At 47.6% G+C, this 57,671-nt stretch carries 55 protein-coding genes and 1 riboswitch (2 of these 56 only partly in view); of the genes, 8 read left to right on the top strand and 47 right to left on the bottom strand.

Annotated features, from left to right (window positions below; genetic code table 11):
• The 13 genes from hisF to uvrB all read right to left on the bottom strand — a co-directional run.
• Positions 1-722: the 5' portion of an imidazole glycerol phosphate synthase subunit HisF gene (hisF, locus tag BBR47_RS26375; protein ID WP_015893493.1), read on the bottom strand. It extends 37 nt beyond the left edge of the window; the window shows 722 of its 759 coding nt (coding positions 1-722); it begins with the start codon at positions 720-722; the stop codon falls past the left edge of the window.
• Positions 712-1,461, bottom strand: coding sequence for a 1-(5-phosphoribosyl)-5-[(5-phosphoribosylamino)methylideneamino]imidazole-4-carboxamide isomerase (hisA, locus tag BBR47_RS26380; RefSeq protein ID WP_015893494.1), 750 nt, complete (start codon positions 1,459-1,461; stop codon positions 712-714). Before hisA ends, hisF begins: the two co-directional genes overlap by 11 nt.
• Positions 1,458-2,072, bottom strand: a complete 615-nt coding sequence (gene hisH / locus BBR47_RS26385) for an imidazole glycerol phosphate synthase subunit HisH (RefSeq protein WP_015893495.1) — start codon at positions 2,070-2,072, stop codon at positions 1,458-1,460. The genes hisA and hisH overlap by 4 nt, the downstream gene beginning before the upstream one ends.
• A 1-nt stretch (position 2,073) precedes the next feature.
• Positions 2,074-2,673: an imidazoleglycerol-phosphate dehydratase HisB gene (gene hisB / locus BBR47_RS26390; protein WP_015893496.1), complete on the bottom strand. Its 600-nt coding sequence runs from the start codon at positions 2,671-2,673 to the stop codon at positions 2,074-2,076.
• Positions 2,670-3,968: a histidinol dehydrogenase gene (gene hisD, locus BBR47_RS26395; protein WP_015893497.1), complete on the bottom strand. Its 1,299-nt coding sequence runs from the start codon at positions 3,966-3,968 to the stop codon at positions 2,670-2,672. The genes hisB and hisD overlap by 4 nt, the downstream gene beginning before the upstream one ends.
• A 19-nt stretch (positions 3,969-3,987) precedes the next feature.
• Positions 3,988-4,635: an ATP phosphoribosyltransferase gene (gene hisG / locus BBR47_RS26400; RefSeq protein ID WP_007718296.1), complete on the bottom strand. Its 648-nt coding sequence runs from the start codon at positions 4,633-4,635 to the stop codon at positions 3,988-3,990.
• Between the two features lie 3 nt (positions 4,636-4,638).
• Positions 4,639-5,814, bottom strand: a complete 1,176-nt coding sequence (locus BBR47_RS26405) for an ATP phosphoribosyltransferase regulatory subunit (protein ID WP_015893498.1) — start codon at positions 5,812-5,814, stop codon at positions 4,639-4,641.
• A gap of 181 nt (positions 5,815-5,995) precedes the next feature.
• Positions 5,996-6,499 (bottom strand): acyltransferase, encoded by a 504-nt coding sequence (locus BBR47_RS26410; protein WP_015893499.1) that lies wholly within the window; start codon positions 6,497-6,499, stop codon positions 5,996-5,998.
• A 15-nt stretch (positions 6,500-6,514) separates the two neighbouring features.
• The gene (hprK, locus tag BBR47_RS26415) at positions 6,515-7,450 is read right to left on the bottom strand and encodes an HPr(Ser) kinase/phosphatase (protein WP_015893500.1); all 936 of its coding nucleotides are present in this window, start codon (positions 7,448-7,450) and stop codon (positions 6,515-6,517) included.
• A gap of 155 nt (positions 7,451-7,605) precedes the next feature.
• Positions 7,606-7,974, bottom strand: a complete 369-nt coding sequence (locus BBR47_RS26420; protein WP_015893501.1) for a phage holin family protein — start codon at positions 7,972-7,974, stop codon at positions 7,606-7,608.
• A 39-nt stretch (positions 7,975-8,013) separates the two neighbouring features.
• Positions 8,014-8,643, bottom strand: coding sequence for an HD domain-containing protein (locus BBR47_RS26425; RefSeq protein WP_015893502.1), 630 nt, complete (start codon positions 8,641-8,643; stop codon positions 8,014-8,016).
• Between the two features lie 65 nt (positions 8,644-8,708).
• A complete protein-coding gene (gene uvrA, locus BBR47_RS26430) occupies positions 8,709-11,576 on the bottom strand; it encodes an excinuclease ABC subunit UvrA (RefSeq protein ID WP_015893503.1) in 2,868 nt (955 codons plus the stop codon).
• A gap of 15 nt (positions 11,577-11,591) precedes the next feature.
• Positions 11,592-13,568 carry an excinuclease ABC subunit UvrB gene (gene uvrB / locus BBR47_RS26435; protein WP_015893504.1) on the bottom strand — a complete coding sequence of 659 codons (1,977 nt, stop codon included), beginning with the start codon at positions 13,566-13,568 and terminating at the stop codon, positions 11,592-11,594.
• A gap of 180 nt (positions 13,569-13,748) precedes the next feature.
• On the opposite strand from uvrB, the gene BBR47_RS26440 reads away from it, so the two are divergent.
• Complete coding sequence (locus tag BBR47_RS26440) at positions 13,749-14,681, top strand: flagellar hook assembly protein FlgD (RefSeq protein ID WP_015893505.1); 933 nt, start codon at positions 13,749-13,751, stop codon at positions 14,679-14,681.
• Between the two features lie 64 nt (positions 14,682-14,745).
• On the opposite strand, the gene BBR47_RS26445 is transcribed toward BBR47_RS26440, so the two are convergent.
• The 6 genes from BBR47_RS26445 to ftsE form a co-directional block, all read right to left on the bottom strand.
• A complete protein-coding gene (locus tag BBR47_RS26445; RefSeq protein WP_015893506.1) occupies positions 14,746-16,446 on the bottom strand; it encodes a hypothetical protein in 1,701 nt (566 codons plus the stop codon).
• 129 nt (positions 16,447-16,575) lie between these two features.
• Complete coding sequence (locus BBR47_RS26450; RefSeq protein ID WP_041749678.1) at positions 16,576-17,937, bottom strand: PDZ domain-containing protein; 1,362 nt, start codon at positions 17,935-17,937, stop codon at positions 16,576-16,578.
• A gap of 15 nt (positions 17,938-17,952) precedes the next feature.
• A complete protein-coding gene (locus tag BBR47_RS26455; protein WP_041749679.1) occupies positions 17,953-19,422 on the bottom strand; it encodes a S41 family peptidase in 1,470 nt (489 codons plus the stop codon).
• Positions 19,423-19,514: 92 nt separating this feature from the next.
• Positions 19,515-20,717 (bottom strand): murein hydrolase activator EnvC family protein, encoded by a 1,203-nt coding sequence (locus tag BBR47_RS26460; RefSeq protein WP_015893509.1) that lies wholly within the window; start codon positions 20,715-20,717, stop codon positions 19,515-19,517.
• Between the two features lie 27 nt (positions 20,718-20,744).
• Positions 20,745-21,641 carry a permease-like cell division protein FtsX gene (ftsX, locus tag BBR47_RS26465; RefSeq protein ID WP_015893510.1) on the bottom strand — a complete coding sequence of 299 codons (897 nt, stop codon included), beginning with the start codon at positions 21,639-21,641 and terminating at the stop codon, positions 20,745-20,747.
• Positions 21,631-22,317 carry a cell division ATP-binding protein FtsE gene (gene ftsE, locus BBR47_RS26470; protein ID WP_015893511.1) on the bottom strand — a complete coding sequence of 229 codons (687 nt, stop codon included), beginning with the start codon at positions 22,315-22,317 and terminating at the stop codon, positions 21,631-21,633. Before ftsE ends, ftsX begins: the two co-directional genes overlap by 11 nt.
• A 336-nt stretch (positions 22,318-22,653) precedes the next feature.
• On the opposite strand from ftsE, the gene BBR47_RS26475 reads away from it, so the two are divergent.
• Together BBR47_RS26475 and BBR47_RS26480 are read left to right on the top strand one after the other, a co-directional pair.
• On the top strand, positions 22,654-23,811 hold the full coding sequence (locus BBR47_RS26475) for an iron-containing alcohol dehydrogenase (protein WP_015893512.1): 1,158 nt from the start codon (positions 22,654-22,656) through the stop codon (positions 23,809-23,811).
• A gap of 194 nt (positions 23,812-24,005) precedes the next feature.
• Entirely contained in the window at positions 24,006-24,470 is a 465-nt protein-coding gene (locus tag BBR47_RS26480; protein ID WP_015893514.1) for a hypothetical protein, read from the top strand.
• Positions 24,471-24,505: 35 nt separating this feature from the next.
• Here the strand turns inward: BBR47_RS26480 and BBR47_RS26485 are convergent, their stop codons facing one another.
• Entirely contained in the window at positions 24,506-25,606 is a 1,101-nt protein-coding gene (locus BBR47_RS26485) for a GerAB/ArcD/ProY family transporter (RefSeq protein ID WP_015893515.1), read from the bottom strand.
• Positions 25,607-25,738: 132 nt separating this feature from the next.
• On the opposite strand from BBR47_RS26485, the gene BBR47_RS26490 reads away from it, so the two are divergent.
• Positions 25,739-26,650, top strand: coding sequence for an acetamidase/formamidase family protein (locus BBR47_RS26490; RefSeq protein WP_015893516.1), 912 nt, complete (start codon positions 25,739-25,741; stop codon positions 26,648-26,650).
• A 60-nt stretch (positions 26,651-26,710) separates the two neighbouring features.
• Here BBR47_RS26490 and argH read toward each other — a convergent pair whose 3' ends face one another.
• Both argH and BBR47_RS26500 read right to left on the bottom strand, forming a co-directional pair.
• Complete coding sequence (gene argH / locus BBR47_RS26495; RefSeq protein ID WP_015893517.1) at positions 26,711-28,156, bottom strand: argininosuccinate lyase; 1,446 nt, start codon at positions 28,154-28,156, stop codon at positions 26,711-26,713.
• Positions 28,153-29,412, bottom strand: coding sequence for an argininosuccinate synthase (locus BBR47_RS26500; protein ID WP_015893518.1), 1,260 nt, complete (start codon positions 29,410-29,412; stop codon positions 28,153-28,155). Before BBR47_RS26500 ends, argH begins: the two co-directional genes overlap by 4 nt.
• 277 nt (positions 29,413-29,689) lie before the next feature.
• Between BBR47_RS26500 and BBR47_RS26505 the strand changes: the two genes are divergently transcribed.
• The gene (locus BBR47_RS26505) at positions 29,690-30,229 is read left to right on the top strand and encodes a histidine phosphatase family protein (RefSeq protein ID WP_015893520.1); all 540 of its coding nucleotides are present in this window, start codon (positions 29,690-29,692) and stop codon (positions 30,227-30,229) included.
• Between the two features lie 28 nt (positions 30,230-30,257).
• On the opposite strand, the gene BBR47_RS26510 is transcribed toward BBR47_RS26505, so the two are convergent.
• From BBR47_RS26510 to BBR47_RS26560, 11 genes are all read right to left on the bottom strand, one after another.
• Positions 30,258-31,595, bottom strand: coding sequence for an HD-GYP domain-containing protein (locus BBR47_RS26510; RefSeq protein WP_015893521.1), 1,338 nt, complete (start codon positions 31,593-31,595; stop codon positions 30,258-30,260).
• Positions 31,579-32,130 (bottom strand): DUF5317 domain-containing protein, encoded by a 552-nt coding sequence (locus tag BBR47_RS26515; protein WP_015893522.1) that lies wholly within the window; start codon positions 32,128-32,130, stop codon positions 31,579-31,581. The genes BBR47_RS26510 and BBR47_RS26515 overlap by 17 nt, the downstream gene beginning before the upstream one ends.
• A gap of 70 nt (positions 32,131-32,200) precedes the next feature.
• Positions 32,201-32,419, bottom strand: coding sequence for a hypothetical protein (locus tag BBR47_RS31025; RefSeq protein ID WP_041749680.1), 219 nt, complete (start codon positions 32,417-32,419; stop codon positions 32,201-32,203).
• A riboswitch (cyclic di-GMP riboswitch) is annotated at positions 32,389-32,470 on the bottom strand. It overlaps the preceding gene by 31 nt.
• Positions 32,471-32,562: 92 nt before the next feature.
• A complete protein-coding gene (argF, locus tag BBR47_RS26525; protein WP_041749681.1) occupies positions 32,563-33,534 on the bottom strand; it encodes an ornithine carbamoyltransferase in 972 nt (323 codons plus the stop codon).
• Positions 33,479-36,721 (bottom strand): carbamoyl-phosphate synthase (glutamine-hydrolyzing) large subunit, encoded by a 3,243-nt coding sequence (carB, locus tag BBR47_RS26530; RefSeq protein ID WP_015893525.1) that lies wholly within the window; start codon positions 36,719-36,721, stop codon positions 33,479-33,481. Before carB ends, argF begins: the two co-directional genes overlap by 56 nt.
• Positions 36,714-37,820: a carbamoyl phosphate synthase small subunit gene (locus BBR47_RS26535; protein ID WP_015893526.1), complete on the bottom strand. Its 1,107-nt coding sequence runs from the start codon at positions 37,818-37,820 to the stop codon at positions 36,714-36,716. Before BBR47_RS26535 ends, carB begins: the two co-directional genes overlap by 8 nt.
• Before the next feature lie 148 nt (positions 37,821-37,968).
• Positions 37,969-39,150, bottom strand: a complete 1,182-nt coding sequence (locus BBR47_RS26540) for an aspartate aminotransferase family protein (RefSeq protein WP_015893527.1) — start codon at positions 39,148-39,150, stop codon at positions 37,969-37,971.
• 19 nt (positions 39,151-39,169) lie between these two features.
• A complete protein-coding gene (argB, locus tag BBR47_RS26545) occupies positions 39,170-39,967 on the bottom strand; it encodes an acetylglutamate kinase (RefSeq protein ID WP_015893528.1) in 798 nt (265 codons plus the stop codon).
• Between the two features lie 13 nt (positions 39,968-39,980).
• On the bottom strand, positions 39,981-41,021 hold the full coding sequence (argC, locus tag BBR47_RS26550; protein WP_015893529.1) for an N-acetyl-gamma-glutamyl-phosphate reductase: 1,041 nt from the start codon (positions 41,019-41,021) through the stop codon (positions 39,981-39,983).
• Between the two features lie 136 nt (positions 41,022-41,157).
• Positions 41,158-41,565: a c-type cytochrome gene (locus BBR47_RS26555; RefSeq protein ID WP_041749682.1), complete on the bottom strand. Its 408-nt coding sequence runs from the start codon at positions 41,563-41,565 to the stop codon at positions 41,158-41,160.
• 76 nt (positions 41,566-41,641) lie between these two features.
• A complete protein-coding gene (locus tag BBR47_RS26560) occupies positions 41,642-41,911 on the bottom strand; it encodes a YciI family protein (protein WP_015893531.1) in 270 nt (89 codons plus the stop codon).
• Between the two features lie 142 nt (positions 41,912-42,053).
• Here BBR47_RS26560 and BBR47_RS26565 point away from each other — a divergent pair, with 142 nt between their 5' ends.
• Positions 42,054-43,490 carry a PAS domain-containing sensor histidine kinase gene (locus tag BBR47_RS26565; protein ID WP_015893532.1) on the top strand — a complete coding sequence of 479 codons (1,437 nt, stop codon included), beginning with the start codon at positions 42,054-42,056 and terminating at the stop codon, positions 43,488-43,490.
• Here the strand turns inward: BBR47_RS26565 and prfB are convergent.
• The 4 genes from prfB to hpf form a co-directional block, all read right to left on the bottom strand.
• Positions 43,480-44,593 (bottom strand): peptide chain release factor 2 gene (gene prfB, locus BBR47_RS26570; protein ID WP_015893533.1). Its coding sequence is split into 2 segments (ribosomal slippage): positions 43,480-44,511 and positions 44,513-44,593, totalling 1,113 coding nucleotides; the frame shifts between segments, so codons are not numbered across the junction. The genes BBR47_RS26565 and prfB overlap by 11 nt on opposite strands.
• Before the next feature lie 113 nt (positions 44,594-44,706).
• On the bottom strand, positions 44,707-45,168 hold the full coding sequence (locus tag BBR47_RS26575; protein ID WP_015893534.1) for a hypothetical protein: 462 nt from the start codon (positions 45,166-45,168) through the stop codon (positions 44,707-44,709).
• A gap of 245 nt (positions 45,169-45,413) precedes the next feature.
• Positions 45,414-47,933 carry a preprotein translocase subunit SecA gene (secA, locus tag BBR47_RS26580; protein WP_015893535.1) on the bottom strand — a complete coding sequence of 840 codons (2,520 nt, stop codon included), beginning with the start codon at positions 47,931-47,933 and terminating at the stop codon, positions 45,414-45,416.
• 198 nt (positions 47,934-48,131) lie between these two features.
• A complete protein-coding gene (gene hpf / locus BBR47_RS26585) occupies positions 48,132-48,689 on the bottom strand; it encodes a ribosome hibernation-promoting factor, HPF/YfiA family (protein WP_015893536.1) in 558 nt (185 codons plus the stop codon).
• Between the two features lie 209 nt (positions 48,690-48,898).
• On the opposite strand from hpf, the gene BBR47_RS26590 reads away from it, so the two are divergent.
• Positions 48,899-49,951, top strand: coding sequence for an HD-GYP domain-containing protein (locus BBR47_RS26590; RefSeq protein WP_015893537.1), 1,053 nt, complete (start codon positions 48,899-48,901; stop codon positions 49,949-49,951).
• A gap of 81 nt (positions 49,952-50,032) precedes the next feature.
• On the opposite strand, the gene BBR47_RS26595 is transcribed toward BBR47_RS26590, so the two are convergent.
• From BBR47_RS26595 to BBR47_RS26610, 4 genes are all read right to left on the bottom strand, one after another.
• On the bottom strand, positions 50,033-50,707 hold the full coding sequence (locus tag BBR47_RS26595) for an amino acid ABC transporter permease (RefSeq protein WP_041749684.1): 675 nt from the start codon (positions 50,705-50,707) through the stop codon (positions 50,033-50,035).
• 87 nt (positions 50,708-50,794) lie between these two features.
• Positions 50,795-51,598: a basic amino acid ABC transporter substrate-binding protein gene (locus BBR47_RS26600; protein WP_015893539.1), complete on the bottom strand. Its 804-nt coding sequence runs from the start codon at positions 51,596-51,598 to the stop codon at positions 50,795-50,797.
• 292 nt (positions 51,599-51,890) lie between these two features.
• On the bottom strand, positions 51,891-52,673 hold the full coding sequence (locus tag BBR47_RS26605) for an OmpA/MotB family protein (protein WP_015893540.1): 783 nt from the start codon (positions 52,671-52,673) through the stop codon (positions 51,891-51,893).
• The gene (locus BBR47_RS26610; RefSeq protein WP_015893541.1) at positions 52,666-53,475 is read right to left on the bottom strand and encodes a motility protein A; all 810 of its coding nucleotides are present in this window, start codon (positions 53,473-53,475) and stop codon (positions 52,666-52,668) included. The genes BBR47_RS26605 and BBR47_RS26610 overlap by 8 nt, the downstream gene beginning before the upstream one ends.
• Positions 53,476-53,632: 157 nt before the next feature.
• Here BBR47_RS26610 and BBR47_RS30680 point away from each other — a divergent pair, with 157 nt between their 5' ends.
• On the top strand, positions 53,633-53,809 hold the full coding sequence (locus BBR47_RS30680; protein ID WP_015893542.1) for a putative motility protein: 177 nt from the start codon (positions 53,633-53,635) through the stop codon (positions 53,807-53,809).
• A 36-nt stretch (positions 53,810-53,845) separates the two neighbouring features.
• On the opposite strand, the gene BBR47_RS26615 is transcribed toward BBR47_RS30680, so the two are convergent.
• From BBR47_RS26615 to BBR47_RS26640, 6 genes are all read right to left on the bottom strand, one after another.
• Positions 53,846-54,205: a flagellar protein FliT gene (locus BBR47_RS26615; protein WP_041749685.1), complete on the bottom strand. Its 360-nt coding sequence runs from the start codon at positions 54,203-54,205 to the stop codon at positions 53,846-53,848.
• A gap of 10 nt (positions 54,206-54,215) precedes the next feature.
• Positions 54,216-54,593: a flagellar export chaperone FliS gene (gene fliS, locus BBR47_RS26620; RefSeq protein ID WP_015893544.1), complete on the bottom strand. Its 378-nt coding sequence runs from the start codon at positions 54,591-54,593 to the stop codon at positions 54,216-54,218.
• 15 nt (positions 54,594-54,608) lie between these two features.
• Positions 54,609-56,120 carry a flagellar filament capping protein FliD gene (gene fliD, locus BBR47_RS26625; protein WP_015893545.1) on the bottom strand — a complete coding sequence of 504 codons (1,512 nt, stop codon included), beginning with the start codon at positions 56,118-56,120 and terminating at the stop codon, positions 54,609-54,611.
• 12 nt (positions 56,121-56,132) lie between these two features.
• Positions 56,133-56,468: a flagellar protein FlaG gene (gene flaG, locus BBR47_RS26630; protein WP_015893546.1), complete on the bottom strand. Its 336-nt coding sequence runs from the start codon at positions 56,466-56,468 to the stop codon at positions 56,133-56,135.
• 99 nt (positions 56,469-56,567) lie between these two features.
• Complete coding sequence (locus BBR47_RS26635; protein WP_015893547.1) at positions 56,568-57,254, bottom strand: class I SAM-dependent methyltransferase; 687 nt, start codon at positions 57,252-57,254, stop codon at positions 56,568-56,570.
• Positions 57,255-57,273: 19 nt separating this feature from the next.
• Positions 57,274-57,671 carry the end of a sulfatase-like hydrolase/transferase gene (locus BBR47_RS26640; RefSeq protein WP_015893548.1) on the bottom strand. The gene runs 1,666 nt beyond the window's last position, so the window shows 398 of its 2,064 coding nt (coding positions 1,667-2,064); its start codon lies beyond the right edge, outside the window — the gene reads right to left on this strand; its stop codon occupies positions 57,274-57,276.

Consider the following 57,671-nt stretch of genomic DNA (forward strand, 5'->3'; position numbering starts at 1 on the left):
TCTTTGACTGATTGAATCGACGTCTCGTCATAGTGAAAAATAGAAGCGGCGAGCGCGGCATCTGCCTTTCCTTGCGTCAGCACATCGTAAAAATGCTCCCTCAAGCCCGCTCCACCAGAAGCAATGACCGGAATTCCAACCGCCTCTGATACCCGCTTGGTCAATTCGAGGCCAAAGCCTTTCTTTTCCCCATCGTCGTCCATGCTGGTCAAAAGAATTTCACCCGCTCCCAGCGCTTCTGCCTCCTGTGCCCAGCGGATGACGTCCCTACCCGTCGCATTCCGTCCACCATGGGTATACACTTCCCAACGATCTTCCCCGACACTTCTCGCATCAATCGCCACGACGATACATTGTGAGCCAAAGACTGTCGCTCCCTCGCGGATCAATTCTGGACGCAAAACAGCCGCTGTATTCAACGAGATTTTATCCGCACCCGCACGCAAAATCCTTTTCATATCGTCGACGCTATTAATGCCACCGCCAACCGTGAAAGGAATCGTAATGTTTGCGGAAGTTTTTTCGATGACATCCACCATCGTCTTGCGTCCTTCATGGGACGCAGAAATATCGAGAAAGATCAGCTCGTCTGCTCTCTCGTCGCTATACTTTTTTGCCAGTTCAACCGGGTCTCCTGCATCGCGAAGTCCGACGAACTGCATGCCTTTTACCACCCGTCCGTCTTTTACATCAAGACACGGGATGATTCGTTTAGCCAGCATAGGATTCACGCCCCTCCATACGCTGGAGCGCTTCTTCCAATGTAAAAGCGTCCGTGTAGAGTGCTTTGCCAACAATGGCGCCAGAGACTCCGTCCGAAGCATGGGTAGCCAGCGTCAACAAGTCGTCCAGTTGGCTGACACCTCCCGAAGCTATCACCGATTTTCCTGTAGCCATCGCCAAGGCGGCAATTTCTTCTACATTCGGTCCTGTCATCGTGCCATCACGGGCGATATCGGTATAAATAAACGTCTCCGCGCCATACGTAACCAACCGCTTGGCAAGCTCTGTCGCTTGCACATCTGTCGTGGTCAACCAACCTCTGGTAGCCACCAGTCCATTCCGGCAGTCCAGACCAATCGCAATCTTGTCTCCATCGTTTTGAAGAATTCGCTTCGTAAAAGGCTCGTCTTCGATAGCAGCAGTCCCGACGATCACTCGCGCGACGCCCGCCTCCAAATAGTCCGCGATCTGCTCTTCTGTCCGAATGCCACCCCCAACCTGCACGGGTACAGGGATCGAGCGCGCTATCTCCTTGATGATCGCTGCATTTGCAGGCTTGCCTTCCTTTGCCCCGTCCAAATCTACGAGATGAACCCACGACGCCCCTTGCTCTACCCAGCGTTTCGCCATCGCGAGCGGTGAATCGGCGTACACTGTCTCTTGCCCGTAATCTCCTTGGAAAAGTCGAACACACTTGCCCCCGCGAATATCGATCGCCGGATAAACAATAAAGCTCATGTCAAAACCCCCTCGCATTGAACGGCAAAGTTGCGCAGCAGCAGCATTCCTGTCTCTCCGCTCTTTTCCGGGTGAAACTGCATACCGTATACGTTGTCACGATTTACAATCGCTGTGACCTCCTGGTGATAGTCACTCGTCGCAAGCAAGACATCAGGCTCGCACAAGACATGATACGAGTGGACAAAATAGACGTAATCGCCATCCTGCACACCGTTTAGTAACGGTTGCTTTTGCTTGATCATCAATTGGTTCCAGCCCATGTGCGGTACTTTGTAATCCCCGCGAAAACGAACAACCTCACCACCGAGCAACCCCAAGCCCGTATGCTCGCCATGCTCCGCACTTTTCTCAAATAAAAGCTGCATGCCGAGACAAATGCCCAAGATCGGACGACCTGTTGCTGCATATCCTTTGATTGCTTGCTCTAATCCGAGCTCACGTATATTGGCGATAGCATCTCCGAACGCCCCGACTCCCGGCAATATCAACCCGCTATATTCTTGCAGACGCTCTGCTTGAGAGACGAATTCATACGAATAACCCAATCTTTCCAGCGCCTTGCTCAAGCTGTACAGATTCCCCATGCCGTAATCGATGATGCCGATCATGTTACAAAACCCCTTTTGTTGACGGGACCCCTTTTACACGCGGATCGATCGTCGTCGCTTCATCCAGTGCACGGCCCAGCGCTTTGAAAATCGCCTCGATCATGTGGTGCGTATTGTGACCGTAGTGCAGGATCACATGAAGATTGATCCGCGCCTCCAGTGCGAGCTTCCATAAAAATTCGTGCACCAGCTCCGTCGGAAACTGACCAACCATATTCGTCGGGTACGTAGCGCGATATTCCAGATGAGGACGGTTACTGATATCAATGACGACCTGTGCGAGCGCGTCATCCATCGGGACAAACGCATTTCCATAACGCTTGATGCCTCTTTTGTCTCCCAACGCTTCCCGCAGAGCATGCCCAAGACAAATCCCGATATCCTCTACCGTGTGGTGATAGTCGATTTCGATATCTCCCTTTGCCTTGACAGTCAGGTCAAAATGTCCGTGTCGGGTAAACAGGTCTAGCATATGATCCAAAAATGGTACACCCGAGTTTTGCTTGCTCTCACCCGCACCGTCTACAGCAAAGGAAAGCGCGATCTGCGTCTCATTCGTATTGCGTTCGATCTGTGCTGCACGTTGTTTCCCTTCACTCATCTCTTTTCACCCTCCTGCTCTTCGGTCTCAAAATCTTGCAAACGCGCAAGGATCGCTCGACCGTGCCCAGACAATCCTTCCTGCTCTGCCAGCGCCACAATTTTATGTCCATTTTCCCGCAAATCTCGCTTGCTGTAGGAAACAACACTCGACTTCTTGATAAAATCATCGACGGATAATGGCGAGGAAAAACGCGCCGTTCCATTCGTAGGAATTACATGATTGGTACCAGCAAAATAATCGCCAACTGGCTCTGAGCTGTATGGGCCGAGGAAAATCGCACCTGCATTTTCCACTTTTCCGAGATGCTCAAACGGCTCCGCTATCATGACTTCCAAATGCTCGGGTGCGATGCGGTTAATGACAGCAAAACCTTCTTCCAAATCGGCGACGAGTAAAATAGCCCCGTAGTCGCGTATTGCCGCTTCTGCAATCGATTTGCGTGGAAGATCGGCAAGCTGTCGCTCTACTTCCTGTGACACCTGCTCCGCCAACGTTTGCGATGTCGTAACCAATATAGCGGCTGACATCGGATCATGCTCGGCTTGAGACAGCAGGTCTGCCGCGACGTAACGTGGATTGGCTGTTTCATCTGCGATCACCGCAATTTCGCTAGGCCCTGCCACCATGTCGATACTGACCAATCCGAATACTTCTCGCTTTGCCAGTGCTACGAAAATATTACCGGGGCCAACGATTTTATCGACTGACTTGATTTGTTCCGTCCCGTAGGTCAATGCTGCAATCGCCTGAGCCCCGCCTACCTTGTATATCTCAGTCACACCTGCAATTTGAGCTGCAACGAGTATCGCCGGATTGATTTTCCCATCCGCTCCTGGGGGCGTCGTAATAACGACTTCTGGAACACCTGCAATTTTGGCAGGGATGGCATTCATCAATACGCTGGATGGATAAGCTGCCGTTCCGCCTGGAACATACAACCCTACGCGCTGCAATGGACGTATTAGTTGGCCCAGCAATGTGCCGCTTTCTTTGGTAGTAAACCAGGACTGGCGCACTTGTCGCTCATGGAACGTCCAAATGTTTTCGGCTGCTTCTTCCAATGCCGCTTTGACTTGTGAAGAAACGAGCTCACTTGCTTCTGCAAATTCTCCTTCGCTCACACGGAAGTTTTGTAGAAGCACACGATCAAATCGCTCTGTGTAATAGCGCAACGCCTCGTCGCCTTGCTGGCGAACCGAGGTGAGGATCGCCTTCACCGCTTCTTGCTGTTCTCTCGTTCCAGCGTCTACCGATCGTTTCCCATCATACTGGCTGGCTGACATGATACGCATAGCTGTCTCCCCTTCTTCTCTAGTTCCCGCGAGGAATGACCTCTAAAAATTTTCCGGCGATCTCATCCACCGCTTCACTTTTCATCCGATAGCTGGCTCGATTGGCAATGAGCCTCGTCGTAATTTCACAAATGCTCTCCAGTTCAACCAAGCCATTCTCCCGCAATGTCCTCCCTGTTGAGACAATATCCACAATCCGATCAGCCAGCCCAATCATCGGTGCAAGCTCCACTGAACCATTCAGCTTGATTACCTCAACCTGCTGTCCCTGCTCACGAAAATAACGTGACGCAATCTTCGGATATTTCGTCGCAACACGCAGAGCTTCCGTCGGTTTCCAGTCTGGCAGACCCGCTACCATCATGCGACAATAGCCAATATGCAAATCCAACAGCTCGTAAACATCTCGTTCTTCTTCCAATAAAACGTCCTTGCCGACCACGCCAACGTCAGCCACCCCATACTCGACATAAGTAGGAACATCGGTAGGCTTCGCCATAATGAATTCGAGCTTGGCATTTTCCACAGGGATGATCAGTTTGCGCGAATCTTGTAGATCCGCAGTGACCTGCAAGCCAGCCTGCTGGAGAAAGTGGACGGCCTCTTCAAAAATCCGCCCTTTTGGCATGGCGATCGTCAGCTTTTGGTCGTTTTTCGTGAGTGCCATCTCCTACTCCTCCTGTTGTGTCATGCAAATGACCTTGGTAAATCCCGCTTCTTGTCCAACCTGTTTCTCATCAATCTTGGAGACGAGACGTGTCACTACTACGAGCCCGTCTTTACGTAATAGCTGTGCCTCTGCCAAAGCGGTGCCGCGGCAATCCTCCGTGTAAACAAGCAAAACGCGCGCAGGTGCTTGCCTTTTTACGGAAGGAGTGACCTGAAGCAGCCGATCCATTTTGATCGCAAAGCCTGTAGCGGATGCAGCCCGCCCAAATTGGGAGAGTAATTGATCGTAGCGTCCTCCGCCCAATAGCGGGGAGCCCAGGTCAGCAGCGTATCCTTCAAAAACGACGCCTGTATAGTAGTTCAAGTTGATGATCAGATTGAAATCGATCAACAAATCTTCTGTCACCCCGTAGGCTTCTAACGACTCCCACAAGGAAGCAATCGTCTCGACAGCCCTCCCTGCCTTTCCGTTGCCTGCCAGTTTGCGGGCGACCTCGATTTTCCCTTTTCCCCCTTGCAACCGTAGCAAGGCTTCCAATCGGCTATTTGCCTCTGTCGAAATGTCTACTGTCGCGAGTAGCTGCCGGAAGCCAACGAAGTCTCGCTCGTACAAAAACTGGCGGAATTGATTGCGAATAGGCTCATCCTCAATCTCTTCCTCCAAAAGACCGTCTACAAAGTCAACATGCCCAATGGCAATCCGAAACGTTTCCACACCAGCTGCCCGCAAGCAAACCACCGCAAGCGCAATGGCTTCCGCATCCGCATCGACAGACGCATCTCCGATCAGCTCGATCCCGGTTTGAGAAAACTCCGCATTCCGTCCTGCTTCCTTTTCTTGTGCCCGAAACACATTTACCTGATAATACAACCGAATCGGCAATGGAACATCTTTATAAAGGGAGGAAACAACCCGCGCAATTGGCGTCGTCATGTCTGGCCGCAGGACTACGGTGTGACCTTGTTTATCCAGGAGGCGAAACATCCGATCTGTCAGCGTCGCACTTGCGGCTCCTACCGTATCGAAGTATTCCAGAGAGGGTGTGGATATTTCGTCATAGCCCCATCTCTCGATACACTGCCGCAGTTCCCGCTCCAAGTGCCGTTGCTTCGCCAGTGATTCCGGCAGTATGTCCCGCATCCCGAGCGGCTTTTCAAATCCCAACGGCTTTGCCATCTTTGTTCCCTCCATCACATTCGCTTTACTCTGCTAATATGGTAACAAACTAAAGTGTTATGAAGAAGATTACCACGTCGAGAATCTTAGGTCAACCAAGATAAGAATAGTCGGAAAATTTAACACAAAACAAAAAACCGCCAGGATAAGCACCTGACGGCTGATCATAATGGAAGTGACACTACAAGACTTCTTCCTCTGAAGCTTTCATTCGAATGAGCTGCATGGGATTCCCACCTACAAAGGCACCAGGCGGGACATCTTTATGAACAACCGTTCCCGCTGCGACAATGGCCCCTTTTCCAATCGTTACCCCAGGCAAAATGGTAGTGTTGGCCCCCACCAGGACAGCATCCTCAATAATCACTTCTCCCAAACGGTATTCATCTATTAAATATTCATGGGCAAGTATGGTCGTATTATAACCGATCACGCAATTACGACCGATCTTGATTTTCTCGGGAAACATGATATCCATCATCACCATCAACGCAACCGCACTATGCTGCCCTACTTCCATACGCAAAAATGTGCGAAACATCCAGTTCTTCCATGAAACAATCGGCGTATATCTGGAGAGTTGGATGACGATAAAATTTTTCATGACTTTCCAGAAGCTTACCGTTCGATACATGTGCCAAAGCGGGTTTACCCCATTTACGGGATAACGTGTTGTCTTCCTCATATGCGTCTCTTTCTCCTACAAGTCAGAATCGGCATCCTCTAAAATGGCATTCGACTGTTTCCGTGTGAAGTGCATCGCTGCGTTGTAACCCATCCGTTTCAAACGGAAGTTCATCGCTGCAACCTCAATGATGACTGCCAAGTTTCGTCCTGGTCGAACAGGAACGGTAATAATCGGAATTTCCGTATCCATGATCTTCAATGTTTCCTCATCGAGCCCCAACCGCTCGTACATTTTATGTGGCTCCCACAGCTCTAGCTGGACAACCATCTCGATGTTTTTCACATTGCGCACAGCACCTGCACCAAACATCGTCATAATGTTGATAATCCCTACACCACGGATTTCCAAGAGATGCTGAATCAGCTCAGGAGCGCTACCGCTTAGCTGCCCCCCCTGTGTCTGCTTAATCTCCACTGCGTCATCAGCTACGAGTCGATGTCCGCGCTTTACAAGCTCAAGTGCAGCTTCACTCTTCCCGATTCCGCTTGATCCCATAATCAAAACACCGACGCCGTAAATGTCTGTCAGTACCCCATGAATCGTCGTCGTTGGTGCAAGACGATTCTCCAGGAAGTTGGTTACTTTCCCGACCAACGTCGTCGTTGCCAGAGGGGACTGAAGTACAGGTACCCCCAACCGATTGGAAACGTCAATCATCTCTTCAGGCACCATCTGATTACGGGTCACACAGAAGCAAGGAACCTGACTTTGCATGAGAAAATTCATCCGTTCCAGCCGTTCCTCTGGAGTCAGCGTTTGAAAAAAGTTGATTTCCGTCAAACCGAACAATTGAATCCGCTCTTCCGCAAAGTACGAATAGTAACCGGCTAACTGCAGTCCCGGACGACTCAAATCCGTTACGGTAATCTCACGACCCAAGCCCTCTTCCCCGCTCAAAATCGTCATATTGAAATGATCCACTAAATGGCTCACATTCGTCTTACGCATGAAGCTTCCCCCTCACATGGGATTTTCCGTCCCTATGGTTGTGTCTCTATTGTATCGAAACCTTTGGGCTTACGACAACCTTATAAGACCGAGCATCCTGATTAGCCAAAAACCCCGCTACTCGTTTGAGAGAATACGGGGCTTTTTCGAACATACTACCTCTTTTCTTTTCTCGTCCCTACCACAACTTCAATGAGGTAGCCAAAAATACTCATCAGTGCTGCTGCCACGATGACCGTGCCAATGTTATCAGGCCATGGTCCCACTTCAAATCCATCAATAAAGTAGGCAGTCAATGCAAACGTCACGGCATTAATGACAAACCAGAACAAACCGATCGTCAATACTTGCAAGGGAAAAGTAAAAAACAGCAGAATCGGCCGAATCACTGTGTTGACCATCCCCAGAATCAATATAGCCCATAGTGCTACTGTGAAATTCGCGACATAAATAGAATGGAACCAATTGCTGATCAAAAGCAGCGCGGCCCCATTTAAAATCATTTTGATTATCCAGCGGCTCATGGTGTATTCCCCCTATACAGTCTGGCCTTCGCGCAACAATTAGCGAATCCCTTTTACTTCCCGTTCCCATTGCTCAAAAAACATTGTCATGAATCGATGTCTGTCTTCGGCGACTTTCTGGGCACTCTTGGTGAAGAGCATGTCTTTGATGCGCTGCAGTTTCCACGTGTATTCCTTATAAGGCGTATGCTGATTGGGGTCATCCGATTGTATGGGTTGCCCAATAACCCCAGTATAAGCAAAAACCCGCGCTACTCCAATAGCCCCAATCGAATCCAGCTTGTCGGCATCAAACAAGACCTTTTCTTCCAGGGTATGTGGAGGTCGTTCTTTGCGAAAACGATGGGCGAGAATCGCAGACTGCACACGTGAGATGAAGGCCTCCGTCATACTGCGTTCGGCGAGCCATTCCCCTGCTAGTCTTGTGCTGATTTCGGCATGGCACTCTCCTGTTTGCCGTTCTTCTGCTCTCCCGATGTCATGCAGCAAAGCAGCGAGGCGCAGCACTTCCATATCTGCCCCTTCCTCGCGGCCAATCCGCTCACACATCGCCAGCACACGCAAATTATGCTGCCAATCGTGTGCAGGATCTTGTCCATCAAAGCGCTTCTGTGCTTCTGCCACCAGCTCGGCAGGTAGTGCGGCAATAGAATCCTTCACGTAATCCATCTTTTCTCCCCCTTTGCGCTCACGTAGAAAAGATGCCCCCCTGAATCAGGGAGGCAGTCTCTCGATTACTTTGAAACGAATTGCTCTAGCTTGGCATTCGTCCGTTCTTTATCGCGTTCCAAAATCGGCTTCAAATAGATACCCGTGTAGGAGCCCTCCATTTTTGCCACTTCCTCTGGTGTACCCGTTCCGACAATTTCTCCGCCACGGGTACCACCCTCTGGTCCCAAATCCACGATGTAATCCACCGTTTTGATGACATCCAGATTGTGCTCGATGACCAGCACCGTATCTCCGTTTTCCACCAATCGTTGCAGTACTTTCAGCAAACGATCGATATCGTCTGTATGTAGACCGGTTGTCGGCTCATCCAAAATGTACAGAGTACGTCCTGTGCTGCGTCGATACAGCTCAGAGGCTAGCTTGACGCGTTGTGCTTCCCCGCCAGAGAGGGTGGTAGCAGGCTGCCCAAGCTTCATATATCCCAATCCTACGTCTACGATGGTCTGCAGCTTGCGCTCAATCTTCGGCAGATTGCGGAAAAACTCTACACCATCCTCGATGGTCATTTCCAAGACATCAGCAATGCTCTTGCCTTTGTACTTCACGTCGAGTGTCTCGCGGTTATAGCGCTTGCCATGGCAAACTTCGCAAGGCACGTACACATCCGGCAAAAAGTGCATCTCAATTTTAATGATCCCATCACCACTGCACGCTTCACAACGGCCACCTTTGACGTTAAAGCTAAAGCGACCTTTTTTATAGCCGCGCACTTTGGCTTCGTTGGTGGAAGCAAACAGGTCGCGAATATCGTCAAAGACACCTGTATATGTCGCAGGGTTGGAACGTGGTGTACGTCCAATTGGAGATTGGTCGATGTCGATCACCTTGTCCAAATGCTCCAGTCCCAGGATGCGACGATGCTCACCTGGCTTCACCTTTGCCTTATTCAAATCGCGAGCCAGTGTCTTTTGCAAGATTTCATTGATCAGCGTACTTTTTCCTGAGCCAGATACACCTGTTACGGCAACAAAAACGCCAAGAGGAAGCTTCGCAGTGACGTTTTTCAGGTTGTTTTCCTTCGCGCCCTCAATCTTGATCCATTTGTCCGAAGGCTTGCGACGCTCCATAGGAACAGGGATGAATTTGCGCCCGCTCAAATAGGCACCCGTCAAGGAGTTAGGGTCCTCCATGACTTCATCCGGAGTTCCTGCCGCTACGATTTGACCGCCATGTATGCCGGCGCCCGGGCCAATATCGATAATGTAATCGCAGGCCATCATCGTATCTTCGTCATGCTCGACGACGATCAATGTATTCCCCAGCTTGGTCATATGCTCCAACGTCTTGATCAGACGCGCGTTATCCCGCTGATGCAATCCAATACTCGGCTCATCCAAAATGTAGAGAACGCCCATCAGACTAGAACCGATCTGCGTAGCCAGTCGAATCCGCTGCGCTTCTCCCCCGGACAGTGTTCCCGCCGCACGGCTCAGCGTCAAGTAATCCAGTCCGACATCAATCAAGAAGTTCAGCCTTGCCTTGATTTCTTTGACGATCAGGTTCGCAATCTTTGTTTCCCGCTCTGTCAGTTCCAGGCCATCGACAAACTGATGCGCATCGAGAATAGAAAGCGTAGTCAGCTCGGAAATGCTACGCTCCCCGATCTTAACCGCCAAGCTCTCCTGACGCAAACGTTGGCCTTTGCAGACAGGACACGCCTTTTGGCTCATAAATCCTTCAATTTGCTCGCGAATGTAATCCGAGCTGGTCTCCAGATGACGTCGTTGCAGGTTAATGACGACACCTTCAAAAGGTACGACTGCCTCGCGTACTTGCCCGAACTCGTTCTCATAGCGGAAGTGAATTTTTTCGCCTTCACTACCGTACATCAAGATTTGTCGGTGCGCTGCCGTAAGCTCCTCATATGGCACATCCATTCGAATGTTAAAGTGGCGGCAAGCTGATTCCAACAATTGTTGATAGTACGTCGAAGTCTTCGGCTCCCATGCGCCAATCGCCCCGTCATCGAGCGTCTTCGTCGCATCCGGAACGACCATGTCCGGGTCGACCTCCAGTTTGACACCTAATCCGTCGCACTCTGAGCAAGCACCAAATGGGCTATTAAAGGAGAAAATCCGCGGCTCCAGGTCTCCAATGGAGAATCCGCATACCGGGCAAGCATGCTTTTCGCTGAACAGCAGCTCCTCTTGCTCCATCACATCAACGATGACCTTGCCATCCGCTAAACGAAGTGCCGTTTCCAAGGAATCTGCGAGACGCGCCTGTACATCCGGCTTCACGACGATCCGGTCAACGACAACCTCAATGTTATGCTTCTTGTTCTTTTCCAGCTTGATATCTTCGGACAAATCGATAATTTCACCATTGACCCGCACACGGACGAAGCCTTGCTTGCGGATGTCCTCCAGCAGCTTGACATGCTCTCCCTTGCGTCCTTGCACCATAGGAGCTAGAATCTGCATTTTCGTGCGCTCAGGATACTCCAATAGTCGATCGACCATTTGTTCAATAGTTTGGGATTGGATCTCGATGCCATGCTCCGGGCAAACCGCTCTACCGACACGCGCATACAAAAGGCGCAAATAGTCGTAGATTTCCGTAACCGTTCCTACTGTAGAGCGAGGGTTGCGGCTCGTCGTTTTCTGGTCAATCGAGATTGCAGGGGAAAGTCCCTCAATCGAATCCACATCCGGCTTGTCCATTTGCCCGAGAAATTGACGGGCGTATGCAGACAGAGACTCGACATAGCGTCGTTGTCCCTCTGCGTAAATGGTGTCAAAAGCAAGCGAAGACTTACCCGAGCCGGACAAACCCGTCAAAACGACGAATTTGTCCCTCGGAATGACTACATCAACATTTTTCAAATTGTGGGCACGTGCACCCTTTACGACAATATGTTCTAATGGCATGAAAAAAACCTCTCCTTAGAGTTCCGCCTTCAGCTCAAGAATCAAATCACGCAATTCGGCCGCACGCTCGAACATGAGGTTGCGTGCTGCTTCTTTCATTTCTTCTTCCATACGTTCTATGACAGCAACGCGATCCTTCTTCGGCATTTTTTTGAAGTCCGCATGTGGCAAGTAATCCGCTTTTTCCTCCGCTACCTTGGTAGCCTCGATTACATCGCGGACGGACTTTTTCACGGTTTGCGGCGTGATGCCGTGCTCCTCATTGTATGCCATCTGAATGGATCGACGACGTTCTGTCTCTCGAATCGCAGAGGCCATCGAATCTGTCATTTTGTCCGCGTACATGATAACGCGTCCCTCAGCGTTCCGCGCAGCCCGACCGATTGTCTGAATCAACGAGCGCTCATTGCGAAGGAAGCCTTCCTTGTCTGCATCCAAAATCGCCACGAGTGATACTTCCGGCAAGTCCAGACCTTCCCGCAAAAGGTTGATCCCGACCAGCACATCAAACTCACCTAAACGCAATGAGCGTAAAATCTGCATCCGCTCAATCGTTTTAATATCCGAGTGAAGATAGCGGACCTTGATTCCGATTTCTTTCAGATAGTCCGTCAAATCCTCAGACATTTTCTTCGTCAGAGTCGTGACGAGAACTCGCTCATTTTTCGCAATCGTGGCTTGAATTTCGCCAATCAAATCGTCTATCTGTCCTTTGATCGGACGTACCGTAATCGTTGGATCAATCAAGCCTGTCGGACGAATCACCTGCTGCACCATTTCCGGACTGTGTTCCAGCTCATAAAGACCAGGTGTAGCCGAAATGTAGATCGCTTGTTTTAGCTTTGCTTCAAACTCCTCGAACTTGAGTGGGCGGTTATCGCGTGCAGAGGGCAGACGGAATCCGTGTTCGACCAGTACATCCTTCCGTGCGCGGTCACCGTTATACATCCCTCGCACCTGTGGCAAGGTCATATGCGACTCATCCATCATGACGATAAAATCTTCTGGGAAGTAATCCAGCAAGGTATACGGAGCATGCCCGGCAGGCAGTCCCGTCAGATGGCGCGAGTAGTTTTCAATTCCGGAGCAAAAGCCCATCTCCATCATCATCTCAATATCGTACCGTGTGCGTTGCTCTAGTCGCTGTGCTTCCAGGAGTTTGCCCGCATCACGGAATTCTTTCAGTCGTTCTTCCAGCTCGGCCTCAATGCTTTGGACAGCCAGCTTCATTTTCTCCTCGCGCGTCACATAGTGAGATTTAGGGAAGATGGCAATGTGATCACGCTGTCCCAAAATTTCGCCGGTCAGCACGTCAATCGAAGTAATCCGCTCAATTTCATCTCCAAAAAACTCAACGCGAATCGCCTGCTCACTCTCTGAGGCAGGGAAAATCTCCACGACGTCACCCCGCACACGGAACGTACCGCGCGTGAAGTTGATGTCGTTGCGTGTGTACTGGATATCGACCAGACGATGCAATATCTCGTCCCGTCCTGTTTCCATACCAACACGCAAAGACAAGAGCAGCTCCCGATACTCCTCGGGCGAACCCAATCCGTAAATGCAGGAGACGGAGGCAACGATGATCACATCTCGGCGTTCAAACAGCGCACTGGTAGCGGAGTGACGGAGCTTGTCGATCTCGTCGTTAATGCTCGAGTCTTTTTCAATAAACGTATCCGATTGGGGAATGTATGCTTCGGGTTGATAGTAATCGTAGTAGCTGACGAAGTATTCCACCGCGTTGTTCGGGAAAAACTCCTTAAACTCTGCACAAAGCTGCGCGGCCAGAGTTTTGTTGTGTGCCATCACGAGTGTTGGCCTGTTCACCTGAGCAATTACCTGGGCAGCCGTATAAGTCTTTCCCGTTCCCGTCGCACCCAGCAATGTCTGGTGTCGCTTGCCAGCCTGTAACCCTGCCACCAGCTCGGCAATGGCGGTTGGCTGGTCACCGGACGGTTGAAACTCCGATACCAATTCAAAACGCTCCATTCCCTCTTTCATCTCCTCATAGCATGACTGTTTCTACTTCCATTATAACACAATTCCGGCTAGTTTAAGCCCAAAATTCGAACAAACGTTTGTCTTCATCTTTCCACCGATTTTTCCGATATAAGATGAGGGAAGTACAAACATACGCAGATAGACTCGCCACCTTCAGGGAGGATTGACATGTCAGATAACGGAACAACCGTCAAAAATAACCCTTATATACAACCGCATATGAGCTATAAAGGCAAAAAGGAATTCAGCACGGAGCTCGACCAAAATGCCTTTATGAAGCTCATGCTGGAGCAGTTAAAGCATCAGGACCCTATGTCCCCCATGGACAACTCTCAGTTCATCCAGCAAACAAGTATGCTGACCATGGTAGAAAAAATCACAAAAATGACCACGCTGATGGAGCAATCGAACAACAGCATGGTCACTTTGGATAAGTATGAAAAGCTGGTAGGTCGTACTGCTTCGTATTCCCTCACTACAAAAGACGAGATGACGGGAGAAACGAAGACGGAGAAGAAAGAAGGCGTACTTGATGCCGTCTACATGGATCAAGGCAAAATCTACTTCCGTATCGCAGGCGAATCGACACCGATTCCGCTGGCAGACGTCTCCGGATTGGAATCGCAAGGTCTGGCCGGCAATACGCTCGACAACAGCGTGAAGTACATGGAAATGATCGGTCGTGAGATTTCCTATAAAGTAACAAAGGAAGTCGACCGGGATGGCAATCCAGATACCAAAAACGACATTTCCAAGGTTGATGAAATCTTGAATGGCGTCATCACTGGCTTTACCACCAAAAACGGTACCGCGCAATTCCAACTGGATAATGGATCAACCGTAAAAGCCGAAGAAATCGTAGGCATGACGGTGAAACCTGAAAACAGAACAATGGGCAACTCGCTTGCCTATGCGCAAATGATCGGCTACAACATCACGTACAACCAGTCTCAGACAAACCCGGACGGCACCACTACCAATACTCCTCTTTCCGGAGTGGTCAAAGCTGTCAGCATGAAAAACGGAGTCGTCGAATTCGTTCTCCAGGATGATAAGAAAGTCGCTCTCAATCAAATCACAGGATTCGAAGCAACTGCCTAGAATCCTATACAAAAAGCCGCACATCTTCGAAATCGGAGAAGGCGGCTTTTTCTTTTACAAGTTCCTATTCGTTTACAATCACTTTTCCGGTTATCGCATCCACATAAAATGTATCATCTACTTTAGATTCTCCCCCGCAGAAGCAATGCGAGCGAGTTTGGCGAAACGAAAGGTCATAGCCGAGCTTCCAGGTAATCGTGTTTTTCTTATAATCTGGCTGGTGGATATAGGTCAGCTCAAGTGGATAGGTTTGCAGTAATCGGGTCATGGCCACTTGTTCTTTAAGGGCTTGAGAACGGGCCGGGTATTTGACACTGGCCGGTTTGTTTATGCTCACCTGATCCCATGTACCCGTCCATGAATCGATCCGAATCGTATACATCCCGTTCTCCACACTCTGATTGACCCCATAAACTGGAATGCCGTTTACAAGGGGATCAGCTATGATCGAGGTGTACCTTTCATCTCCATCCTCCGTTATTTGGATCTGATTGTTTCCAGACGGAGTCAGTCTTTTCAAAAGCTTATCCGCTTCCATCCGATCCCGCTTCTTATCCGTTTTCACATGAGACCATTGCGGATTATTCACCTTTGTGGAAAATGCAAGCAGTTCACCAGTCTTTGCATCCGTCACGAGGAGATGATGCTGCTCACCGTTTGTGCTTCCCTCAGGAAAGGTAGCCATTCGAGATATTTTGTCAGCATCGGGAACCCCCTCACCAAAATTCCCCCAAATGAAATAGCGAAGGGCTGGGCCATTATCGTAACTCGCTTCGTAGACGGACAGCGGCAGCTTTTCTGTTTCGAGTCTAAACAATATGCGTAACAAATCACGCGCTTGTGTCTCTGTTTGCGCTACCCATTTCTCACCTGTTCCAGTCACATTGATGGTCTGAGCCGGGTTGGTTGTCGCTCGGGAATTCGCTGTTACCAATCGTTTGCCACTGAAGGCATCCAATGCACTACCTGTATGTTGTTGCGCTATGACTCCATTTTTCAGGACATAAGCGAGCTTTGCTTCTACCTGTTCGCTTTGATGATGAATGGGCAATAAATAAACAAGTTCTAATGGCCGGCTTTCTTGCCACTTTCGTACAGCTAGTTCGGAGGAGATGACACGCTGCGGAGATGGGAGGGAAGAGGGACTTACTTTTTCGTATAGCCTGCCATCAAACGTGGAAAACCAAACGATTCTTCCCGATGCATCAAAACTGACGAGACAATCATAATCGTCATCGAGCACCACATTATTCAGGACTCGCACCAGTCGAACCGTCAATAAATCCTTATTTTTATAAACCTCTCGCGCTTGATAGGTGTTTCCTGTGCCAGTCCCCTGCAATCCAGCGACAAAAGCCAGCGCACGTGCTTTGGCTTGCTGCTCAGTCGGGTAGGCAGGCTTTGTTGCTGCTTTCGGGGTAAGATTCAGTCGGAGCAACTCCCCTGTCTGTCCGTCAAAAATCGCATCATCCATAGACGAATCAGCCTCAGCAGCAGACTGTGCAAAAGTGACCACTACCCCGCTAACACCAGGTCCATCTACATCGCCACCGTAAACGACAAAGCGCGAAGACAGCTCCGGCAAAAGCTTGACTAGCTTTTGGACACCTTTCGTCACATGCATCGGTACAGCTACAACCGATTGGGCCTGTGCTACGGTCACAGTTGTCGTTGCGCCTGCTCCTGATAAGGGTGCGGCAAAAACCGTGGCAGCAGCTAATGTACCCGACAAAAACCACGAGACCGTTCTTTTTACCTTCAACACCGAACCCACTCCCTCTTTTTTCCTCCTACATTGAGACGCAACAGCTACCAGTAAGTTTCCCATTGGACAAGCTTATCTCGAAAAAAAGAAGGTATGCACGTTTGCCTGCATACCTTCTCCCAACTATCCTTATGCTCCTACATTCAGCTTCTCCAGCTTTTGCTTGATCAGCTCGACTACACTGGCGCGTTTCAAATCAACAAATGCACGGGTATTTGCATCTGGAACCACAATGATCCCCAGTTGGTGATGATTGCCCGCATAGACCGCACACTGTACGAACTTCAGCTCACCTTCATGCGTGAGTACTTCCATTTTACAAAAGGCAGGATTGGCTTGTAGTGCTGGATATAAATCTTCTTTTTCCCGCACCGAAATGCCATTTACTTTCACGATAATCTCACCGGGCGTAATTCCGATTTCCTCTGCTCTCGTTCCCGGAATGACACCCATTACTTTTACACCGCGCGAAGACTGGATGAAATAAGGCGTACGCTTTCTTTCTTGATACTGACTCCAGAAAAACAGCGCCTCATGACCGAATAGTGCAAAGATCGCGGTCAGCATGATCAACGGATAAAACCATACAGTCAGAGCACACAATCCCAACAAAATGAGCGCATACAGCGTCAAATTTTTTGCAACCTGCGTTGCTTTTCTATACGGAGTCATCGTTTGCGTCATATCAGAGAATCCGGTCACTGTGGGCAGAAGCATCAGTCCGAAAGAAGCGGCTTCGGGCGAAAAGAACGGCCACCCCGGATACAACGCACCACTGATAGCACCTGGCTCCATCTGTACGAACAGCACGGCTGGAGTCAGCCAAAAAGAATGAAGCAAATAGGCACCGACAATCCGACCACGCTGCCCTTCCACGAACAGTGGAGAAGCGTCCCGCCCGCCATTCCAGCGTACGAGCATCGCTTCAATTAGATGCATGATCGCAACTAACGCAAGCAATGGCAATGGTTTCGCCTGACGAATCATTTCCCAGATATAGCTCAATCCTGGAACATCCGTAACCGGTGGAATAACCAGTGTGATCGCGTGTAAAATCGCCAAAATCCCGGCAGCATATGCGAAACAGAGAAATCGTAAACGAATCAGCGCCAAGATGAGTGCCAATCCCCATAGTATCCACAAATCCTGTGCTTGCACGACCACGCCGAGTCCTGCACTAAGAAGAGAAATCAGCAAGCCTCCCACCAAGCCCATCCCTACAGCCCGTATCGTTGAGAGCAAAGGGGACTGAATGCGTGCAGAAAAAAGCTGTCTTTCCAGATTCATCTGTCTGCGATAATGCAAATAAATAAAAACCAGAAAGAGATAGAAGACAGGATTAATAAAAAATGCGGCAAAGCCATATGCAATGGTAAGCATATCTGCCTGTATCGCCAATTGCCTCACCTCAACTAAAGGAAAGAAAAACCACGGCATTTGATTTGCCGTGGTTATCATTTCTACGGGTAGCAGGGAATTACCTGCTTCCATTTTCTTGATTATTCATTACTTGCCCGTGACTACATCCAGAGCTTTTTGCAATTGCAGATCATTCTCTGGCTTCGTCATCGTTTTACGGAGACTTTCTTCCAGCGAAGAGCGTGTCTTCGCGTCTACTTTGCCAGTTACCTCAAGTTTGCTGGAGGTTTGGAACTGCTTGATTGCTTCCTCTGTCTTTTCATCAAAATAGCCATCTTCTCGTCCTGGGGACAGATTCAAGCCTTTCAGGATGAGCTGCAGGTTTTTCACGTCAGTACCAGCCATGTCGCGCTGCAATACTTTATCTGCCGGCAGCAGAGTTGCGTTGAAATAATCAGGTTGCTTGACTTCAAAGTCTGGCTTAATGCCTTTTTTATGGACCCAATCCCCACTCGGTGTGATCCACTTGGCAATCGTCAGCTTCAATTGGCTCTTGTCGTTCATTTCCATGGTACTCTGAACGGTTCCTTTACCAAAGGTCTTCTCACCGACCAGCTTGTAGCTGCCGCTATCGCGCAGAGCACCCGCGAGAATCTCCGATGCACTGGCGCTTCCGCCATTAATCAGTACCGAGATTGGATAAGGCTTGGCAGCTTCTGTAGTCGAGAAATACTCTTCTTTTTGCTGTCCGCCATTTCCATACTCGATTTGTACGATCTTGCCTTTTTTCGGTACGAGGACTTCACCGATTTCTTTCACAGCCAGCAAATACCCACCCGGATTGCCTCGAACGTCAATTACCAGACCGCCAATCCCCTTCTGCTCAAGAGCAGCCAGCTGTTCTTTGAAGTGCTTAGCTGTGTCTGTAGAGAATTGGGTAAGGTTAATTACACCTACTTTAACACCGTTCTTCTCGATGATCTGACTGTTTACCGTCTCAATCGGAATATCGTCACGTACACACACAATGGTAAGAGGTTCTGGTACTCCGGCTCTCACTACTTTGAGAACCGCCTTCGTTCCTTTTGGACCACGAATCTTCGTCACTGCCTGATGCAGGTCCAATCCTTCAAGGGATTCATCATTTACGCTCAAAATTTGGTCGTTTGGACGCAGCCCCGCACGCTCCGCTGGGGAGTTTTTGAATGGGGAAACAACCGTTACCCGACCATTTTGCATCGTTACCTCTGTCCCGATCCCTTGGAAAGTCGAGTGTAGGGTAGATGTGAACTCCTCAGCAGAGCGAGGGTCCATGTAATCACTATACGGATCTTCAAGCGACCCGACCATTCCGCCAATTGCACCCTCTACTAACTGCTCAGTGGTGACATTTTGGATGTAATCTTTCTTGATTGCTGAAAACGCCTCGTACAGCTTCTGGAACTCTTTCGGATAATCTCCGCTTCCAGAAAACAGCGCCATGCTGGATGCTGTTAAAGCCCCACCTTGACTCGAACTGGCGCTAGCCGATGTCTTCATGATCGCCATCGTAACAAAACTACTGGCTACCATGGAGATGAGTACAAGCGCGATTACGGTACGTCCTTTCCATCTCACTGTTACGTCACCATCCTTTGTGCTACCGGAAAAAGATATGCTGCTAGTGTATGCATGTTCCGTTCACAATATTTGTCTGGTCGCACGAGGGTCTACTTCAAGTACGGCATTGGGTTAACTGCTACGTCATTTTTATAGACGGTAAAGTGCACGTGATTTCCGGTTGAGCGACCTGTTGATCCTACCTCTGCGATCTTTTGACCTCTCGATACGGATTGCCCAACTGAAACCTTGATACCTCCCTCGCGAATATGACCGTACAAAGTGGTATATTCTGCGTTATGCTTGATCATTACTGTATTCCCGAAGCCGCCGTTATATCCTGCAAAGAGAACAATTCCGTCAGCCGCAGCCAAAATTGGCGTTCCCTTCCGTGCTGCCATATCTACACCATTATGCCCAGCTGAACGGCCTGTAAACGGGTCTGACCGCACTCCGAAGCCTGAAGTGAAGCGGAATTGCCCATTTGCGACAGGCAAACCAAACTTTCCACCCTTGTAGCCTGTACTGGATGCGCTCAGCGCACGTACTCGCTCCGAATATTTGGCTGCTTCTTGTTTGGTGATAGCCAAAAGCTCCTGCCCATACTGCTCCAAATCCACTTCAAGAGCAGATTCTTTTTTATCCAGTTCAGCCTTGACCACTAAACTTTGCTTGTACTGCTTGTCCAATTCGACTTTGAGCTCCTCAGCCTCATCGAACATCCCAGCGTACACGGTCAGCTGATGATCAATTTCTTTCTTTTTGGTCTCGATGGTTTCCTTATCGCGAATGTTATCCTCTAAAATACGCGTGTCCTGCTCCAAAATAAGCTGCAAGGCCTGCATACGCGTCAAAAAGTCCCCAAAGTCAGAGGAACCGAGAAGGACATCCAAATAGGAGACCGTACCGCGTTCGTACATGGAAGTCACACGTGTTCTGAGCAAAGCATCCCTTTTCGCCACGCGATCCTTTGCCTCATCCAGCTTATCCTGCGCGTTTGCTGCTTTTTCCTTGGTATCTTCCATTTGCTGCTCAAGCTTGTCCAGCTTTTTCTGTGTATCGTTGCGACGCAAATCGATTTGCATCAATTGCGTTTCCAAGCCCTTTTTCTCTTTTTGCACGACATTGATCTGTTCTTCTGTCTTCTTCATTTGCTGCTGCTGGCTTTTCTTCTTCTTTTGGATTTCTTTTAGCTCTCGATTAATCTTGTCCAAAGAGGCCTTACTAGGCGCAGCCAAGCTCACATTCGTCGGGAGCACCGTACCGACTACAAGCCCAGTGATTACGAGTGCTAGCAGGATTCTCTTTCTCATGATACTCCTCCCACGCTCTTCAAATTATTAAACTCGCAAGAAGCGACGTACGGACACCAAACTTCCCCAAATCCCGATGAATGCACCAATCGCCAGCAAAGCCAACGCCACTTGATACACGAGCGGGAATAGCGGCAACAGTTTAAACAGTTGGGAAGCTTCAAAACTGGAGTGAATGGCATCCAGGAGGTAGTAATACCCAACCATTAACATAATGGTTGGAATCAATGCCCCTGCCACACCCATCATGAGCCCTTCCACAAAGAATGGCCAACGGATAAACCAGTTCGTGGCACCAACCAGCTTCATGATTTCAATCTCTCTGCGACGTGCCACAATTGTCAGCTTAATCGTGTTGGCAATCAAGAACATCGCGGTAAAACCAAGTCCAATAATAAAGGCAATCCCGACATTACGAACTGCTCCTGTCAAGGAAAACAGTTTGTCCACAGTGCCTTCCCCGTAAGTTAGGCTTTTGACATACTGGATATTTTTAATTTGAGCAGCAACAGCAGCAGTGTCTTGCGGTTGCTTCGTTTTTACGGTAAACGCATCCGGCAGAGGATTGCTTTCCTCCAATCCTTCAAACAAATACGCTTTTTCACCAAGGCTCTCTTTAAATTTCTTCAGTCCTTCGTCTTTCGGTATGAATGAAACGGACTCCACTTGCGGAAGCTTCTTGATGTTGTTCTCAACCTGTGTGATGTTTTCTTTTGTCGCTAGCAAGTCCATGAAGACGCGGATTTCTACCTGCTTTTCCACGGTTTGCGCAAAGTAATTGACGTTCATCGCCAGAATGAGGAAAACTCCCAAGATAAAGAGAGTAATGGTCACGGCACTAATTGAAGCGAACGACATCCAGCCGTTCCGCCCGAGGTTTTTGACCCCTTCACGGACATGGCGCCCCAGCGTCCTAATCTTCATAACCGTATTCCCCTCTCTGCTCATCACGGGCAATTTGGCCTGCTTCGATCGCAACCACCCGTTTTCTCATGGTGTTTACAATTTCTCTATTGTGGGTAGCCATAACGACTGTCGTTCCACGCTGATTAATTTCTTCAAAAAGCTTCATGATTTCCCAAGAGGTCTCTGGGTCCAGGTTCCCCGTTGGCTCGTCCGCGATAATAATTCCCGGACTATTCACCAATGCGCGCGCCAAGGCAACCCGTTGCTGCTCACCACCGGACAGCTCGCTTGGTAGCATTTTGGCTTTATGCTTGAGCTTTACGAGACCCAAAACATCCATCACGCGCGGCTTGATTTGTTTCGGATTGCTCTCGATTACTTCCATCGCAAATGCGACATTTTCGAAAACGGTTAACGTCGGCAGCAGCTTGAAGTCTTGGAACACGACACCGATACTGCGGCGGACTAATGGTATTTGACGCTCTTTGATTCTGCTGACATTGAAGCCACCCAGAAAGATTTGTCCTTTCGTCGGCTTCTCTTCACGGTACATCAATTTGATAAACGTAGATTTACCCGCACCACTGGGGCCTACTACGTACACAAATTCACCTTTCTCAATCCGAATGTTGATACCTTTCAAAGCATTGGTTCCATTCGGGTATGTTTTCCATACATCGAACATTTCGATCAAGCCAATCACATCCTACTTCGTCAGATCCTTGTCTATGTATCTTGATCCTGATTTTTTGTTAACGGTAAAATCGACAAAACCCCTCTACCCACTAGCAAGCGCTGCCATACCTTGCTGAAAAACAGCGGGATTTCCCATCTTATCCATTATACCACCACGATTCACGGATGGTATCCACTAAATCTCTCATTTCTTGTCGAAACAGCTTCGATTGTTAACAACTGTCACGAATTAGGGAGATAATAAGATTGCACATTCCCGCCTAGCATCATGGAAAACAGTTGGCTACAATGAGTGTGATAAGAGGTCATCATAAAAAAGGAGCTGGTTATCAACGTGGAAAATTTTGTTTACCATAACCCGACACAGCTGATTTTTGGACGGGGTCAATTGGCCCAGCTCGAGGAAAAAGCACGACTGCTAGGTCCCACCGTTCTTTTGGTATATGGTGGTGGCAGTATAAAGCGAACTGGTCTCTACGACAAAGTGATTTTTCTTCTCCAGTCTGCGGGCTGCCGCGTGCATGAGTTGCCCGGAGTGGAGCCAAATCCACGTCTGAGTACCGTTAACAAAGGAATTGAGTTATGCCGCCAAGAGGGTGTCAATTGGATACTCGCTGTAGGTGGTGGTAGTGTAATCGACGCGGCCAAAGCAGTCGCGATTGGTGTGCCTTACGAGGGAGATGTTTGGGATTTTTATACGCGCAAAGCGGTCGCACAAGAGGCTCTGCCCCTCGGTACCGTACTGACACTTGCTGCTACTGGTTCTGAAATGAATCGGGGAAGTGTCATCACCAACTGGGAGACACAAGAAAAGCATGGAGCTGGCACGACGTTTCCGGCGTTTTCGATTCTGGATCCTGAGCATACGTTTAGCGTACCTCGCGACCAAACGATCTACGGAATCAGCGACATTTTGTCCCATGTATTCGAGCAGTATTTCACGCATACAGCCGAAATTCCACTGCAAACACGTTTTGCCGAGTCGATCATGAAGACCGTCATCGAAAATGCAGAACGCGTCCTCACCAATCCGGAAGACTACGATGCCCGCGCCAACATCCTGTACTGCGGAACAATGGCATTGAACGGCACTCTCCCGGTTGGGGTCACAACAGACTGGGCAACCCACTCCATTGAGCATGCTGTCAGTGCTATTTACGACATCCCGCACGGTGGCGGTCTGGCAATCATCTTCCCGAAATGGATGCGCTATGTGTACCGTGAAAACGTCGCTCGCTTTGTGCGGTTCGCGACAGAAGTGTGGAATGTCGATCCTGCCGGCAAGACAGACGATGAGATCGCCTTGGAAGGGATCGCCGCTACGGAAGCTTTCTTTGCGCGTATCGGTGCCCCTACCCGATTGGCTGATTACGGCATCACCGACGAGCACTTGCAGCTCATGGCCGAAAAAGCTACTCCGTTTGGACCGATCGGTCAGTTTAAAACATTGACGAGTGACGATGTGGCACAGATTCTTCGATTAAGCTTGTAAAAAATACAATAAATCGACAGTTAGAAGCAATTGATTATATACGAATCAGTTGCTTCTACTTTTTTGAAAACAGATACAAAATCTTTCATCTCATGCATCTTATGAAAATTAATGTAAAATTCTGTATTTACAACCATTTCTAAATAGAATATTATGAAAATTGTAAAATAAAGTCGTTAAAAGGAGGGTTTACTATGAAGAAAAAGCTTCTAGTCGGTCTTTCATCATTGGTTTTGAGTTTAACAGTGGCATCCTCTGTATTTGCTGCATCGTATTGGGAAACGGAAACAAATCAGCAAAGCAATAATACATGGAGTCAACGTGATGCAAATGGATTTGTTCTAGGAATCGGGGATGTCGCACAAGGATACATTTGGGATATTGATGATGAAGACTACGTTGCTTTTTACCCGAAAACAAGTGGTACAAGAACAATTAGATTGAACGTTCCTTCCAATATGGATTTGAAATTTGAAATATGGGATGCAGCGCGTAACAAAGTATTGGATGAATCCATTTCAAATAAAAACGGTGTAGGTGGCGCTGAATCAGTTACCATGTATTTTTCTGCGCAAAAATACTATATTTTAATTGACCGAGTGAGTAAATCAGGTGCTGAAGGTAACACCACAAACGGCTATGCTTTATCTATCCAATAATTTATGTTCGATCAATTCATTATGGCTCGTCCAATTCAAATGGACGAGCCATACCTTTTTCGAATGGCATACCCACACAGGAGCACCAACGGTACACCAATGCTATAGGTAACATCATAGAATGGCCAGTACTTCGCAATGATGTCGCCATAGACAACCATATTGGGCGAGAAAATCGTAGACATTACCATGAGCAAAACGATGTACGGAAGGATGAGAACCCTGAAGTTCTCGATTCGAAAGACGTGACGGATGCCCAAATGAAAAAACAGGCAATATAATGTAATTTTGACGCTCACCGCGATAAACCAAATCACCGCGATAATCGCCTCTAGCCGCTGGATGAAATCCCCGAGTTTTAGCTGTTTGATAAGAACATAGGTTGGATAAAAATGCCGCGAAGTCTGTTCTGCCCCCAAAACAAGGATGCACATCAGCATGATGATGAACAACACAATCCCTCCAAGCAACGTCCCCAGAAAAAAAGATCTCATACGTTTTTGGATAGGCGAGACAAACGGAAGAACCGCCATAAAAATGACCAGCTCTGAAAAAGGAAAGGCAATTGCCGCTGTAGAACCCTGCAAAATTGGCTTCCACCCATTTTCAAATACAGGTTGAATTCTCGACATGTCCGCTTGCGGCAGAAGAGTAATCATGAGTAAACCAAAAAAGAAAAAGAACCAGACAAAATAGATTTCTGCCGATTCTGCGACTGTTTGCAGTCCCAAACGCACACCAAACATAATCACAATGACAAACAATAGCTGTATCGCGAATCTTGGAGTCGAGACTAATAGATGCGTGCCAACAAAGTCGCCGATTTCCATCACATGCGCCCCTGCTGAAAACAGCGTATAACAAATAAACGTGAGGGTAATGATCGTTCCTAATACTCTCCCAACGGTTTGATCAACGAAGGTAAAGAAGCTCTGATTCCGATAAAGCTTCCCCACAGCTATGAGTAAGACAATATTGAGCAGTCCCACCACAAGCCCGATCAGGACAGATATCCACGCATCCTGTTTAGCGAGTGTAGCCGTCACTCCAGGCAGAACGAGAACGGAATCCCCAATGGTAACTAGGGTGACGAGCATCAATAGTTGCCGGGGACTGATCTTGTAGCTCTCTTGCATGATTGCTCCCTGCTCTCTTTAGGCCTTCGATCCCTTTATACAATTATTTCCTCCATGAATCGGCGCTAAACACGTAGGCATTTCATGCTATGATAAAGAAATATATGTAAAATGGATGGGAGGACTGCAACCATGTACAGAGTAAAAAAGCAGGACGTAATTTATGCCATGTCTCCTGAAAATCGGCCGGTCTTGAAGGTAGAAGCAGGCAGTATCGTAACGTTTGAAACCTGCGATTGCTTCGAGGACCAAATCCAATCGGCTGACACGGTGTTTCAAGAGCTTGATTGGAATCGGATCAACCCTGCTTCCGGCCCTATTTATATAGAAGGAACAGAACCAGGTGATATTTTGGTTGTTCATATTCAGAAAATTAAGATTAAAAATCAAGGCGTAATGGTTACAGGGCCGGAACTGGGTGTAATGGGTTTCGACCTGCAAGAAAATGTGATTAAAATGATTCCGATACAAGATGGAAAAGCTGTCTTGTCGGACAAGCTTCAGGTTCCGATCAGTCCTATGATTGGCGTAATTGGAACAGCTCCTGCCAAAGAAGCCATTTCATGCGGTACGCCAGGCGATCACGGCGGTAACATGGACTGCAAGCAAATGCGCGAAGGTACTACATTGCTTTTACCCGTAAATGTTCCCGGCGCATTGTTTGCCCTGGGTGACCTTCATGCTGCAATGGCAGACGGTGAAGTTGCTGTATGTGGTGTGGAAATCGCAGGGGAAGTAACCGTAAAGCTCGATGTGATAAAAGGAAAACAGTGGCCGTTACCGATGGCAGTCAACCAAGAGCATTTGATCACAATTGCGTCGGAAAAAGAGCTGGACAAGGCTGCGGATCGAGCGGTCATCAACATGGTACAATTTCTACACGAAGAGCTCGGCGTAGAAAAGGCGGAAGCCACCTTCCTGCTCTCCGCTGCGGGAGATTTGCGCATCTGTCAGGTAGTCGATCCTTTAAAGACAGCCCGTATGGAGTTGCCTCTCGCGTATGCAACCGCAGTTGGCTTTGATTCGAAAATAGTCGGTAGATAAGAATAGAACGCAAAAAAACCCCAAAGCTATGGGGTTTTTCCTTTTTATACATGTACGTTTTTATGCAGGTGAACCAACATCGATCAGGGATTCAATCATGACCTTTTGGCTGTTTTTATCCACCCAAGCATGTGTTTCTACCAGTTGCTTGCGATACCAATCGATTTGGACTTCTACCTGATTACGAGCGGTTCCACCCAGCACGTTGCGCGCATTGACGACGGTCTCAACAGCTAGCGCTTCATACACATCTGCTCCAATAGCCTCTGAGAAGCTCTGGAATTCTTCCAAGGTCAGATCCAAAAGATATTTTTGCTGCTCGATGCAGTACAAAACGGTTCTCCCTACGACTTCATGCGCCTGACGGAACGGCATGTCTTTGCGAACCAGGTAATCTGCCAAATCTGTCGCATTGGAAAAGTCATTGGTTACTGCTTGACGCATACGATCTGTTTTGACTTGCATCGTTTTAATCATCGGCGTGAGCAACGCTAGCGCACCATGAATGGTAGCTACCGTATCAAACATGCCCTCTTTATCTTCTTGCATATCCTTGTTGTACGCCAGCGGCAAACCTTTCAATACGGTCAACAATCCAAACAGATTGCCGTAAACACGCCCTGTTTTTCCGCGAACCAGCTCTGCCACATCAGGATTTTTCTTTTGCGGCATGATACTAGACCCTGTGCAAAAAGCATCGTCTAGCTCTACAAAAGAGAATTCCTGACTGCTCCAGATGACGAGCTCTTCGCACAGACGGGAAAGATGAGTCATGACCAAAGAAGCGTCTGCCAAAAATTCGACAATGAAATCACGATCACTCACTGCATCCATGCTGTTTTGATAGATACCGTCAAATTGCAGCAATTCCGCTACAAATGTGCGGTCGATCGGGAATGTCGTACCTGCGAGAGCACCTGCTCCAAGCGGCAACACATTCACACGCTTCCACGTCTCGGTCATCCGTTCGATATCGCGTTGCAGCATGGACACATACGCCATCAGGTGATAGCCAAACAATACCGGTTGCGCACGTTGCAAATGTGTATAGCCTGGCATGACGGTATCGAGATGCTGACCTGCTTGCTCTAACAATGCCTCTTGCAAATACATCGCCAATTGGATAATCTCCATCAGCTTTTCTCTGAGGTATAGGTGCATATCCAACGCAACCTGATCATTGCGGCTGCGTCCAGTGTGGAGTTTGCCCCCCACCGGACCGATCTCTTCAATCAGCATCTTTTCAATATTCATGTGCACATCTTCGTGCGCAACGAGAAACTCAGCTTGCCCGCGCTCAATTTTCTCTTTTACTTTTTTCAAGCCAGCAATGATCTGTCTTACTTCCTCCATCGGCAGGATGCCACACTTGCCCAACATGGCAACATGAGCCAGGCTTCCAACGATGTCCTGTCGCCACATTTTCTGGTCGAAAGAAATAGAAGCAGTATACTCTTCTACGAGTTGATTTGTCGGCTTCGTGAAGCGTCCTCCCCAGAGTTTCATTGCTTGATCGCATCCTTTTCATCCAAAATCTTAATGGCCGTGTTTTTATTCTCGTGCAGTACACCCTCGTTTACCTGTGCGTATACCTTTGTTGGCAGACCCCACAGCTTGATGAAACCGAGTGCTGCTTTGTGGTCGAATTGGTCACCTGCATTGTAAGTCGCCAGCTCATGGCTGTAGAGAGACGATGCAGAGGTACGGCCTACAACGATTGCATGTCCTTTGTGCAGCTTCACGCGTACGACACCCGTTACGTGTTTTTGCGTTTCTTCAATGAATGCCTGGACAGCATTGCGAATTGGCGAAAACCAAAGACCCTCGTAAATCACTTGCGCCAGTTTTTGCTCGACAATCGGTTTGAATTGAGCCACCTCGCGTGGTTGGGTCAAGAATTCCAGCTCACGGTGTGCCAAAATCAAAGTAGTCGCAGCCGGTGTCTCGTAAACTTCGCGAGATTTGATGCCCACCAAACGGTTTTCCACATGGTCGATACGGCCTACACCATGGTTTCCAGCGATCTTGTTCAGCTTCAGAATCAGCTCAGCCAGTGGGAGCTCTTCGCCGTTCAATGCAGTTGGCTTCCCTTGCACGAAGGTGATTTCGATTTCTTCTGCTTCGTCTGGAGCATCCATGATCGACTTCGTCAGATCGTATGCACCTTCTGGAGGAGCAGCCCATGGATCCTCCAGAACACCGCACTCGCAGCTTCTGCCCCACAGGTTTTGGTCAATGCTGTATGGATTGTCCAGATCGATTGGGATCGGAATATTGTTCTTTTTCGCATATTCGATCTCTTCGTCACGCGTCCAGCCCCATTCACGAACCGGCGCCACAATTTTGATATCCGGGTTCAGTGCTGTAAAGGAAACATCGAAACGTACCTGGTCGTTTCCTTTTCCTGTGCAACCGTGTGCGACAGCTACCGCGCCTTCTTTTTCCGCGATTTCAACCAGCACGCGCGAAATCAGGTAACGCGACAGTGCAGACACTAGCGGATATTTCCCTTCGTACATCGCGTTTGCCTTCAGAGCTGGCAATACGAATTCCTCTGCGAATGCATCTTTTGCATCCACTACGATGGATTTCAATGCCCCTACCTGCAATGCTTTTTTCTGTACGAAATCGAGGTCTTTCCCTTCCCCTACATCCAATGCAACTGCAATGACATCGTAGTTATACGTATCTTGCAACCATTTAATTGCTACCGATGTATCTAAACCGCCTGAATAGGCCAACACAATTTTATCTTTTGCCATCATTCTCTCTCCCCGTTTCGAAGTTTCTCTTATGCGAGTAATTATACAAATGAACTAATAAAAATACAACTATTTTTCTTGTGAATTTCTTTTTAATTCGCATTCAAAGACGAATACGCAATGAAAATATACACTTCTCGTATAAAGAGTGTCTTGTTTTTATGCATACTCATCATCTGTTTATGCATAAACGTTTTCGTGATCAAAAGGGAAACTTATCCGGGGCAACGAATGAGTGAATGGAGGAATTCCATAGGAGAAGTCTGTTGGAGGGATTATGAAAACAATTTATTTGGTACGTCATTGTCAGGCTGCTGGCCAAGAACCCGAAGCCTTGCTCACGGAAAAGGGAGAAGTACAAGCTCGGGAGCTTGCCACCTTCTTCGCTGGTTCCCCCATTGATCGAATCATTTCGAGTCCGTATCATCGGGCGGTTGCTACCATCCAGCCACTTGCACAGGAACGCAGAATCGTGGTTGAAGAAGACACGCGCTTGGTCGAGCGTGTCCTTAGCGGAGTACCACGTGAGGATTGGTTCGAGCGACTCCGCGATACGTTCGATGACTTGACTCTTGAGCTTGAAGGAGGCGAATCCAGTCTTACTGCTATCAACCGGGCAAATTCGCTGCTCACTGAGATTTTGGCAGACGTGCATAAAAACATTGTGCTTGTTAGTCACGGATGCCTACTGGCCTTGCTCATGAAATCAATAGATAATCGCTTTGGCTTTCACGATTGGGAGAAATTAAGCAATCCAGATGTCTTCAAGCTTACCTGCCATTTAGAAACCAGAGAGCTCGTCCGCATATGGTCGTAAACGAATAAAAACAGTTACAAGGGGCAGCTCATCTGATTGCCTCCTGTAACTGTTTTTGTGGGATGGACTCTATTCCGATAATGCTCTGTAACTCATCGCACGGCAGTCGCTGAACGATTCTAATAAAATGCTCCGCCAATATCGGATCAAATTGGGTACCGGAGCCCCTTTTGATTTCTTGAAGCGCTTCCTCCACAGGCAAGCCTTTTCGATAAGGCCTGTCCGCAACCATCGCATCGAAAGCGTCTGAAATCGCTAAAATTCTCGCCATCAGCGGAATCTCATCCCCGGCTAAACCATCCGGATAGCCCCTTCCATCTATACGCTCATGATGGGAGCGGATCGCAGGAAGCAATTCATTGAACATCCCTGCTTGCAAAATGATTTCGTAACCAATGACCGTGTGCTGCTTGATCTTGTCATACTCTTCTGGAGTGAGCTTTCCTTTTTTATTGAGAATTTCGTCTTCGATGCCAATTTTTCCAATGTCGTGCAGGATTCCCCCGATATAAACATCCTCCACTTTTCGTTCGGCCAAACCAATATCTCTCGCAATTTCTCTTCCCCAGTAAGCTACACGCTGAGAATGTCCACTTGTGTATCGATCTCGTGCGTCAATGGAAGCAGCCATCGTCGTTAAGAAGTTGTGATTGAATGATTTGACCTCTTCCACTTTTTGTTGAAGCCTTTGAAGATTGTCATAGTAATGATGAAAAACGTAGCTGATCGTAATAAACGCAATCATCATAGGAATTAGTGTTAACGGACCATATAACTCTACTAATCGTGAACCTACCCCGGCAAGAATTAAAAGCAACAAGTAAGTCGAGGTAAAGCCTTTTGCCATCATCTTTACGGTTCGCGCCCAGGTCATTTGATGAAAATAGGAGATACCCAATCCACATAAAGTCAGGTTCACAAACCAATACACAACAGCCAAAAACAAATCGCTAATAATGGGAGAAACAGTTCCGAAGCCCTCGATCCAATCCTTCAAAAACGCTACTGTCCATATAGTCATTAACAACTGCCCAATGTTAATAATAGCTTTTAGCGGATTAAACCTTACCAGGAAAGCAATGATTAAAGATTCAATAACAGCAGCCCATACTCCGACCCAGACTCCGTACAACAAGATACCCGAAAAGATTACAGCATTGTTCACTGTTAAAATCGTATTAGATATACGCACGGGAGCAAAACAAGAAAAAATGGTCAGGAGGGTGTAGGTAGATAATACCCCCCAATGCTCACGAGCAGCCCATTCAGATGAAGATGTGTAAAAAATATAGATTGCTGCAATGACAAATCCAACCTGGACAACAATCCCTTTTATCCAAACCGCAAAATCAGTTTTTTGTCGCATAACTTTTACCTTCGCGAAGTTGTAGTAATGAAATCGGTTTATTCATCAATCGCTGAACAAGTAAAAAGGCACCTAACATAATAAAAATATCGCCGATGCTAATAATCCGCGGAATGAAAGATGGCATGTAAATGACATCCGTCAAAAACGGAAAATTCGAACTTTCCGTCAATACACTATGCTTGAAATTCGTTCCGTTTATAACAGGCTCTAAATCATAAGGAAGCTTTGCTGCTTGAACTAAATCGATTGGCATTTTTCCATTGTTAGACCAAATTGCAATCGCATTCAGAAACCAGCCGATTAAAAAAATCCGCATATCTTCAAATTCTCGATTAAAAACGAGGAAGGCCAAAATAAACACATACGCGATCGATATGAAAATGCCACCGATCGTAGGGAAGAAAACTGCACAAGACTGCAGCAATATGGTAACGATAAGAAGTTTCATTTGGTTGAACTTAGGTAATTCTTTGATTCTTCCCCCTCGCAGCAATGCTACGAGAAAAGATAGGGCAATTACATCCAATAGCATGTTGTTTCCTCCAAGCTTGAAGAAAAAACACCACTCAGCCAAGCGGTGTTTGTTTCTCCGATACGCTTATTTATCCAATATGGAAGTTTGCAGAAGTAGCTGCTACGATTGCTACCACCATCATAATTGCCGCGAACCATTTTTTCATTTTCTTTTCCCCTCCTTCAAGCATAGTGGAGAAAGCTGGCTTCGCTACTGTCCGTGATGCAGAGGCCAAGCGACCAAGTACAGCCCCTGCTCCCCTTTCCTTTTCCATTACGGAAAAGGCTGGATTCGCTACTGGCTCCATACGGACCAAGCGACCAGATACAGTCCGTACTTCTTCGCTTCTTTCCTACCTTTATTTTACACATAAGTGACAAAATTCGGCAATCATAGATTCATAGTCTATTCGATTTAATTGCAGATAGTTCTATTTAACTAGAACTATGTTCACACCAGCGCCGCCAAGATCGCTTTTTGTGCGTGCAATCTATTTTCAGCCTGATCAAAAATGACAGAGCGCGATCCGTCGATGACCCCGGTTGTCACTTCCTCCCCACGATGTGCTGGCAAGCAGTGCAAGAAGAGATAATCACGGTCTGCCGCTGCTACCAATTTTTCGTTCACTTGATAGTCGGCAAATGCTTTCAATCGCACCTCATTTTCTTCTTCAAAACCCATACTAGTCCAAACGTCCGTGTATACAGCATCTGCCCCCATGACAGCCTCTATCGGATCAGTGGTCACCATCATTTTTCCACCGCTTTGTTTCGCGTACCCTGTAGCTTTTGCGACAATGGTTGTATCCATTTCGTAGCCTACCGGAGTCGCCACCCGTACATCAAGACCTAGCAGAGCTGCGCCCAGCACCAGTGAGTTCGCCACATTATTGCCGTCTCCTACGTAGGCAAGCTTGATTCCTTTTAGCTTGCCCTTATGCTCCCAGATCGTCAGCAGATCAGCCAATGCCTGACAAGGATGGTACAGATCAGTCAAACCATTGATAATGGGGATCGACGCGTGCAGAGCAAGCTCTTCTACATAGGAGTGGGAAAAGGTACGAATCATGATGGCATCCACGTACCGAGAGAGAACTTTTGCTGTGTCGCTGATCGGCTCCCCACGTCCGAGCTGAAGCTCTTTTCCGCTCATGAACATACCCAAGCCGCCCAACTGGTGCATCCCTACTTCAAAGGAGACACGCGTGCGGGTCGAAGCCTTGTCAAAGATCATTCCCAACGTCTTGCCTTGCAGAGGCTGGAATGGCTGACCCAGCTTTTGCAATTGCTTGACGTGAGCAGACAGATGGAGCAGCTCCATCAATTCTTCCCCGTTGAATTCATCGACGCGCAGGAAGTCCTTTCCTTTATGCTTTTGTAACGGCAAGTTTTGAAAGTGTTCCAATATCTTCACTGGCTGCATGCGAGCCACCTCTTTTCTTCAGAATAGACCTCACGTATAACTCGAACGTATCGACAGCGGAGAACAATGGCACACCCTGTTGTACCATCCTGCTTCGCAGGGCAAATCCTGTCCGGCCCTGACGATTGCCTTTCGTCGCAGTAACGAGAGCGAAGGCCGCTTCTTCCTTTTGCAACAGCTCGATCCACGCCGCTTCATCTGCCACGATATGCTTCACGACAATTTCTTTGGATGCCAGCCACTCGGCCGTTCCGGGAGTCGCCGCCAGTTCCGCCCCGTCAGCTTGGAGTCGCCCCAGCAGCTCTCTTACAGCTTCCTGCTTATCTCCATCTGCCAGAGAAATCATGACCAACTGACCTTTTTGCCAGTCGCCGTACAAATTGTCCTTGAAAGCAAAGGCTTTGCCTGCTGCCTCTTCGAAAGAATGCCCCAAGCCAAGAACTTCGCCCGTCGATTTCATCTCTGGACCCAGTACCGGGTCTACACCGTTTAGCTTAATCGTGGAGAAAACCGGCGCCTTAACGACTGCAAACGGAATCTCTGGCAATAGCCCTGTACCGTAACCCATCTCCGACAGCTTTTCACCCAATTGTGCGCGAACCGCCAGTTGAACCATCGGGATGCCAGTCACTTTGCTTGTAATCGGTACGGTCCGTGATGCCCGTGGATTTACCTCCAGTACATAAACCGTTTCCCCATCAATGACGAACTGGATATTGATTAATCCGACCGCTTCCATTTCCTTCGCGATTGCTTCTGTATAGCTCGCGATTTTGTACTTGATGTCATCCGTCAGATGAGGAGCTGGGAACAAGGCTACACTGTCGCCTGAGTGGATGCCCGCTCTCTCCACATGCTGGAAAATCCCTGGAATGATAACAGATTGTCCGTCGCATACCGCGTCTACTTCTGCTTCCTTTCCTGGAACGTATTTATCCACGAGGAGCGGGAAAAACATACTCATTTCCGGATGGTTCAACCAGTCGTGAAGGGTAGCTTGCAGCTCGTCGATATTGTGGACAACTACCATACCTTGCCCGCCGATGACGTACGAAGGTCGCATCAAAACAGGGAAACCAATCTCCTCCGCTATCGCGGTTGCATCCTCCAAGGACGATACTCCTTTACCGGGGATATGCGGAATGTCCAGCTTGCGCAGCATGGCGTAGAACAGCTCGCGATCCTCCGCGCGTTCGATTGCGGTAAGCGACGTACCCATTACTTTCAGCCCCGCGTTCTCCAGCTTGGCTGCCAAATTGATCGCGGTTTGACCACCGAACTGAACCATGACGCCCTCAACCTGTTCGCGTTCTGCGATATGCAGCACGTCTTCTACGTGAAGCGGTTCAAAATAAAGATGGTCGGCTGTTTCATAGTCAGTGCTGACCGTCTCTGGGTTGTTGTTTACAACGATTGCCGCAATACCGCTTGCCTGAAGTGCTTTGGCTGCATGCACAGAGCAGTAGTCAAATTCGATTCCCTGACCAATGCGTATAGGACCTGAGCCAAGTACCAGAACTTTGCGGCCAGACAGTGACTCGACCTCATCTATTCCTTGCCAATCCGAATAGTAGTAAGGGGTTTGGGCATCAAATTCTGCCGCACAAGTGTCCACGATTTTATAAGTAGGCGTAATGCCTGATTCTTGACGAAGTGATTTGATCTCGGCAGGTGTAGCACCAACTAGTGTAGCGATGGTTTCATCGGCAAACCCGCGACGCTTTGCTTCCAACAACAGTTCTGGGGTTAGTGTTTTGCTGTCGTGACAAGACAGCTCTACTTCCAAGTCCACGATTTTACGCAAGCTCCGCAAGAAAAACGGATCGACACCAGTCAGATTGTGTAGCTCACTTTCTGTAAAGCCTTTGCGAATCGCCTCGGCAAAAACAAATAGTCTGATATCCGTCGCGTCCTGCAAGGATTGGGCCAGCTCCTCACGCGTCCATGATGCCAGCTCTGGTCGAGTCAAATGTGTGCAGCCCTGTTCCAAAGAACGAACTGCCTTCAAAAGTCCTGCTTCCAGATTACGGGCGATCGACATGACCTCGCCAGTTGCTTTCATTTGCGTCCCCAGCTTGCGGTCTGCCAGTGGAAATTTGTCAAACGGGAAGCGCGGGATTTTGACAACGATGTAGTCCAACGCTGGTTCAAAGCTAGCGTACGTGTAGCCCGTGATTGGATTGAGTACTTCATCCAGCCCGTAGCCCAATGCGAGCTTGGCTGCGATCCGCGCGATTGGATAGCCTGTTGCTTTGGACGCCAACGCACTGGACCGACTGACACGAGGATTTACTTCGATCAGCACATACCGATCAGAATGCGGATCGAGCGCAAATTGAATATTGCAACCGCCAACTACCCCAAGCGAACGAATCACTTTCGTTGATACACTGCGCAGCATTTGGTACTGACGATCTGTCAGCGTCTGCGAAGGCGCAACGACAATACTGTCTCCCGTATGAATACCTACCGGGTCCAAATTTTCCATATTGCACACGATTATGCAGGTATCATTTGCGTCTCGCATGACCTCGTATTCGATTTCCTTCCAGCCCTTTACACTGCGCTCAATCAGTACCTGACCGATTGGACTGGCTGCAATCCCACCTGCTGCAACCTTTCGCAAGGACGCTTCATCCCCTGCGATCCCGCCACCTGCTCCTCCGAGTGTATAAGCAGGACGGACAATCACTGGATAGCCAATAGCGTTCGCAAACTCGATTGCTGCCTCTACAGATTCGACTGTATCGCTCTCTGGAACAGGCTCTCCGATTTGTTGCATCAATTGCTTGAACAGCTCACGGTCTTCCCCGTTTTGAATGGCAGCCAGCGGCGTACCTAGCAGCTCCACGCTATACTTTTCCAGCACGCCCGCTTCTGCCAGCGAAACAGCAAGATTAAGTCCTGTTTGGCCGCCTAGCGTTGGCAAGAGACCATCGGGACGCTCTTTTGCGATAATAGCTGTTACGGATTCCACCGTGAGCGGCTCCAGATATACTTTGTCCGCTACTTGTTCATCTGTCATGATCGTTGCCGGATTGTTATTTACCAGCACGACCTGCACGCCAGCTTCTTTTAGGGAAAGGCAAGCCTGTGCACCTGCATAATCAAACTCCGCTGCCTGCCCAATGACGATCGGGCCAGAACCGATGACCAATACTTTATGAATGTGTGGCAATTTAGGCATATCTCTTCGCTCCTACTACGCGCATCGACTGCAAGAATTGGTGGAAAATGTGGGATGTATCACTCGGACCCGGATGTGCCTCCGGATGAAACTGCACACTGAAAACAGGCAGACTGATGTGACGCAATCCTTCGACTGAACCGTCATTGACATTGCGATAGGAAACCGTTAGCTGACGTTTATCCAGAGACTCTTCCTTGACCACGTACCCGTGATTTTGTGAACTCATATATACTTTGCCAGTCATTAGATCCTTGACCGGATGATTGCTACCGCGGTGACCGTATGCGAGCTTCTCTGTCTTGCCGCCGTACATTAGTGCCAACACTTGATGCCCCAAACAAATACCCAATGTCGGGTACTGCTCCACAGCTTTGCGCCATTCGCTGCAATACGCAAGTAAGTGCTCCGGATCGCCAGGCCCATTGGAAAACAACAAGCCGTCTGGTGCGAGAGCATTGATTTGAGCAAAACTCGTATCAAAAGGAACGACTGTAACACGGCAGCCTTCCTGGAGAAGGGCATCCAAAATCGATTGCTTCATGCCGAGGTCAATCAAGACGACATGCTCCCCTGTTCCGGGATAACGCTCCACCTGTTGTCTGGATACGTTGGCAACTAATGATTTCTTGGCGTGCTTGTAGCGCAGGGACACCACTTCCTCTACCTGCATAGGCTGATCGGAAATAACACCGAATACGGTACCGTCTTGACGGACGCGCTTGGTAATCGTTCGCGTATCAATCCCCGCAAGGATCGGGAATCCAAATGCTTCTGCGGCTTGGGCCAAAGTCATGTTTGATTCGTAATGACTTGGCTCCGTGCATAGCTCGCTGACAATCATCCCTGTCAATGCTGGCTTGGCTGCTTCATAATCCTTTTCGTTGATCCCGTAGTTTCCGATCAAGGGATACGTGAAGGTAACGATTTGCCCTGCAAAGGAAGGGTCGGTCATCACCTCTTGGTATCCCGTCATTCCTGTATGAAAAACCACTTCTCCGAATCCGTTAATGGGTGCGCCATACAGCTTTCCTGTAAAAACCTCGCCGCTCTCCAGCGTTAAATACCCTGTTCCTAACGATTGTTTCTCTCTATCCATCTATGAAGCCACTCCTCTCCAATGGGCGCCGGCCTGATTGCTCTTACCGAAAATTTATGCAACCTTTTGTATTAATATACATTCGGGATTATAAAAATGCAACGAGTTTTTTGACCACTTCCACTCGTTGCATTCTTTGCTTTTTCATCTAAACCTGCGACAGTGCCTCGCTTAATACAGTAATGGCCTGCTTTACTTCCTCGTCTGTCGTTACAAACGAAGGCAAGAGTCTCACTACTTGTGGGCCAGCCATCAGCAGAATGACTCCTTTTTCCCGTGCATACGCAACCGGCTCACCAGCAGGAATCGTTAGCTCCACACCGAGAAGCAGACCTTTTCCCCGAACCGTAACCACTTTGTCTGGATGCTCCGCCTTGAGCTTCTCCAGCTCTTTGATCAATACGTCATGGATATGAGCTACCCGCTCCAAGATCTGCTCCTCTTCCATCGTCGCAAGCGTCGCGATCCCAGCAGTTGCTGCCAATGGATTCCCGCCAAAAGTGGTACCATGCGTACCCGGAGCAAATGCTTCTGCTACTTCCTTGGTCGCGACGACCGCTCCAATCGGGAAACCACTTCCCAAGCCTTTTGCCAATGAAATCGCATCTGGCTTCACGTCATAGTGCTGGAAGGCAAACCATGTACCCGTGCGGCCAATCCCAGTCTGAATCTCATCGATTAACAGGAGCAACCCGTGCGCATCGCACAATTCACGCAGCGCCTTCACCCACGCCTCTTCTGCCGGATGCACGCCGCCCTCTCCCTGTACCAGCTCCAGCATGATCGCGCATGTCTTGTCTGTAATGGCTGACTTGACCGCATCAAGGTCGTTGTAAGGAACCGTGACAAATCCTTGCGGCAGTGGTGCGAAGCCGTCCTTCACCTTTTCCTGCCCAGTAGCCGTCAGGGTGGCCAATGTCCGCCCATGAAAAGACTGTTCAAAGCTGATGATTTCGTAACGATCGGTCCCTTTTATTTTTTGTGCATAGCGACGGGCGAGCTTGATCAAGCCCTCATTCGCCTCTGCTCCACTGTTGCAGAAAAAGGCCTGATCCAGCCCAGACAGACGACTCAGCTTTTCCGCCAAAATCTCTTGCTGAGGAACATGCACTAGATTCGAGCAATGCCACAACGTATCGAGCTGCTCGTGCAGCTTTGCCGTTACTTTTGGCGGGACATGCCCTAACGAGGTCACGGCAATTCCCGAGGTAAAATCGAGATATTGCCTGCCTTGATTATCCCACACCTGGTTTCCTTGTCCTTTTACCAAACTGATTGGCCATCTCGCATAGTTATTCATGAGATGCACAGGCGCTGTTGTTGTATGCATATTCATTTCCCTCCTCATCCTAAGCGTAATTGACATTCATACGGACTGTTGTCCCAACTGCCTGCCCCGCACAAACACCGAGCAGATCTTCAGCGGTTCCCCGACAGATGACAACCTGCTCCACGCCTTGTCCGAGAGCGTCGAGAGCTGCCTGAACCTTCGGAATCATTCCGCCAGTAATAATTTCTTCCCGAATCATTTCCTGTATCTCTTCTGCACTTGTGGCTGACACTACTGCCTTGGTTCCGTCTGGCTGTGGCTGCATAATGCCCGGAACGTCTGTCACCATGATCAGTTTTTCGGCGCTAAGTGCTGCTGCTATCGCCCCTGCGGCTACATCCGCATTGACGTTATATGTCTCTGTGCCATCTTCACTAACAGAAAGGGGAGCAATCACTGGGACGAAGCCCTGCTCAAGAATCGCTTTCGGAATAGTCATATCCGCCTTCTTGATTTCTCCTACCCACCCGAGTGGCTTCGGCGTTTTTGTTGCTAAAAGGGTCTGACCATCGATTCCACTAACTCCCCAAGCCTTGGCTCCTGCCTGCGTCAGTCTTTTTACCAGCGCCTTGTTGATACTGCCGCATAAGACCATCTCTACAACACGCAGCGTGTCCTCGCAGGTAACACGCAGCCCATCGACAAATTGCGGAGTGATCTGAACTCGATCGAGCATACTGTTAATGGCAGGTCCGCCCCCATGGACGATGACGATCTCTTGTCCTTGCGCCTGCAGTCCGGCAATCGCCTGAAAGAAGGAGTCAGGCAGCTGATCCATGGTGCTTCCGCCACATTTGATCACAACAATTCCTTGCATCTGCTCTCCTCCTCTACGGGTACACAGGTACGAGCGGCAAGCCCGTTTTCTCAGGCAAATCAAACATGACATTCATGTTTTGTACAGCTTGACCGGCTGCGCCCTTCATCATGTTATCGATTACCGACAGCAAGATCACACGCTTCGTGCGCTGATCAACATGGATGGCGATATCGCAGTAATTGGAGCCATAAACTTCTTTCGTATGTGGGTGACTGCCTGCGGGACGTACACGCACAAAAGGCTTATCCGCATAAGTAGCTTCATATAGCTCCTGGATTTGCACTTGAGTGACATCAGCCGTTAGCTGTCCGTAAGCCGTGACTAAAATCCCGCGCGTCATCGGCACCAGATGCGGCGTAAATTGAACAAGCGTCTCTTCCCCGCTCTGTTTTTGCAGCTCCTGTTCAATTTCTGGTGTATGCTGATGACTCGCAACTTTATAAGCATGAATACTTTCATTAGTCTCGCTGTAATGAACCCCTAGCGATACTCCACGTCCAGCACCGGACACACCTGATTTGGCATCAACGATCCAACTGTTTGACTGTACCCAACCTGTCTTCATCAGCGGAAGCAAGGCGAGGAGCGTAGCAGTGGGATAGCAGCCAGGATTCGCGATAAGACTCGCACCCGCCACTTGCTCTTGATTCCACTCGGTTAAACCATAAACCGCCGCTTCTACCCATTGGGACGGGGCAGGCTCATGTTTGTACCACGTTTTGTAGACCGCACCGTTTACCAGACGAAAATCCCCGGATAAATCAATAACCTTCACGCCTTTTTCGACCAACTTGGGGGACAGCGTGCTACTTACTCCCGCAGGTGTAGCAAGGAAGATCAAATCGTTCACACCGCTCATGCTGTCTGCATCAATTGGTGACAATGTGGGCAACCCGAGCCCAGCTACATGTGGAAACGATTTTTCCAAGCCATCGCCTTCAGATGAACTTGAATATAAACTGGCAATCTCAACATGCGGATGCCCAGCCAAAAGACGGATCAACTCCGCGCCACCATACCCCGTTGCTCCAACAATTCCGACCCGAACCATGCTCTCTCCCCTTTATTCCTACCTGTATTTTTATACATGAATAATAATAAAAATCCATATAGAATACAACAGAAAAACTTTTTTACGTCCAAAGAAAAAAGCGCCCGATTGCTCGAGCGCTGGTTTGTTGCCCTGTTTACTTTTTGTCCGCTAACCATGCAGCGATGTTTTCTGCATCTTTTCCTTTGACGAGACCCGGAGGCATTGCTCCTTTTCCTTTTTCCAAAATGGCCAGGATCTGTTCCTTGTTCAACTCGCTACCGATCTTTTGCAAGTTCGGTCCAACTGCCCCTTCCAACGTCTGTCCGTGGCAGCCTGAACAAGTATTTTTGAACGTGGATTCTGCAGTTGCTGCATCATAGCTGCCGGATGGCGTCGTCGAAGGTGCTGGTGTTTCTGTCGCCGGTTTTTCACCTGCCGGCGTTTCTGTCGCAGGTTGTTGTGCTGGTTGTTGTGCTGGCGGCTGTGTTTGCTTGCTGGTACCACAGGCACTTAGCGAGAATGCGAGTACAGCCGCTGTCAAAACGAGTGGAATACGTTTCAAGGCTGTTCCCTCCTTTATTCGGATTTCTTCGCTAAGTATGCCTCCAACTACCACTTCTCATTCTTACTACAGCCATTTAGGACAAAGGAAATTCCAATGGACTCCATTCACGTAACTCCAACGTCCGCGCGCCTTCCACAACAACTGGATCAGCCTCAGCTAATTTGCGGGCTTCTTCCAGAGAATCCGCTTTGTAAATAACCAATCCGCCAAGTTTATCTGTAAAGGGTCCTGCCATGACCACTTTTCCCTGCTTGTACAAATCATTGATATACGAAAGATGCGCAGGTCTTACTTGAGCATTCAACTCTTGATTCACGATTGGCAAAAATGCGACATACAACATGACCGTTTCTCTCCTTTTTCATGACCTTGTTCTTTTCAGAAGTATAACATAATTATGAATACGGACTTTGGTCTAGTAGGATTTTTCCTTTCTACAGCGAACGATTCAAAGGTAGCAAGTAGCAACAGAGAGGCGGATAGGTATGGACACGCAGATACAGTTATATACATCTCTCTTCCACAACAATCCTGACGCTGTTTTCATGTTCGACATGCAGGGCAGATTCACAGGCGTAAACGCTGCTGGTGAAGCATTGGTAGGATTCACCTCTCAAGAATTGCTGCGTATGCAAATTTGGGAAATCCTCGCTTCTACTGAGGGTCTTGATAGTAAGAAACAACAACAAATCCTCTCCACAGGAATCAGAAAAAATAAGCATTATCAATTGCTCCATAAAAACGGGCAGGTTGTGGATATTATCGCTTCCAGCTTTCCCATTTTTCAAAACGGCGAAATCATCAGCCGTTATTCCATTGCCAGAAACATCACGCAGCAGAAGAAAATGGAAGAGGCTCTTCATCAGATGCAAGAGAACTTTCGGTTAATATCCGAAAACATTATGGATTTGATTTTTATTGTAAATGTGGACGGAATGATTACCTACGCTTCCCCTTCTGTTCAGGCGGTAACTGGTCTCACGATTGATCAAGTGATCAACCAGCATTTTTCGATCTTGATTCATCCTGAACAAGTAACCAACGCCAAGAACGATTTTGCTCAAATGTTGAAGCAGAAGGCCACGCTCGACGCCGAGTACCATTACCCGCACCCAGACGGTAGAATGTTGCTTTTCGATGTGAAGGGGACACCTGACGTTTGTTCAAACGGTCATATTCTCAGCACGGTTTTTGTGGCACGTGATATTACAGAACGTCGGCAATCAGAAGAATTGCTTCGTTACTCTGACAAGCTTTCCGTTCTAGGAGAGCTTGCCGCAGGTATCGCACATGAAATTCGCAATCCGCTTACGGCCTTGAAAGGGTTTATTCAACTCATGGAAGGGGACGAGTTCGCCAATCAGCAATACCTGCAAATTATGCGATCCGAAATCGACCGGATTACTTCGATTACCAGTGAGCTTTTAATAATGGCCAAGCCGCAAACGTTGCGATTTGCTCCCAACGGCCTTTTGCCATTGCTTTCGTCTGTCATTAAGCTTTTGGAGCCGCAGGCACTTCTTAAAAATGTATCCATTCTCACTGATTTTCCGCAAGTCACGTCCCTCATATTGTGTGAGGAATATCAAATCAAGCAAGTTTTCATAAACATCATAAAAAACGGCATGGAAGCCATGCCGTTAGGTGGAAATCTCACAATCAAGGTTGTAGAGCGCCCTTCTGATGTGATCATCCGAATCAGCGATCAAGGACAAGGCATCCCTGCCGAGCTACTTCCCCGATTAGGAGAGCTTTTTTATAGTACAAAAGAAACAGGAACTGGCCTGGGGTTAATGGTAAGCACAAAAATTATTCGCGATCACGGCGGTACCATCAACATCGCCAGCGATGTTGGCAAAGGAACCACCGTATCGATCTCCATACCAAAAGCCTTGAAGCCTACTGTTTCGTTTAACGATTAATCTGCGCGCGCAGATAGGCATCGATAAACGAATCAATTTCACCATCCATGACTGCTTGAACGTTCCCTACCTCCATATTCGTCCGGTGGTCTTTTACCAGACTGTATGGGTGGAAGACATAGGAACGTATTTGGCTGCCCCATGCAATATCTTTTTGTTCACCTTGAATCGCGGCCAACGTTTTCTCTTGTTCTTCCCGTTTCTTCTCAAACAGTCGTGCCGTCAGCATCTTCATCGCACGCTCTCGGTTTTTAATCTGGGAGCGTTCTGTTTGACACGTCACCACAATTCCAGAAGGCAAGTGAGTAATCCTTACAGCGGAGTCAGTCGTGTTGATATGCTGACCACCCGCACCACTGGAACGATACGTATCGACTTTCAGGTCCTCAGTACGTATGTCTACCACGTTATCGTCTTCGATCTCCGGCAGGACGTTGCAAGACACAAACGATGTGTGTCGACGTCCAGAGGCATCAAACGGAGATATCCGCACAAGACGATGAACCCCTTTTTCTGATTTGAGGTAGCCATACGCATTGTAACCCTTAATGAGGAGAGTGACACTTTTTACACCGGCTTCATCGCCAGGCAAATAGTCCAATGTTTCGACCTTGAAGCCCTTGGCATCCCCCCAACGTGTATACATACGTAGAAGCATGGACGCCCAATCCTGGGACTCCGTACCACCCGCTCCCGGATGTAGCTCCAGAATGGCGTTGTTTTTGTCGTATTCATCACTCAAAAGCAATTCCAGCTCAAAGCTCTCAAATGACTTGCGCAGCTCCTGCGTACTGTCATACAGATCTGGAATGAGGGAGGAATCCCCTTCTTCGATGACGAGTTCCAACATTACCTGGAGATCCTCGTACTGGGAATCCAGCTTGGCCATCGTCTCCACGAGGCTTTTGATTGCATTCAGTTCACTGATTGTCTTCTGAGCTGCATCGTTGTCATCCCAAAAATCGGGTGCCAGCATGCGCTCTTCCAGTTCACCGATTCGTTCCTGTTTTACTGGGAGGTCAAAGAGACCCCCTGATATCCGCTAAACGCTTAGCCATGCTAGACATCTCTTGTTTGATGTCCGCAATATCGATTAATGCCATGTTGCGAATCACCTTCTCTTTACGTAAGCTATGTTTTATTGTAACGTAATTTGCCAGATGCGCAAATACGGCAGCTTGTCACGTTTAGAAAAGGGACTTCGCCGCTACCTTTTTTACGTTACCACAGGTGGTGATGGCGAGGATCTCAGGTCTCGGATTTCATGTGGTTGTTTATTTTCCACCTGTGGGGCAGCAACCAGATTGAGATGGGTACGCCGAGCTTCGCTTGCTTTTTGCTGGTATGCTTGCTTGATGATAGCTTGTCGCTTCCAGTTGTGTGTTTTTCGATAGGTTTTGGATAGCGGACTTTCACGCGTTCGATCCACCATTCCACTCGGCGGTGCGATCAAGGCCTCATTCCAATTCGGCTCCGGAATTTCCTCCATCAGTCGCTTGTCCTCAAAGACCGGGTCTTGCGCTGAGATGACTCTCGGTAATTCGATTCCCTCCTCCTTTTCAATGAGCTGTACTTTTTTATTTTCTTTTCCTGTCTTTAGGACTGCTTTTAAAGTAACGGAAATGCGCTCCATCGTATTCTTCGTTTGTATCCCCATCACGTTCACTGACGTTCTCATTTGTTCATTCCCCCGTCTTCGTGAATTTTTGGTAAAAGTGTTGTACTTACGATTCTATTTATTTTTCAGATAATTACCACCTGAATCGTTCGATCACATTTACCAGTGTTAGACAAATAGATCGTTAATATCAGACGAGGAAGAATAGATGAGGACGAATACTGTCAAGGCATTAGGAATGGGCAAGAAAAAAACATTCCCCTCGTACCGAATTTGCCGATACGAGAAGAATGTTCTGTTATTGCTTATTGTTTCTTATTTTGGCGTTTGCGTTCCTGCTCCTGAGCGCGACGCTGTGCACGGTTTTTCGGATCAGCATCACCGGAGGTCTCCGGATCTGGACGATCGGATGGTCCGGAGGTTTGCAAGTTGTCCATATCGATTCCTTGACCGCGAATGACATCTTGACGCTCCAGGTTTTGGCTGACTTCGGCCTTCATGATATACATAGCGACTTCTTCCTGAACAGCAGCCAGCATACCTTGATACATTTCGTATCCTTCGAACTGGTACTCACGAAGCGGATCGTTTTGTGCGTAGGCGCGCAGGTGAATCCCTTGACGCAACTGATCCATTGCATCGATGTGATCCATCCACTTGCTGTCGACAGCACGCAGAATAACGACTTTTTCAAACTCGCGAATCGATTCGCCGATTTCTTCTTCACGCTGTTTGTACTGCTTATCGACTTCTGCTTTCAACAGCTCGAGAATTTCCTCTGCTTCCATGCCTTTCAGCATTTTAGCCGTAATCGTTTCTTCATAGAGGAATCCATTGTTGGCAGCATCGGCCAATGCTTGCAGATCCCAATCCTCTGGTACCTCTTCTTTTGGGCAATGCAGAGACACTGCGCGCTCCATCACTGCGTAGATCATATTCAAAGCAACATCGCTGAGGTTTTCGTGTTCCAGGATGTCTTTACGCTGTTTGTAGACAACCAGACGCTGCTGATTCATCACGTCGTCGTACTGGAGAACGCCTTTACGTGCATCGAAGTTCGATCCCTCTACACGCTTCTGCGCGGATTCTACCGCACGAGTAACCAGGCGGCTCTCGATCGGCATATCCTCTTCCATACCCAAACGATCCATCATATTCATGATATTGTCCGCACCGAAACGACGCATGAGCTCATCTTGCATCGAGAGGAAGAACTGGGATGAACCCGGGTCCCCCTGACGACCGGCACGACCGCGCAGCTGATTGTCAATCCGGCGGCTCTCGTGACGTTCTGTACCGATAATATGAAGACCGCCCAGCTCCGCAACACCTTCGCCAAGCTGAATGTCCGTACCACGACCCGCCATGTTTGTGGCAATGGTCACCGCTCCGTACACACCTGCACGTGCAACAATTTCTGCCTCGCGCTCATGCTGCTTCGCGTTCAATACGTTATGCGGTACGCCTTTTTGCTTCAGCATTTGGGACAAGCGCTCCGAGTTTTCGATAGAAATGGTACCTACCAGGATCGGTTGGCCCTTTTTGTGACGCTCCACAATGTCGTTTACAACCGCACGATATTTAGCTGCCTCTGTTTTGAAAACAAGGTCAGGTGAATCGACACGCTGTACTGGCTTATTCGTTGGAATAACCACAACATCGAGACCGTAAATCTTTTTGAACTCTTCTTCTTCCGTCTTCGCTGTACCTGTCATACCCGCCAGCTTCTCATACATACGGAAGTAGTTTTGCAAGGTAATGGTCGCCAGTGTCATGCTCTCGCTCTGAACACGCAGACCTTCTTTGGCTTCAATCGCTTGATGCAAGCCATCGCTGTAACGACGTCCAACCATCAGACGGCCGGTGAACTCATCGACGATCACCACTTCGCCTTCCTGCACCACATAATCGACATCGCGCTTGAACAGCACTTGTGCTTTCAACGCCGCCGTAATGTGGTGGTTCAACGTGATATGTGCCGTATCGTACAGGTTGTCGATGTTGAATGCCTGTTCGACTTTGCTTACACCATCATCTGTGAGGTTGACGATTTTCAGCTTCTCATCGATTGTGAAATCTTTTTCTTCTTCCAAGCGCTTCACAAAATGCGAGCAGATGTAATACAGCTCTGTCGATTTGTTAGCAGAACCGGAGATGATCAACGGCGTACGTGCTTCGTCAATCAAAATGCTGTCCACCTCGTCGATGATAGCGAAGAAGAGTGGACGTTGCACCATTTGTTCCTTGTACAGAACCATATTGTCACGCAAGTAATCGAAGCCAAACTCATTGTTCGTACCATACGTAATATCACATGCGTATGCTTCCCGCTTTTCTTCTGGGTTCAGTCCATTCTTGTTCAAACCGACTGTCAGCCCGAGGAAGTTATACAGTTTACCCATGATGCTCGAGTCACGCTCAGCCAAGTATTCGTTCACGGTAACGACGTGGACGCCTTTTCCCATCAGGGCATTCAGGTATGTCGCTAGTGTCGCAACCAGCGTTTTACCTTCCCCCGTCTTCATCTCGGAGATACGACCTTCCTGAAGCACCATACCACCAATCATCTGGACGTCGAAGTGACGCATGCCCAGTACACGGATCGACGCTTCACGTACAACGGCAAACGCTTCATTCAAAATTTTGTCCAGCTCTTCTCCATTTGCCAAGCGAGCCTTAAACTCAGCTGTCTTCTCCCGCAATTGGTCATCCGAGAGTGCCTTAATCGTTGGTTCCAGTGCGTTGATACTTTCTACACGCTTAAACATTTTCTTTACTTCGCGTTCATTGCTATCGCCGAATATCTTTTTAACGAGTCCTAGCATGAGGACACCCCTTCCATATACTGCCAAACAAAAATGCACAAGCCGGCATGAGTCCAATAATAAAAAAGGATACCGATTCTACGAAAATAATACTTTCTAAAAAGATATTTTATCAAATAGAGCATCCTCTACACAAGTAAAGGGAGTTGCCAATAGCAACTCCCTAGTCTTATACGAATGAGAATGTGTAAAGTTTCGTTATTTTGGTTCAATCAATCCATAACGCCCATCATTGCGGCGATACACCACACTGACGTCATTGGTGTCACTGTTTTGGAAAACGAAGAAGCTGTGTCCCAGCATATCCATCTGCATGACCGCTTCCTGTGCATCCATCGGCTTCAGATCGAAGCGTTTGGTTCGAACGATATCGATGTCGATATCCTCCTCATCCACATCCGGGATCATGACTGCTACTGGCTGACTCTCACGCTGTGCGATTCTTCCAGTCGAATCCACTCGAAGTTTCCTCATCAGCTTCGTTTTGTGTTTGCGAATCTGACGTTCCAGCTTTTCTACTACCAGATCGATAGCAGCATACATATCTTCGTGCGTTTCCTCCGCTCGGATAATCACCCCACTCAACGGGATCGTTACCTCGATCGTGCCTTCTCCTCTGTGTACATGCATGGTGACTTGTACTTCTGTAGGCTGTGGAGTTTCAAAATATTTTTCCAGACGGCCGACTTTCTTTTCGACATATTCTCTAAGTGCAGCGGTGACTTGAATGTTTTCTCCACGAATGTTAAATTTCATGGTTCCAACCTCCTTCCGTCTATACATACGTATTCGCCACCTCTGTAAATAATCCTTCCACTCAGCTTAAAAAAATCTTTGCAAATCTTTTACAAACCATCAATATCCGACATTATTTTACCAATACTTACTAGATTCCCTATGCTATAATAGGACACGTAATCATCCCATCCTATATCGCGGTCGTACATCGCACTGGAGGAGTCCTCATGGCAGAGGTAAAACCTTCCCATTCACTTATCGGAACAACGCTCGCTCAAGACGTTTACAATGAATACGGGCTGCTTTTACTACCCGCTGGTGCAATCCTTCATCTTAGTGATATACGACTACTAGAGGCCCACCAGGTAGAAGCCGTACACGTTACTACAGACTCGGAAGCACCCGAAATGCCCTTTCCTCTCCTTCATTGGAGTGAGTCGGAGGCTGCAAAGGCCTATATGGTGGCCGTACAAAAAACCGAGTATTTATTTAACCAGCTCGCAAATGGGGGTACTCCCAAACTGCAACAATTTAGCGACGCTGTTCACCCTATGCTCGATCAAGTTCTTCATCACATGAGATTTCTGCGCTTCATTTATTTGAATGAAGGAACAGAAAGCTATACGTATCGCCACTCCCTGCATGTAGGTATCGTGGCAGCTTTAATCGGAAAAATCATAGGATTGCCGCAACGTGATGTTCATTTTTTGGGCCTTGCAGGTCTTCTTCATGACATCGGCAAGATGAAAATTCCCGATGAGCTACTGTCCAAGCCAGAACGTTTGACAGACGAAGAATATACGATAATGAAAAAGCATACCGTATACGGCTACGAGCTTCTGCGCACCATGGACGATGCCGACAACTTGCTGGCACAGTGCGCCCTGATGCACCACGAACGTTGGGATGGAAGTGGATATCCTCTCGGACAAAAAAAAGATGGCATCCCTTTTGAATGCCAAATCATCAGTGTCGCAGACACATTTGATGCGATATGCACAGATCGCGTGTATCGGAAGGGAACCTCTCCCTTTGAAGCCGCGAATGTTCTGTGGGAGTCAGCTTGTACAGGTCAATTAAATCCGATGATTGTATCTCGTTTTATCCATTACATTATCTTGCTTTACGTCGGCTCCCATGCGCTTTTAAACAATGGCGACCACGTCGAAATCATTATGATTCATACTGATGAGCCTATGCGCCCTCTCGTTCGTAGAGGGAATGAATTTATAGACCTGAGACTCCAGCGTTCGCTACGCATTCAAAGAATGATCAGTTAAACACGTGAAAAAACGAATCCCCCTGTCCGATTAAGGAATCAGAGGGATTTTGCTATTGTTTCGTCTTCACAGGCTCACTCACTACCGCGTGGAATATTTTTTCTCTAATCCTCTTACGACTATACGGGACAAGAACAACGTAAGTACCAGGTAAACCGCCGCCTCTGTTAGATACGGGGGGTAGCGCTCAAATGTACTTTTCGCCACGTTCATGGCTGCGTAGTTTAATTCCGGTGTCGCGATTACTGCCAAAAGAGATGAATCCTTCAAAAGAGCAATAAACTCATTTCCGATCGCAGGTAACATTCGTGTAAACGCTTGCGGAAGTATAATTTGGCGCATCGCAAGGCCCTTGTTCATGCCAAGTGATCGTGCCGCTTCCATTTGCCCCGGATCAATCGATTGGATGCCGGCCCGAAAGATTTCCGCCATATAGGCAGCCGCATTGAGTGAAAGCGCGACGAAGCCTGAATAAATCGCTTCCGGGCTGCTCGCTCCCGGATACAGAATACCCCAAATCGACGGAATCACCGCAAAATGAATCAGCAAAATTTGGACCAGCATCGGAGTTCCCCGAAACAGCTCTACGTAAATCGAACAAGTCCAACGTAAGATTCGCTTGGAGGACATTTTGCCCAAGCTGATGAATAACCCCAAAAATGTTCCGCAAACCGTAGCCACTGCCGTTAGTAAAATCGTATTCATAATGCCTCGGATAAACAGTTCACGGTAGTCGTAGATGACACTCCAGTCCAATGGCTCATCCTCCCTTCTTCCTGTCAGCAAGCCAAGCTGCGAACAAACGCCGGCTACGTCAAAAGACGCACCCGGCCATTTTGCTGCCTACTTATTGCCAAAGTACTGGGTGTAAATTTCCTGCAGCTTTCCATTTTCTTTTATCTTTTTCAATCCGTCGTTAATTTTGTTAATCGCATCGGCATTGCCCTTTTTCACGATAATTCCGTAAAATTCCTTTTCAAAGGAATCATCTTTTATCAGCTTAAACTTCTTATCTTTTACTTTATTCACGTAGTATGACAAAACGCCATTGTCGCCAATTACTGCATCGACTCGACCATTAAAGAAGTCATCGACGGAAGATGGCATATCATCATAGCCCTTCAAGCCTTCATAGGTATCTCCAAACGCTTTTTTGACCACTTCTTCACCCGTGGTCGCAGCTTGAACCCCGATCTTCTTGCCTTTCAAATCTGCCAGCTTCGTCACTGGAGAATCTTCCGCTACCAGAATGAGTTGATTCGCTTCAAAGTATGAGTCCGAAAAATCGTATTTCTCCTTGCGCTTCTCCGTGATCGTGATAGACGAGATTCCAATATCAACCGTCCCTTTATCCAGTCCATCAAAAAGCGGGTCCCACCCGGTGTTTTTCCATTCGATCTTGAATCCGCCAGCTTCCGCGATCGCGTTCATCACATCGATGTCATGGCCACTAATCTTGTCAGCCTCAAGCATTTGGAACGGTGGATATGCCGCATCTGTACCCACTACGTAAACCTTGTCAGCCGAACCACCACTCGCTCCGCCACTACCAGACGTTTGCTGACCACCCGATCCACAGCCTGCGAGGAGCATCCCCACACCGACGACCAACGCGAGCGATTTGAACCAATTTGTCCCGATACGCATCTCGAAATCCCCCTTGTGTCTCTCTATCTGCCCATTTTGTCCCCAGCAATGTCCACATGGAAATTACGGATTTTTTGCGTTCTCCACAGAGTTATCCACATTATCCACATACCATTGTGCACAAGCTGGGCATAACTATTTTCCTGTATATTCTGCCACTTTAGTACGAAAGTAAGGGGAACGAAATGGGAAAATAAGTATATCTAGCAGCAAAAAAACAGGATTCATATATACGGGATATAGTTCTATCCTGCATATAAAAATCCTGCTTTTATCTGAAAATAATGAATTATTATTTTTCCCCCAAAATCACGATCTCTACCCGACGATTCTTCGCACGGTTCTCCGCGTTGGAGTTATCCACAAGCGGTTTGTACTCGCCCAAGCCAGCCACTGTAAAGCGAGACGCTGGTAAGGAGTTAGCATCCACCATTTCACGCATGACAGAGATCGCGCGCGCTGAGGATAGCTCCCAGTTGGATTGGAAGGAGCTGCGAGATATCGGCACATCATCTGTATAGCCCTCGATTCGCACCTTGTGCTCAAAGCGCTTCAAAACCCCTGCTACCGTCCCGACGACTTGCTTCCCTTGGGCCTGTAGGTCTGCCGAACCACTCGTAAACAAAATTGTTTCCGGCAAACGGATACGCAGGCCTTCCTCGGTCTCCTCGTAGTCGAGATTCAGCTCAGCCAAAGCGGAGGATAGCTGGTTGCGTACCGTCTCCATATCGCGCTCACTCGAGTCAGACAGGCCCATCGGCCGCTTCGGCACGTTTGCGGTGTCTTCGGAGCCTTCTTTTACTTTTTCTCCCTTGAGCTCCTTCTGGCGAGCCTCCAATTGGTAGACCTCTCGCTGTAGCTCCAGCTTTTGCAGGTTGAGCAGGTCGAGACTCTCATGTACCTTCTCCAAGCTCGCTTTTTCTTTTTGGACATCTTCCTTTTGTGACTGAATGCTCTTCGTCTGTGTCGCCGCAATAATAATCACGATCACGAACAACAGTGTAATCAGGTCACTGTAGCTAAGCAGCCAGCTTTTTTCTAGCTCTTTTTCGTCGTATAACCGGTCGTCATGCATAGCGGTCCTGCCTTTCAATCGTGCCCTTCATGCTGCCTGCTTCTTTAATCAGCACCAGCTTTTGGTCACCTGGCAAGAAGGAGTTCAGCTTTTCAAACAACAAGCGTGGTGTCTCCATGCGCTGGAGACCAACACAGCCTTCGATGAAAAGACGCTTTTCAAACATTTCCCGGTCGTACAGATCCATCAGGCGGTAGTAGCATGGCAACGCGAACAAGTTCGCCAAGAGCGCGCCATACAACGTCGCCACGACCGCTGCGCTCAGGCTGTGTCCGGTCAAGGCCATGTCTTCGAGCGACTTCAGTACACCCGTCATCCCCAAGAGCGTACCTACCAGCCCCATCCCCGGTGCCAGCAAGCTGATCAGACGGAAGAACCCTGCCGACTGTTGGTAGCGATACTGCTCGCCCTTTAGCTCGTTCTCCAGAATTAGACGCAGCTCTTCTTCGGGAACACCCTCGACCGCCAGTAAGCATCCTCGCTGGATAAACGAATCGGGTTCTTGTTGCAGCTCCTTTTCGAGCGCGATATAGCCCTGTTCCTTCTGGACGAGCGCATAGTAGTAGAAGCGCTTGATCGTTTCTTCGACGTTGCTTTGCCGACCGTGAATGAGCAGGCGCCAGATTTTTTTCAAGTCGAGATGCTTACGTTTGACTGCGTAGGACATGACAACGGAGAGCGCGACTAGCTCGACGGCGGTTACGTTGAGGAGGTCCGATAAGGTTCCGTTTAGGTAGACCGCGTGTATGAAGATGAGGAGGACGGCTCCGATTAAGACGAGTGAGCGACGTTTTGTGGACAAAAGTGATTCACCTTCCTAGTTTTTCAGCAAGTTGTTCTTAAAGTATAGCAGATGGTGGAATAAAGAAGAGAGAATAGAGTCATGGTTATAGTGAAGCTTGTTATAAAAAATGTCGATAATGATAAAGAAAGTAATTCTAGTAAAGAGGTGATCATCTGTGAATGCCGTACAATTAAAGCAAGCTGTTACCATTAGTTTGACGAAGCAGGTGCAGGAGACTGCGCAAGCGCAAGCTTCTATCATGTTGGAGGGTTTTGCTAAGACGCAGCAAAATGTTCAAGCCGCGCAGGCAAGTCATCCATCTCTTGGAAAAACGATCGATATTCGTGCATAAGTGGTGAAAAGAAAACGGCCGGTTCCCCGGCCGTTTTTACTTTTTGCGGTCGAAAAAGGCACCATAGCCGTTTGGACCTGCTTCGTTGTACGTATTCATTGCGAGCTTGCTTCGTTGGAGGCTGTTAAGTTGTTGCTGGACGCCTTGCATTCTTCCATCGATCAGGGGAATGAGGCGTTGGTTAATCTCGTAAATTTGCTCCAGCTGTTGCTTTTGCAAGGCAGATAGCGATTCATTGTCTAAACCCTGATGCTGTATTTGAGAAATCATTTCTTCTCTTTCGTCCAATATGGACAACCATGCATCTGGTTCAGAATCCTTTACACTTACTACTTTCTCTAAGCGTAATGTTGTTTCTAGCAGACTATTTAGAAGAACATCGACTGTCATTTCCATATTGTATACCTTACCCTTGTTTCTTCGCCAAAAGCATGGCTTCTTTCCAAGTGTCTCGGAATTGAATAAACAGGTCTTCTACTTCTAAAAGAATGTTAACGTCTTTGTGCATGTTCGCCTCAATCGTACGTTGAAGCATATATTCGTAGAGTTTGGCGAATTCCTTGGAGATCTCATAGTCGCTTTTTAAAGTGGATATTAGCTCATAAAGGATATTCTGAACTTTCAATGATGCCTCGTGAGATTTTATTACGTCCTTTTCCTCTAAAGCTACTTTTGCCTGTTTAATAAACTTAAGTGCTCCATTGTACAGCATTAGTGTCAAATCAGCAGGATTAGCGGTTGTTACCTGGTTGGACTGGTATGTTTGTGCAGCATTTTGTAACATCTGCATCACTCCCTGTTATTTCTGCCCTAACATTTGTGCAAACCATGAACCCTGGGATTGGGCTTTGGACATTGCTGTTTCCATAGCCGCGTATTGTTTATAATAGCGATTCTCAATTATTTTCAAACGATCTTCCCAAGATTTAATGTCATCTGCCATTTGACCGATTTTTTTGCTGAGATAACTGTCGTCATTTACAACAGTTCCGCTCCCTGCCTGTTTGGTAATATCTGACATAGCTTTACTCAAGTTACTATAAAGTCTCTCTGCAATCCCGCTTTCGTTGTACTTTGTACCAGTATCTGTACTAGAACTGAAACTAGTGAAAAGTTTTACAACATCCGCGCCATTATTGCTAATCGCATTCCGTAACTTTTCTTCATTTAGATATAGCTTTCCATTTTCTTGATAAGCTGACTTACCTGTTGGAGGACCTCCGATACCTATTTCAGAAAGCGTATCAAATGCAGAATTTACTCCTGTACCTGTTAGAGGAGCGCTAATCGAGCGACGCATTTCATTCAGCGCGCTAGTTAAATACGAATCGCGAATCAAAATTCCGCTCATCGCCATTTTATCCATTTTCTCTGCTGTTTTATCGCCGAGAGCTTCTTTCTCTTCATCCAGTAAAGGCTGATACCCTTTATACTTTGGCTCCGTTATTTTCTTATTAATTGTCTCAATGACATTATTGTACTTTTCTACAAACCCTTTAATAGAATTAAAAACAGCCTCTTCATCAGTTTTTGCGTTGATTGTTAGTGGATTACCCGTATTGATAGTCTTAACAGTAAACTCCACTCCATCATACTTAAATACGTTGGATTTAGATGTCTGCTTTACACCGTTAATTACGACAACTGCATCTTCACCTGCTACTCGAGTAGAGGATGGATTAGAAGTTGCCGCTGCCGTCATACCTAAAACGCTACCATCTCCGCCACCTTGAACTTTAATATCGAATTGGTTATCTCCACCGAGATTATTACCATTGATAGATTTAATGACAAGTTTGTTGTCTATATGAAATGCTTCCACGCCCTTACCAGAGCCATTGATTTTGGCAATAACACTATCGATCGTGTCCGTTGCTTCAACTTTGATCGTGTTGGCTGTGTCACCATCAATTGCAAATTCAAAGGAAGCACCTAACTGTTGTTTTGAACTAGTAATAGATGCTGCAATATCAAACTGCATCGAAGCAGGCATTTCTGACTTTGCTAACTTTTGCACTTCAATAGAATATGATGACAATTTTGGCGTGCCCGTTACTTTTGCAGAAGCAATCGCATCATTTTCCGAAGAGGCAACCTTTTTATTAAAATTAGCCGAATAACGTATGTCATTGACTGTCTTTTGAAGATCAGCCAAAAGCGTATTCATCTCACGATACGCGTCTCTTTTCCACTCGGTTGAAATCTTACTTTTTTCTAGCCGATTTACTGGTTGTCGCTGTGCTTTCATCATATCCTTAATCATTTTCTCAGTGTCCATACCTGAAGCCATACCTGTTAAGCGGATTCCCATACATCATGCCCCCTATCTTTTTTCGTCCACCAACAAACCGATCATTTCATGCATTTTCGCTACCATATCCATTACTTTCTTAGAAGGAATTTCACGTATGACTTCATTTGTCTGATCATTTATTACTTGTACATAGTACTCGTTAAGATCTTCATGAAGAGTAAACTTAACATGAGAGCTTGTTGACTGCAGCCACTTATTAATACCTGCAATCTCCTTCTCAAAATCAAGTTTATTATTCCGTTGTTCCTGTATGGATACTAGCTTCTCTTGAGGTTGACTATTCGTTTGAGTAAACTCATTATACGGTTTTGGTTTCATAAATCCTTGAACTGAATTTAGATCCATGATCCTTCCTCCTTAGGAGATATTTTCCTAAGATAATTATCGGTTTTTTCGTATCAACCCTTTACCACTGCACTTTTCTTCACTTATGTTTCTTTATGATCATTTACTTTTTTTCATAAGAATTCTCGCAAGATATGGATCTTCATTTTTATAAACTGACAATCCAGTTCCTTTAATGAAATCAATTTTGGAAAAATTATACTTACTCTCTAAATTACTAACGAGATCTTCAGCATCAATAAATCTTCGATAGTGGTCATCATATACTTTGTCCCGACCATAATCTTCTACTGTTCGAAATTCTGCAGCAAAATAACAACCTGTCGGTACATGTTTCGATATAGTTCTTAGTAGTATTTCCTCTGTTTTTTCATTTATCGAATGTAGTAGGAATCTAAGATATACAACAAGACTTTTGTCTTCCGAGATAGCTTTACGACTTGTCGATTCTAATATGTCATTTAATGTTCTCTCATCACTGAGATCAACTACATGAAAATCCAGTTTTGAAGTGGAGAACTTTTCTTCTTTTGTATTTCTATTAATTTTAATTACCTCTTTAGATCTATCGATTCCAACAACTTCATAGCCATCTTTAGCAAAAGAAAATGTATCTCTTCCAGATCCACAGCCAATGTCCAATACGATTGCATTTTTGTCTAGTTGTTTTTTTACATATTTACAAAAAGTTGACTCTTCTTGCATCGCTGCCTTCTTGTAATACTCATCCCAATATTCCACATTTGCCTCGTCGTTGATCCAATCTACCTTTTTTGTGTTCGGCATATGTTTTCCCCGTCTCCTACTAATTAGCTTCTTTATTCCATCTGATAAAATCCTTTATTAGTTCAAATACGACCTGCTCATATTGATTTACTTTTTCAGCGTATAATATTGTATCGTCATTTTGGGTCTCTTTATTAATGAGAACCACTGTGAAATTCTCAACATTAATGGACAAGTCGTCCCCTACGCTATCTTTTGTTTCAAAATAAAATAAATGTAAATCATCGGAAATAGCTGCCTTGTAGGACTGATTTGGATGGAGCACTTGGGTAATAGCAAACTGTCTGTTAGATTCCCCTCCAAATGACTTCGGTAGCTTGCCGTCTATATGATTGGGGATTTCAATTCCACATAGCTCCAGAATGATTGGTAAAATATCTACTGCCTCAATAATTTCGTCCGACATCAAATTGGGGA

The sequence above is a fragment of the Brevibacillus brevis NBRC 100599 genome (assembly GCF_000010165.1).
Taxonomy (GTDB): Bacteria; Bacillota; Bacilli; order Brevibacillales; family Brevibacillaceae; genus Brevibacillus; species Brevibacillus brevis_D.

Bases quoted from the DNA above. Each gene is read 5' to 3' on its own strand.
- hisA (WP_015893494.1), bottom strand. From the start codon at position 1,461: ATGAGCTTTATTGTTTATCCGGCGATCGATATTCGCGGGGGCAAGTGT.
- hisH (WP_015893495.1), bottom strand. From the start codon at position 2,072: ATGATCGGCATCATCGATTACGGCATGGGGAATCTGTACAGCTTGAGC.
- hisB (WP_015893496.1), bottom strand. From the start codon at position 2,673: ATGAGTGAAGGGAAACAACGTGCAGCACAGATCGAACGCAATACGAAT.
- hisD (WP_015893497.1), bottom strand. From the start codon at position 3,968: ATGCGTATCATGTCAGCCAGCCAGTATGATGGGAAACGATCGGTAGAC.
- hisG (WP_007718296.1), bottom strand. From the start codon at position 4,635: ATGGCACTCACGAAAAACGACCAAAAGCTGACGATCGCCATGCCAAAA.
- BBR47_RS26405 (WP_015893498.1), bottom strand. From the start codon at position 5,814: ATGGCAAAGCCGTTGGGATTTGAAAAGCCGCTCGGGATGCGGGACATA.
- BBR47_RS26410 (WP_015893499.1), bottom strand. From the start codon at position 6,499: ATGAGGAAGACAACACGTTATCCCGTAAATGGGGTAAACCCGCTTTGG.
- hprK (WP_015893500.1), bottom strand. From the start codon at position 7,450: ATGCGTAAGACGAATGTGAGCCATTTAGTGGATCATTTCAATATGACG.
- BBR47_RS26420 (WP_015893501.1), bottom strand. From the start codon at position 7,974: ATGAGCCGCTGGATAATCAAAATGATTTTAAATGGGGCCGCGCTGCTT.
- BBR47_RS26425 (WP_015893502.1), bottom strand. From the start codon at position 8,643: ATGGATTACGTGAAGGATTCTATTGCCGCACTACCTGCCGAGCTGGTG.
- uvrA (WP_015893503.1), bottom strand. From the start codon at position 11,576: ATGCCATTAGAACATATTGTCGTAAAGGGTGCACGTGCCCACAATTTG.
- uvrB (WP_015893504.1), bottom strand. From the start codon at position 13,568: ATGGAGCGTTTTGAATTGGTATCGGAGTTTCAACCGTCCGGTGACCAG.
- BBR47_RS26440 (WP_015893505.1), top strand. From the start codon at position 13,749: ATGTCAGATAACGGAACAACCGTCAAAAATAACCCTTATATACAACCG.
- BBR47_RS26450 (WP_041749678.1), bottom strand. From the start codon at position 17,937: ATGGAAGCAGGTAATTCCCTGCTACCCGTAGAAATGATAACCACGGCA.
- BBR47_RS26460 (WP_015893509.1), bottom strand. From the start codon at position 20,717: ATGAGAAAGAGAATCCTGCTAGCACTCGTAATCACTGGGCTTGTAGTC.
- ftsX (WP_015893510.1), bottom strand. From the start codon at position 21,641: ATGAAGATTAGGACGCTGGGGCGCCATGTCCGTGAAGGGGTCAAAAAC.
- BBR47_RS26480 (WP_015893514.1), top strand. From the start codon at position 24,006: ATGAAGAAAAAGCTTCTAGTCGGTCTTTCATCATTGGTTTTGAGTTTA.
- BBR47_RS26485 (WP_015893515.1), bottom strand. From the start codon at position 25,606: ATGCAAGAGAGCTACAAGATCAGTCCCCGGCAACTATTGATGCTCGTC.
- BBR47_RS26490 (WP_015893516.1), top strand. From the start codon at position 25,739: ATGTACAGAGTAAAAAAGCAGGACGTAATTTATGCCATGTCTCCTGAA.
- argH (WP_015893517.1), bottom strand. From the start codon at position 28,156: ATGAAACTCTGGGGAGGACGCTTCACGAAGCCGACAAATCAACTCGTA.
- BBR47_RS26500 (WP_015893518.1), bottom strand. From the start codon at position 29,412: ATGGCAAAAGATAAAATTGTGTTGGCCTATTCAGGCGGTTTAGATACA.
- BBR47_RS26505 (WP_015893520.1), top strand. From the start codon at position 29,690: ATGAAAACAATTTATTTGGTACGTCATTGTCAGGCTGCTGGCCAAGAA.
- BBR47_RS26510 (WP_015893521.1), bottom strand. From the start codon at position 31,595: ATGCGACAAAAAACTGATTTTGCGGTTTGGATAAAAGGGATTGTTGTC.
- BBR47_RS26515 (WP_015893522.1), bottom strand. From the start codon at position 32,130: ATGCTATTGGATGTAATTGCCCTATCTTTTCTCGTAGCATTGCTGCGA.
- BBR47_RS31025 (WP_041749680.1), bottom strand. From the start codon at position 32,419: ATGGAGCCAGTAGCGAATCCAGCCTTTTCCGTAATGGAAAAGGAAAGG.
- argF (WP_041749681.1), bottom strand. From the start codon at position 33,534: ATGCAGCCAGTGAAGATATTGGAACACTTTCAAAACTTGCCGTTACAA.
- carB (WP_015893525.1), bottom strand. From the start codon at position 36,721: ATGCCTAAATTGCCACACATTCATAAAGTATTGGTCATCGGTTCTGGC.
- BBR47_RS26535 (WP_015893526.1), bottom strand. From the start codon at position 37,820: ATGGATAGAGAGAAACAATCGTTAGGAACAGGGTATTTAACGCTGGAG.
- BBR47_RS26540 (WP_015893527.1), bottom strand. From the start codon at position 39,150: ATGCATACAACAACAGCGCCTGTGCATCTCATGAATAACTATGCGAGA.
- argB (WP_015893528.1), bottom strand. From the start codon at position 39,967: ATGCAAGGAATTGTTGTGATCAAATGTGGCGGAAGCACCATGGATCAG.
- argC (WP_015893529.1), bottom strand. From the start codon at position 41,021: ATGGTTCGGGTCGGAATTGTTGGAGCAACGGGGTATGGTGGCGCGGAG.
- BBR47_RS26560 (WP_015893531.1), bottom strand. From the start codon at position 41,911: ATGTTGTATGTCGCATTTTTGCCAATCGTGAATCAAGAGTTGAATGCT.
- BBR47_RS26565 (WP_015893532.1), top strand. From the start codon at position 42,054: ATGGACACGCAGATACAGTTATATACATCTCTCTTCCACAACAATCCT.
- BBR47_RS26575 (WP_015893534.1), bottom strand. From the start codon at position 45,168: ATGAGAACGTCAGTGAACGTGATGGGGATACAAACGAAGAATACGATG.
- secA (WP_015893535.1), bottom strand. From the start codon at position 47,933: ATGCTAGGACTCGTTAAAAAGATATTCGGCGATAGCAATGAACGCGAA.
- hpf (WP_015893536.1), bottom strand. From the start codon at position 48,689: ATGAAATTTAACATTCGTGGAGAAAACATTCAAGTCACCGCTGCACTT.
- BBR47_RS26590 (WP_015893537.1), top strand. From the start codon at position 48,899: ATGGCAGAGGTAAAACCTTCCCATTCACTTATCGGAACAACGCTCGCT.
- BBR47_RS26600 (WP_015893539.1), bottom strand. From the start codon at position 51,598: ATGCGTATCGGGACAAATTGGTTCAAATCGCTCGCGTTGGTCGTCGGT.
- BBR47_RS26605 (WP_015893540.1), bottom strand. From the start codon at position 52,673: ATGCATGACGACCGGTTATACGACGAAAAAGAGCTAGAAAAAAGCTGG.
- BBR47_RS26615 (WP_041749685.1), bottom strand. From the start codon at position 54,205: ATGGAAATGACAGTCGATGTTCTTCTAAATAGTCTGCTAGAAACAACA.
- fliS (WP_015893544.1), bottom strand. From the start codon at position 54,593: ATGTTACAAAATGCTGCACAAACATACCAGTCCAACCAGGTAACAACC.
- fliD (WP_015893545.1), bottom strand. From the start codon at position 56,120: ATGGGAATCCGCTTAACAGGTATGGCTTCAGGTATGGACACTGAGAAA.
- flaG (WP_015893546.1), bottom strand. From the start codon at position 56,468: ATGGATCTAAATTCAGTTCAAGGATTTATGAAACCAAAACCGTATAAT.
- BBR47_RS26635 (WP_015893547.1), bottom strand. From the start codon at position 57,254: ATGCCGAACACAAAAAAGGTAGATTGGATCAACGACGAGGCAAATGTG.